The 57,671-nt window shown below is 53.0% G+C and carries 57 protein-coding genes and 1 other annotated feature (2 of these 58 cut by a window edge); of the genes, 18 read left to right on the top strand and 39 right to left on the bottom strand.

All coding sequences use genetic code 11. The features are described 5' to 3' along the window. A protein-coding gene (locus RYZ59_RS17930) for a glycoside hydrolase family 1 protein (RefSeq protein WP_318049868.1) crosses the window boundary here: on the top strand, positions 1-1,300 show its 3' portion. 83 nt of this gene lie to the left of the window's left edge; only the last 1,300 of its 1,383 coding nucleotides appear in the window; the start codon falls outside the window, past its left edge; the stop codon is at positions 1,298-1,300. Between the two features lie 46 nt (positions 1,301-1,346). On the opposite strand, the gene nepI is transcribed toward RYZ59_RS17930, so the two are convergent. The 5 genes from nepI to RYZ59_RS17955 all read right to left on the bottom strand — a co-directional run bounded on the left by nepI (position 1,347) and on the right by RYZ59_RS17955 (position 4,467). Next, entirely contained in the window at positions 1,347-2,540 is a 1,194-nt protein-coding gene (gene nepI / locus RYZ59_RS17935; RefSeq protein ID WP_318049867.1) for a purine ribonucleoside efflux pump NepI, read from the bottom strand. A gap of 118 nt (positions 2,541-2,658) precedes the next feature. Then, the gene (locus RYZ59_RS17940) at positions 2,659-2,958 is read right to left on the bottom strand and encodes a helix-turn-helix domain-containing protein (protein ID WP_006687695.1); all 300 of its coding nucleotides are present in this window, start codon (positions 2,956-2,958) and stop codon (positions 2,659-2,661) included. Positions 2,959-2,967: 9 nt separating this feature from the next. Then, positions 2,968-3,309, bottom strand: coding sequence for a type II toxin-antitoxin system RelE/ParE family toxin (locus tag RYZ59_RS17945; RefSeq protein WP_318049865.1), 342 nt, complete (start codon positions 3,307-3,309; stop codon positions 2,968-2,970). Positions 3,310-3,387: 78 nt separating this feature from the next. Next, positions 3,388-3,915, bottom strand: coding sequence for an SRPBCC domain-containing protein (locus RYZ59_RS17950; protein WP_318049864.1), 528 nt, complete (start codon positions 3,913-3,915; stop codon positions 3,388-3,390). Between the two features lie 99 nt (positions 3,916-4,014). Next, positions 4,015-4,467 carry a DUF1198 family protein gene (locus tag RYZ59_RS17955; protein ID WP_318049862.1) on the bottom strand — a complete coding sequence of 151 codons (453 nt, stop codon included), beginning with the start codon at positions 4,465-4,467 and terminating at the stop codon, positions 4,015-4,017. 105 nt (positions 4,468-4,572) lie between these two features. On the opposite strand from RYZ59_RS17955, the gene RYZ59_RS17960 reads away from it, so the two are divergent. Continuing rightward, entirely contained in the window at positions 4,573-5,478 is a 906-nt protein-coding gene (locus RYZ59_RS17960; RefSeq protein ID WP_202037360.1) for a LysR family transcriptional regulator, read from the top strand. Positions 5,479-5,520: 42 nt separating this feature from the next. Here RYZ59_RS17960 and uhpT read toward each other — a convergent pair whose 3' ends face one another. The 7 genes from uhpT to ivbL form a co-directional block, all read right to left on the bottom strand. Beyond that, a complete protein-coding gene (gene uhpT / locus RYZ59_RS17965) occupies positions 5,521-6,912 on the bottom strand; it encodes a hexose-6-phosphate:phosphate antiporter (protein ID WP_137382170.1) in 1,392 nt (463 codons plus the stop codon). 142 nt (positions 6,913-7,054) lie between these two features. Continuing rightward, complete coding sequence (locus tag RYZ59_RS17970) at positions 7,055-8,383, bottom strand: MFS transporter (protein WP_318049859.1); 1,329 nt, start codon at positions 8,381-8,383, stop codon at positions 7,055-7,057. Between the two features lie 9 nt (positions 8,384-8,392). After that, a complete protein-coding gene (uhpB, locus tag RYZ59_RS17975) occupies positions 8,393-9,895 on the bottom strand; it encodes a signal transduction histidine-protein kinase/phosphatase UhpB (RefSeq protein ID WP_318049858.1) in 1,503 nt (500 codons plus the stop codon). Beyond that, complete coding sequence (gene uhpA / locus RYZ59_RS17980; protein WP_137382173.1) at positions 9,892-10,485, bottom strand: transcriptional regulator UhpA; 594 nt, start codon at positions 10,483-10,485, stop codon at positions 9,892-9,894. The genes uhpB and uhpA overlap by 4 nt, the downstream gene beginning before the upstream one ends. 73 nt (positions 10,486-10,558) lie before the next feature. After that, the gene (gene ilvN, locus RYZ59_RS17985; RefSeq protein WP_003023914.1) at positions 10,559-10,849 is read right to left on the bottom strand and encodes an acetolactate synthase small subunit; all 291 of its coding nucleotides are present in this window, start codon (positions 10,847-10,849) and stop codon (positions 10,559-10,561) included. 3 nt (positions 10,850-10,852) lie between these two features. Further along, positions 10,853-12,541 (bottom strand): acetolactate synthase large subunit, encoded by a 1,689-nt coding sequence (gene ilvB, locus RYZ59_RS17990; RefSeq protein ID WP_318049856.1) that lies wholly within the window; start codon positions 12,539-12,541, stop codon positions 10,853-10,855. Positions 12,542-12,648: 107 nt separating this feature from the next. After that, positions 12,649-12,747: an ilvB operon leader peptide IvbL gene (gene ivbL, locus RYZ59_RS17995; protein ID WP_003827118.1), complete on the bottom strand. Its 99-nt coding sequence runs from the start codon at positions 12,745-12,747 to the stop codon at positions 12,649-12,651. 521 nt (positions 12,748-13,268) lie between these two features. Here ivbL and tisB point away from each other — a divergent pair. From tisB to emrD, 3 genes are all read left to right on the top strand, one after another. After that, on the top strand, positions 13,269-13,358 hold the full coding sequence (gene tisB / locus RYZ59_RS18000) for a type I toxin-antitoxin system toxin TisB (RefSeq protein WP_003840643.1): 90 nt from the start codon (positions 13,269-13,271) through the stop codon (positions 13,356-13,358). Between the two features lie 123 nt (positions 13,359-13,481). Beyond that, positions 13,482-14,315 (top strand): EamA family transporter, encoded by an 834-nt coding sequence (locus tag RYZ59_RS18005; RefSeq protein WP_202037355.1) that lies wholly within the window; start codon positions 13,482-13,484, stop codon positions 14,313-14,315. A 192-nt stretch (positions 14,316-14,507) separates the two neighbouring features. Next, positions 14,508-15,692 carry a multidrug efflux MFS transporter EmrD gene (gene emrD, locus RYZ59_RS18010; RefSeq protein ID WP_318049853.1) on the top strand — a complete coding sequence of 395 codons (1,185 nt, stop codon included), beginning with the start codon at positions 14,508-14,510 and terminating at the stop codon, positions 15,690-15,692. On the opposite strand, the gene RYZ59_RS18015 is transcribed toward emrD, so the two are convergent. Together RYZ59_RS18015 and dsdC are read right to left on the bottom strand one after the other, a co-directional pair. Beyond that, positions 15,619-16,701 (bottom strand): cellulase family glycosylhydrolase, encoded by a 1,083-nt coding sequence (locus tag RYZ59_RS18015; protein ID WP_318049851.1) that lies wholly within the window; start codon positions 16,699-16,701, stop codon positions 15,619-15,621. The genes emrD and RYZ59_RS18015 overlap by 74 nt on opposite strands. 78 nt (positions 16,702-16,779) lie before the next feature. After that, on the bottom strand, positions 16,780-17,706 hold the full coding sequence (gene dsdC / locus RYZ59_RS18020; protein ID WP_318049931.1) for a DNA-binding transcriptional regulator DsdC: 927 nt from the start codon (positions 17,704-17,706) through the stop codon (positions 16,780-16,782). A gap of 241 nt (positions 17,707-17,947) precedes the next feature. On the opposite strand from dsdC, the gene dsdX reads away from it, so the two are divergent. Continuing rightward, the gene (gene dsdX / locus RYZ59_RS18025) at positions 17,948-19,285 is read left to right on the top strand and encodes a D-serine transporter DsdX (RefSeq protein ID WP_137382179.1); all 1,338 of its coding nucleotides are present in this window, start codon (positions 17,948-17,950) and stop codon (positions 19,283-19,285) included. A gap of 17 nt (positions 19,286-19,302) precedes the next feature. After that, complete coding sequence (gene dsdA, locus RYZ59_RS18030) at positions 19,303-20,625, top strand: D-serine ammonia-lyase (protein WP_318049850.1); 1,323 nt, start codon at positions 19,303-19,305, stop codon at positions 20,623-20,625. 13 nt (positions 20,626-20,638) lie between these two features. On the opposite strand, the gene RYZ59_RS18035 is transcribed toward dsdA, so the two are convergent. The 6 genes from RYZ59_RS18035 to ibpA form a co-directional block, all read right to left on the bottom strand. Next, a complete protein-coding gene (locus RYZ59_RS18035; protein WP_318049849.1) occupies positions 20,639-21,169 on the bottom strand; it encodes a radical SAM protein in 531 nt (176 codons plus the stop codon). Further along, entirely contained in the window at positions 21,166-21,528 is a 363-nt protein-coding gene (locus tag RYZ59_RS18040; RefSeq protein WP_137382181.1) for a DUF202 domain-containing protein, read from the bottom strand. Before RYZ59_RS18040 ends, RYZ59_RS18035 begins: the two co-directional genes overlap by 4 nt. Further along, the gene (locus RYZ59_RS18045) at positions 21,518-21,865 is read right to left on the bottom strand and encodes a YidH family protein (protein ID WP_005121491.1); all 348 of its coding nucleotides are present in this window, start codon (positions 21,863-21,865) and stop codon (positions 21,518-21,520) included. The genes RYZ59_RS18040 and RYZ59_RS18045 overlap by 11 nt, the downstream gene beginning before the upstream one ends. 222 nt (positions 21,866-22,087) lie before the next feature. Continuing rightward, positions 22,088-23,749 (bottom strand): putative transporter, encoded by a 1,662-nt coding sequence (locus tag RYZ59_RS18050; RefSeq protein ID WP_318049847.1) that lies wholly within the window; start codon positions 23,747-23,749, stop codon positions 22,088-22,090. Between the two features lie 124 nt (positions 23,750-23,873). Further along, positions 23,874-24,302 carry a small heat shock chaperone IbpB gene (ibpB, locus tag RYZ59_RS18055; protein ID WP_005121488.1) on the bottom strand — a complete coding sequence of 143 codons (429 nt, stop codon included), beginning with the start codon at positions 24,300-24,302 and terminating at the stop codon, positions 23,874-23,876. A gap of 94 nt (positions 24,303-24,396) precedes the next feature. Next, on the bottom strand, positions 24,397-24,810 hold the full coding sequence (gene ibpA / locus RYZ59_RS18060; protein ID WP_040231504.1) for a small heat shock chaperone IbpA: 414 nt from the start codon (positions 24,808-24,810) through the stop codon (positions 24,397-24,399). Further along, positions 24,804-24,876, bottom strand: a sequence feature (ROSE (Repression Of Heat Shock gene Expression) occurs in the 5'-region of heat shock genes and acts as an RNA thermometer to modulate expression.). (Overlaps the previous gene by 7 nt.) Positions 24,877-25,115: 239 nt before the next feature. Between ibpA and RYZ59_RS18065 the strand changes: the two genes are divergently transcribed. Further along, on the top strand, positions 25,116-25,448 hold the full coding sequence (locus tag RYZ59_RS18065) for a YceK/YidQ family lipoprotein (RefSeq protein ID WP_318049929.1): 333 nt from the start codon (positions 25,116-25,118) through the stop codon (positions 25,446-25,448). A 1-nt stretch (position 25,449) separates the two neighbouring features. On the opposite strand, the gene RYZ59_RS18070 is transcribed toward RYZ59_RS18065, so the two are convergent. From RYZ59_RS18070 to dnaA, 9 genes are all read right to left on the bottom strand, one after another. Beyond that, positions 25,450-26,676 (bottom strand): DUF3748 domain-containing protein, encoded by a 1,227-nt coding sequence (locus RYZ59_RS18070; protein ID WP_318049844.1) that lies wholly within the window; start codon positions 26,674-26,676, stop codon positions 25,450-25,452. 64 nt (positions 26,677-26,740) lie between these two features. Beyond that, the gene (locus tag RYZ59_RS18075) at positions 26,741-27,865 is read right to left on the bottom strand and encodes a DUF4056 domain-containing protein (RefSeq protein WP_318049843.1); all 1,125 of its coding nucleotides are present in this window, start codon (positions 27,863-27,865) and stop codon (positions 26,741-26,743) included. Continuing rightward, positions 27,862-28,977 carry a BamA/TamA family outer membrane protein gene (locus RYZ59_RS18080; protein ID WP_411961730.1) on the bottom strand — a complete coding sequence of 372 codons (1,116 nt, stop codon included), beginning with the start codon at positions 28,975-28,977 and terminating at the stop codon, positions 27,862-27,864. Before RYZ59_RS18080 ends, RYZ59_RS18075 begins: the two co-directional genes overlap by 4 nt. Positions 28,978-28,988: 11 nt before the next feature. After that, complete coding sequence (locus RYZ59_RS18085; protein WP_318049841.1) at positions 28,989-29,999, bottom strand: hypothetical protein; 1,011 nt, start codon at positions 29,997-29,999, stop codon at positions 28,989-28,991. A gap of 173 nt (positions 30,000-30,172) precedes the next feature. Further along, positions 30,173-30,985, bottom strand: coding sequence for a sugar-phosphatase (gene yidA / locus RYZ59_RS18090; RefSeq protein WP_137382189.1), 813 nt, complete (start codon positions 30,983-30,985; stop codon positions 30,173-30,175). 209 nt (positions 30,986-31,194) lie between these two features. Continuing rightward, entirely contained in the window at positions 31,195-33,609 is a 2,415-nt protein-coding gene (gene gyrB, locus RYZ59_RS18095; RefSeq protein WP_318049840.1) for a DNA topoisomerase (ATP-hydrolyzing) subunit B, read from the bottom strand. A 28-nt stretch (positions 33,610-33,637) separates the two neighbouring features. Further along, the gene (recF, locus tag RYZ59_RS18100; RefSeq protein WP_318049839.1) at positions 33,638-34,711 is read right to left on the bottom strand and encodes a DNA replication/repair protein RecF; all 1,074 of its coding nucleotides are present in this window, start codon (positions 34,709-34,711) and stop codon (positions 33,638-33,640) included. A gap of 148 nt (positions 34,712-34,859) precedes the next feature. Continuing rightward, entirely contained in the window at positions 34,860-35,960 is a 1,101-nt protein-coding gene (dnaN, locus tag RYZ59_RS18105) for a DNA polymerase III subunit beta (RefSeq protein WP_003023863.1), read from the bottom strand. 4 nt (positions 35,961-35,964) lie between these two features. Beyond that, entirely contained in the window at positions 35,965-37,368 is a 1,404-nt protein-coding gene (gene dnaA / locus RYZ59_RS18110) for a chromosomal replication initiator protein DnaA (RefSeq protein ID WP_005121475.1), read from the bottom strand. Between the two features lie 606 nt (positions 37,369-37,974). On the opposite strand from dnaA, the gene rpmH reads away from it, so the two are divergent. The 5 genes from rpmH to mnmE all read left to right on the top strand — a co-directional run bounded on the left by rpmH (position 37,975) and on the right by mnmE (position 41,834). Beyond that, complete coding sequence (rpmH, locus tag RYZ59_RS18115; protein WP_003023858.1) at positions 37,975-38,115, top strand: 50S ribosomal protein L34; 141 nt, start codon at positions 37,975-37,977, stop codon at positions 38,113-38,115. Positions 38,116-38,132: 17 nt separating this feature from the next. Then, positions 38,133-38,492, top strand: a complete 360-nt coding sequence (gene rnpA / locus RYZ59_RS18120) for a ribonuclease P protein component (RefSeq protein WP_003844432.1) — start codon at positions 38,133-38,135, stop codon at positions 38,490-38,492. After that, entirely contained in the window at positions 38,456-38,713 is a 258-nt protein-coding gene (gene yidD / locus RYZ59_RS18125) for a membrane protein insertion efficiency factor YidD (protein ID WP_003023846.1), read from the top strand. The genes rnpA and yidD overlap by 37 nt, the downstream gene beginning before the upstream one ends. Positions 38,714-38,715: 2 nt before the next feature. Then, positions 38,716-40,362 carry a membrane protein insertase YidC gene (yidC, locus tag RYZ59_RS18130; RefSeq protein ID WP_003023844.1) on the top strand — a complete coding sequence of 549 codons (1,647 nt, stop codon included), beginning with the start codon at positions 38,716-38,718 and terminating at the stop codon, positions 40,360-40,362. Positions 40,363-40,469: 107 nt separating this feature from the next. After that, entirely contained in the window at positions 40,470-41,834 is a 1,365-nt protein-coding gene (gene mnmE / locus RYZ59_RS18135) for a tRNA uridine-5-carboxymethylaminomethyl(34) synthesis GTPase MnmE (RefSeq protein ID WP_318049836.1), read from the top strand. A 68-nt stretch (positions 41,835-41,902) separates the two neighbouring features. Here the strand turns inward: mnmE and RYZ59_RS18140 are convergent, their stop codons facing one another. The 3 genes from RYZ59_RS18140 to RYZ59_RS18150 are packed head-to-tail and all read right to left on the bottom strand — an operon-like array spanning position 41,903 to position 45,487. Further along, on the bottom strand, positions 41,903-42,640 hold the full coding sequence (locus RYZ59_RS18140) for a hypothetical protein (protein WP_318049834.1): 738 nt from the start codon (positions 42,638-42,640) through the stop codon (positions 41,903-41,905). Positions 42,641-42,666: 26 nt separating this feature from the next. After that, positions 42,667-43,422, bottom strand: coding sequence for a hypothetical protein (locus RYZ59_RS18145; protein WP_318049832.1), 756 nt, complete (start codon positions 43,420-43,422; stop codon positions 42,667-42,669). Between the two features lie 16 nt (positions 43,423-43,438). Beyond that, positions 43,439-45,487: a lipase family protein gene (locus RYZ59_RS18150; RefSeq protein WP_318049830.1), complete on the bottom strand. Its 2,049-nt coding sequence runs from the start codon at positions 45,485-45,487 to the stop codon at positions 43,439-43,441. Positions 45,488-45,671: 184 nt separating this feature from the next. Between RYZ59_RS18150 and RYZ59_RS18155 the strand changes: the two genes are divergently transcribed. The 4 genes from RYZ59_RS18155 to RYZ59_RS18170 all read left to right on the top strand — a co-directional run bounded on the left by RYZ59_RS18155 (position 45,672) and on the right by RYZ59_RS18170 (position 49,291). After that, positions 45,672-46,853 carry an MFS transporter gene (locus tag RYZ59_RS18155; protein ID WP_318049828.1) on the top strand — a complete coding sequence of 394 codons (1,182 nt, stop codon included), beginning with the start codon at positions 45,672-45,674 and terminating at the stop codon, positions 46,851-46,853. Beyond that, a complete protein-coding gene (gene yidZ, locus RYZ59_RS18160; protein WP_101742130.1) occupies positions 46,822-47,781 on the top strand; it encodes an HTH-type transcriptional regulator YidZ in 960 nt (319 codons plus the stop codon). The genes RYZ59_RS18155 and yidZ overlap by 32 nt, the downstream gene beginning before the upstream one ends. 166 nt (positions 47,782-47,947) lie before the next feature. After that, a complete protein-coding gene (locus tag RYZ59_RS18165) occupies positions 47,948-48,694 on the top strand; it encodes a 4'-phosphopantetheinyl transferase superfamily protein (protein WP_318049826.1) in 747 nt (248 codons plus the stop codon). 30 nt (positions 48,695-48,724) lie between these two features. Then, on the top strand, positions 48,725-49,291 hold the full coding sequence (locus tag RYZ59_RS18170) for an NADPH-dependent FMN reductase (RefSeq protein ID WP_003827046.1): 567 nt from the start codon (positions 48,725-48,727) through the stop codon (positions 49,289-49,291). Between the two features lie 54 nt (positions 49,292-49,345). On the opposite strand, the gene adeP is transcribed toward RYZ59_RS18170, so the two are convergent. After that, positions 49,346-50,683, bottom strand: a complete 1,338-nt coding sequence (adeP, locus tag RYZ59_RS18175) for an adenine permease AdeP (RefSeq protein ID WP_048213779.1) — start codon at positions 50,681-50,683, stop codon at positions 49,346-49,348. A 167-nt stretch (positions 50,684-50,850) separates the two neighbouring features. On the opposite strand from adeP, the gene yieH reads away from it, so the two are divergent. Beyond that, complete coding sequence (yieH, locus tag RYZ59_RS18180; protein ID WP_318049825.1) at positions 50,851-51,516, top strand: 6-phosphogluconate phosphatase; 666 nt, start codon at positions 50,851-50,853, stop codon at positions 51,514-51,516. 120 nt (positions 51,517-51,636) lie between these two features. Here yieH and phoU read toward each other — a convergent pair whose 3' ends face one another. The 6 genes from phoU to glmS form a co-directional block, all read right to left on the bottom strand. Then, positions 51,637-52,362, bottom strand: a complete 726-nt coding sequence (gene phoU / locus RYZ59_RS18185; protein ID WP_006687755.1) for a phosphate signaling complex protein PhoU — start codon at positions 52,360-52,362, stop codon at positions 51,637-51,639. A gap of 14 nt (positions 52,363-52,376) precedes the next feature. After that, complete coding sequence (gene pstB / locus RYZ59_RS18190; protein ID WP_003023821.1) at positions 52,377-53,150, bottom strand: phosphate ABC transporter ATP-binding protein PstB; 774 nt, start codon at positions 53,148-53,150, stop codon at positions 52,377-52,379. Between the two features lie 46 nt (positions 53,151-53,196). Further along, on the bottom strand, positions 53,197-54,087 hold the full coding sequence (gene pstA, locus RYZ59_RS18195) for a phosphate ABC transporter permease PstA (RefSeq protein ID WP_202037339.1): 891 nt from the start codon (positions 54,085-54,087) through the stop codon (positions 53,197-53,199). Then, positions 54,087-55,046 carry a phosphate ABC transporter permease PstC gene (gene pstC, locus RYZ59_RS18200; RefSeq protein WP_048213782.1) on the bottom strand — a complete coding sequence of 320 codons (960 nt, stop codon included), beginning with the start codon at positions 55,044-55,046 and terminating at the stop codon, positions 54,087-54,089. Before pstC ends, pstA begins: the two co-directional genes overlap by 1 nt. A 191-nt stretch (positions 55,047-55,237) precedes the next feature. After that, positions 55,238-56,278, bottom strand: a complete 1,041-nt coding sequence (gene pstS, locus RYZ59_RS18205; RefSeq protein WP_003827033.1) for a phosphate ABC transporter substrate-binding protein PstS — start codon at positions 56,276-56,278, stop codon at positions 55,238-55,240. A gap of 334 nt (positions 56,279-56,612) precedes the next feature. Continuing rightward, on the bottom strand, positions 56,613-57,671 hold the 3' portion of the coding sequence (glmS, locus tag RYZ59_RS18210; RefSeq protein WP_318049823.1) for a glutamine--fructose-6-phosphate transaminase (isomerizing). Its footprint extends 771 nt past the window's final position; the window shows 1,059 of its 1,830 coding nt (coding positions 772-1,830); its start codon lies off the right edge, out of view; the stop codon is at positions 56,613-56,615.

The following is a 57,671-nucleotide window of genomic DNA, read 5'->3' on the forward strand; positions in this document are numbered from 1 at the left end:
CAAAAGCCAGACCACATGGGATGTGTGGTTCGACCGCCAACCGGGTCGGTTCCATCAGGGAATTGGTCCGGCGAACACATCCACGTTTTATCAGCATTGGAAACAGGACATCGCCCTACTCAACCAGCTGAAACATAACAGCTTTCGTACATCGCTGAGCTGGTCACGCCTGATCCCAAACGGCACGGGTGAGGTGAATCCAGAGGCCGTTGATTTTTATAACAACGTCATCGACGAGCTGCTGGCACAAGGTATTACGCCCTTTATCACCCTGTTCCATTTTGACATGCCGATGGTGATGCAGGAGAAAGGCGGCTGGGAAAACCGTGAAGTGGTCGAGGCATTTGGCCACTATGCACAGACCTGCTTTAACTTGTTCGGCAATCGGGTGAAGCACTGGTTCACCTTTAACGAACCGATTGTCCCGGTAGAAGGCGGTTATCTGTATGATTTCCACTACCCTAACGTGGTGGATTTCAAACGCGCCGCGACTGTGGCGTACCACACCATTCTGGCGCATTCGACGGCGGTTCGGGCATATCGCGCTGCAAACCTTGACGGTGAAATCGGCGTGGTGCTGAATTTAACGCCTTCCTACCCGCGCTCGCAAAACCCGGCCGATGTGAAAGCCGCACACTACGCAGACCTGCTCTTTAACCGTAGTTTCCTCGACCCGGTGCTGAAGGGTGAATACCCGGCGGATCTGGTGGCATTGCTGAAAGAATACGATCAGCTACCAGCCTGCCAGCCCGACGACGCGCAGTTGATCGCCGAGGGTAAAATCGACCTGCTTGGCATCAACTACTATCAGCCGCGTCGCGTTAAATGTCGCGATAGCGCCGTCAACCCGGATGCTCCGTTTATGCCGGAGTGGCTGTTTGATTACTACGAAATGCCGGGACGTAAAATGAACCCCTACCGTGGCTGGGAAATCTATGAGCCGGGTATTTACGATATTATTACCAACCTGCGTGATAATTATGGCAACCCGCGCTGTTTTATTTCTGAAAACGGTATGGGTGTCGAAAATGAGCAGCGTTTCATCGAGCAGGACCAGATAAACGACAGCTATCGTATTGAATTTGTATCTGAACATCTGAAATGGCTACACAAAGGCATTAGCGAAGGCTGCAATTGTCTTGGCTACCATATGTGGACCTTTATTGATAACTGGTCATGGCTGAACGGATACAAAAACCGCTACGGTTTTGTCCAGCTCGATCTGGAAACGCAAAAACGCACGGTGAAAAAGAGTGGCGAATGGTTTGCTCATACCGCCGAGCACAATGGTTTTAATTAAAACCAACCAGGATGCCGGATAGCAATCCGGCATACCGTGTTTTAGTTTATTGCATATCTTTTATGCGAACTTTTGCTGCCACCAGAAGCGCCGTCAGCAGCATCAGGCTGCCGGAAATCATCAGGGGTGACAGCAGTCCGAGGGTATCGAGCGCATACCCGCCAATCGCAGCGCCACAGGTGTTAGCCAGCTGGATCACGGCGACCTGAACAGACCCGGCTTTCTCTGCCTGATCGGCCAAAGAACGGGTGATCCACGTCGACCAGCCCACCGGTACCAGCGCAAACAACAGTCCCCAGATAATCGCAATACCCGCCGCCACCACTTTGTCGCTGCCCCACAGGATCAGGACCAGCGCACTGAGCGCCAGCACCAGTGGCGCACCGGCTAACGCCAGTTTGACCGAACGCTTCAAAATCATCGATGAGAACGACGTACCAACAAAGCTGGCAATACCGAAGCTCAGCAGCACCAGCGTCAGGCCATCAACGTCAAAGCCCGCCAGATTCATATAGATCGGGCGAATATAGGTAAAGAAGGCGAACTGCCCGGCAAAGGACATGAAGATGGCAATCATCCCGGCCATCACCCCTGGACGCTGCAACAGGCTGAACATGTTTTGTTTCTGATGCGAAGGTTCGCCAGGCAGCGAAGGCAACGCTCTCACCACCCAAATCGTGCACAGCACGCCCATTACCGCCGCCGCATTAAACACGTTACGCCAGCCGATAATGCCGCCCAAAAAGCTCCCCAGCGGCGCGGCAATGACCAGCGCGATGGAGACCGCGCCAAAAATCACCGACAGCGCTTTCGGCACCGTACGTGCAGGGACCAGACGCATGGTCAGCGATGCCGACATCGCCCAGAAGCCGCCAAGAGCCAGACCGAGGCAGGCGCGGCCAACGAGCAGCAGCGAAAAAGAATTGGCAAAGGAAACCAGCAGACAGGAAAGCGTCAGCAGCACCGAAAAGAGGATCACCACATAACGACGATCGGTCGCCTGAATAATTTGCGTCACAAACAGGCTGGCAAACATGGCGACAAACGCCGTTACGGTCACCGATTGCCCAGCAACACCTTCCGAAATACCGAGGTCCTGCGCCATTGGCGTCAACAAACTGACGGGCAGAAATTCAACGGTTATCAGGCAGGCAACACAGAACGCCACGGCGAATACCGCCGACCAGTTCGGTCGGGCATTTGCCTCAGCGCGGGATTTTTGTTCAACAGCGTCACTCATTTTGTTACCTGCGTGGGGTTATTGTAGAAAAGTTACGCAGTGTAACATTAAATTTGTGACGTATTTAACGTTTCAGCAACTGTTTTTCATTTGTTGCAGACGCCAGATTATCGGATTCCTAAAGATGGAACGCGACTCTTTTCCCTGTTGGCAGCTTAACATCAATGCTCAACTCACCACCCAGCGCAGCGACATAACGCTTTAGAGTCGACAGGCGTGGATCGTTATCAGCCTGTTCCATTTTTGCAATTGTTGGCTGCTTGACGCCCATTGCTGAGGCAAGTTCAGCCTGAGAGAGATTTAGTTCTTCCCTTAACATATTTAACGCAACTGCCTGACGTAGCACTTCTACTTTTTCAGCAATGCGCTCCTGGCTTTCGGGGCTTTGTTTAGCCATCAATTCTTTAAGGGTAGCCATAATTTTTCCTTACTTATTAAGGTGCTTTCGGTACTCAATATCTGCAAACTTGATCATATCTTTATAGAATTTCTTCTCGTTTATCCCTGTTTTATCCCCGGCACATAACACGATGCCATGACGGGAAGGATCAAACGCAAAGAACGCCCGAATGGGATTGCCCTGATGTTGTACCCGTAACTCTTTCATATTTGAAAAAGCAGAATCATTCACCGTATCTGCAAACGGCCTGCCTAACTGGGGTCCATATTCGGACAAAATCATCATCGCTGCGAGCATATCCTCCTTGAGCACTTCGGTTTGTACATCAAACCACTTGTCGAAAGCATCCGTTGTTTCCACATCCCACATCAGCGATCCCTCATAGCTAATAAGCTATAGGTAAATTATAGCCTATTAGCTATTAAATCAATGCTTATCACGCACTCATTATTCGCTAACTGACGCAGCCCTTGCCAGTCCGGTTATCCACTCCTGGTGACCGTTAATCATCGGATTGGGTAGCGTACGCGCCAGCTCCTGTGCCGGAACACCACGCTGCGACTCCTGGGTCAGAATACGTACGCGCCCGCCGGGTAAATCTTCAAACAGCCAGGCATGGACAACATCCAGACGCGAATCAGCATCCCCTTCCGCCCAGCCGTGCCAGGCAATACGTGCAGCCTGACCATCGACCGGTGGCGCATATTCGATGATTTGCGCTTCAATCGGGAAGCCAAAGGTTGTGAAACGGAAACGAGCGTTCATGCTCAGTAACGGTCCGGAGCCATCGTGAAACCGGATATCCGCCACATTGCTGTAATAAGTCGGCCAGCGCGTTGTGTCGTTGAGCTGCGCCCAAACGGCGCGGGCGCTCAGTCCGGCAACAATGATTTCATTGGAGGCAAAGTTATCGGTCGTCCCTGGCAAATACGCTTGCGGCCAGATAACCGCACTTTGTTGAGTCGCTTGTTTCATAATGTTCCTCGTCGTGTAAGTTAACGAGGATCATCATGCGCGGGAGAGAGATATAAATATAATGACGATTAAAAATAACCGTCATCACATATTTTGATATCAGTGCAACCAGTGCACCCCACCTTCAGGTTGAAAAAAGGCGTTATAGCGCATTTGAAACGCATTTATCTCCTGCATATCCGGCTCCATTTCGCGCAGGAAACCCAGCGCCAGGCGTACCTGTGCGTCGGTAATCGGCGCGGCCAGCCGGGCTTTTTGCAACACCCTGTGCCACTGCAGCAGATTCTGTTCATTACCGTCAACAATGACGATTTGCCAGATTAGCAGCACCTGGGCAGCATTTTGCAGATGCGATTCATCAGGTCGATGGAGGTACTGTAAAAACGCCTCTCCCTGCACTTTCCCCATCTGATCGATCATCGATTCTACCGGCACGACATCAATACTCAGACGTTCGCTCAGACGGCGAATCGCGCGCCGTGACCCGGACGTCAGTACCCGAAAACCCACAACAAAAACAACGACCAGCGTGGCCAGCATTATCCAAATCATGCGCACATCCATTACCCGACAGGACGCCCATCATAGCGGCAAATTCACCTGTGTCGACGACTGAACGTGTCATAATGTGACTTATCGAACCCATGAGCAGACATCATGAAATCTGATATCAGAACCCTCGATCTTAATCTGTTGAAAACGCTGGATGCCCTGCTGGATGAACGCAACGTCACCCGGGCGGCGCAGCGGCTGTCGCTCACCCAACCAGCGGTCAGCGGCATGCTAAACCGTCTGCGTGATTATTTTGACGATCCGCTGTTTGTCCGCACGCCGCACGGTATTGTCCCGACGCTCCGGGCTCGCGAAATGGCGGCGCCCATCAAACAGATCCTCAGCGACATTGATATCCTGCTTAAGCCCGCGCAGTTCGACCCACTCACCGAAACGCTCACCTTTACCGTCGCCGCTACCGATTACGCCCTTAAAGCGGTGATCGTGCCGTTTATCGCCGCGCTTCGCGCACGTGCGCCAGGTATTCGTGTGCGGGTCGTTCCCGTTGAGCCAGAGCAGCTAACAACACAGTTTGAGCAGGGTAAAATTGACCTGGCGCTGCTGACGCCGGATTCAACACCGGATAATCTGCACAACCGCTCGCTATATAATGAAGAGTATGTCTGTCTCATGCGTCATGATCATCCCGATGCCCACCAGGCGCTAACACTCGATCGCTTCTGCGCGCTGGAGCATGTGCTGGTTTCTTATAAGGGAGAAAGTTTCTGGGGGGTCACCGATGATGCGCTGGCAGAGGTTGGACGAAAACGACAGATTGGTTTGTCAGTCAGCAGTTTTCTGGTTCTGCCGGATATCCTCGCGATTAGCGAGATGATTGCCGTCGTCCCTGCCCGGCTGGCCTATACCGATCCCCGGATGCACGTTGTGTCGCCGCCGCTGCCCATTACTGGTTTTACTAAAAGTATGGCCTGGCACGAACGCACGCACCGCGATGCGGCGCATCAGTGGCTACGCAATCTGGTGCATGAAACCAGTCAGTCTAAACCATAAAAAAACCCGCCATAAAGGCGGGTAAAAGTTACCACTACACACTTAAGCGACTTTCAATTGCTGGATCTTTTTCTCGCGGCGAATTTTACGTTCTTCAAACACGGCCACGATAGCCATCAGGCAGATACAACCGATAGCGGCAGCATCCAGCGCGGCGAAGGTACCTGCCCAGCCAGTCAGACCGAATACCGGTGTACCATCAGCAATCATCCCCAGACCCAGCTTGGCGAAGCTGTCACCAATCAGATAGGCAAATGTCCCTTTAATCCCATCGGCAGCGCCGATCGCTTTTTTCGGTACGAAACCAACGGCTGCGACACCGATTAACAGCTGCGGACCAAACACCAGGAAGCCGAGGGCAAACAGCGAAGCCAGATAGACATACTGGTTGCTGGCATGCTGGTAAACACCCAGTGTCGCAATGATTAATGCCAGTGCCACACAGGCCACCAGCGCCCGGCGACCGTTTGCCAGGTCAGAGAGCCAGCCCCACAGCAACGTACCGACCAGCGCCCCCACTTCAAACAGGGTAAAGCCCTGAATCGCCACTTCTTTGGAGAGCTTCAGTTCCTGGAACGCGTACACGGTAGACCACTGGTCGATACCAATACGCACCACGTACAGGAAGATGTTGGAGAAACACAGCAGCCAGATCACTTTGTTTTTCAGCACGTACTCAACAAAGATCTGCCACTTGGTCATGTCATTTTCTTCGGTCTCTTTGTCTTCTTCGCTGATCTCTTCACCGAACAGCTCTTCAGCTTTCCCCAGACCATAAGATTCCGGGGAGTCGCTGCCATAGCGCAGGCCGATAAAGCCAACAATCAGGGCGATAATCGACGGGAAGATAAACATACCAATGACGTGACCGTCGAACAGGTAGTTGGCACCAAACAACGCCACACCCGCCGCACCGGCACCACCGAGGTTGTGGGAAATGTTCCACATACCGAGGTAAGAACCCCGCTTGCGACGCGGCGTCCATTTGGTGATGGTGGAATAACTACACGAACCGCCAGTACTCTGGAAAAAACCGCTCAGCGCGTAGAAGGTAATCATCAGGAACAGGCTGGTTGAGCCTGCGCCCATGCTGGCGCTGAAGCCGAGCATACAGATAGCCGAGAGGATCAGCATAAACGGCAGGAACTGCTTGGTGTTTTTGCCGTCCGCGTAGTAGGAAACCAGGGTTTTACCCACGCCGTAGGTGATAGAGAAGCCTAGGCCAATCATCCCCAGTTGCGTCATGCTCAGCCCGTAGGTGGAGATCATGTCGTTCTGCGCGATGTTGAAGTTTTTGCGGATCAGGTACATGGTCAGATAGCCGATAAAGACCACCAGATAGGACTGCATGAACGGTTTGAACCACATTTTGCGCCGCACATCGAGCGGCAGATCCAGGGTCGGCTTGCGCACCTGGTTGAGAAAGGCCAGCATTTGACACTCCCGAGCTAATTTTTATACCTGCGAATAGCAGGCATTGTAAAAATCAGCCGGGGGACGCGCCTGAGACAGCGTCCAGGTGAAACCGGGAAAATTTCTTAGTTTTGCCCCACTCAGGGCAAAAAGGTGAGGTGCATCACGCTTCGTTGAGATCGCGCGGGGCCTGGGCGTTTAAAAACGGCAGCAGCAATAGCGCGGAAATCCCCGCCGCAATAGCGATCACCACAAAGAATCCGGTCCAGTGCCAAACCTCCATCACCTTCGCCAGCGGCCAGCCGGAGAGCGAGGCCCCCAGATAAGCGAACAGTCCGACAAACCCGGTCGCCGCCCCTGCCGCCTCTTTGTGCGAGCACTCCGCCGCCGCCATACCAATCAGCATTTGTGGGCCAAAGACGAAGAATCCGGTGGTGAAAAAGCACGCCGCCTGCATCATGTAGCTGGCGAACGGCATCAGCCACAGCGAACCGACGGAGAGCAAAATCCCGGCGGCAAAAATCAGGTTCATTGGCCCACGATTGCCGTTGAACAGCTTATCTGATCCCCACCCCGCCACCAGAGCCCCAATAAACCCGCCCAGTTCAAACATGGTCATCGCGGTGTTGGCGGTCACCAGATCAACCCCCAGCGTTTCTGACATGTACAGATTACCCCAGTCGTTGATCGCCGCACGTACCACGTACACCAGCACATAACACAACGACAGCAGCCAGATGTAGGGATTCAGCAACACATAGCGGGTGAGAATTTCTTTGCGGGTTAAGCCTGCGCCCTCCTGCTGCTGGGCAATTTCTAACTCATCGTGTCGCCAGTCGCCAACCGGGGGTAAGCCAATCGCCTGCGGCCTGTCGCGCAACCGCCAGCACAGGAAAAATCCCACCACAATCGCCAGTATTCCGGCAATCATCATTCCTGCACGCCAGCCATAATGCAGCGCCGTCGCCGCCATCACCATCGGGATCAGTGCCCCGCCGACGTTATGCGCGGTGTTCCATAGCGCCCACCAGCCACCGCGCTCGGTACGCGAATACCAGGCAGTCAGCAAACGGGCGCATACCGGTGATCCCCAGCCCTGGAAGAACGCATTCAGTGCCCACAGTAGCGCAAAGGCCCAAAGCGAGGTCGAGAAACCGAACAGGATGTTTACCACACCGGTTGCAATCAAACCAATGCCCATAAAATAGCGAGCGTTGGAACGATCGCTGACGATACCGGAGACAAACTTCGACAGGCCGTAAGTGATGTAAAACAGCGTAGCCAGCAGGCCAATATCGCTGCGGGTCAGTACACCGCTGGTCAGGATATCCGGCACCGCCGCGTTGAAGCTTTTGCGCGTGAAATAAAACAGCGCGTAGCCAAGCCAGATGGTGGTCAGAATATGCCGCCGCCAGTAGCGATAACGGGCATCTACTTCACTCTTATTAGTAATGAGTGGCGCATTAGCCGGGGCTTTTAGAAACTGAAACATTGCCATTCCTTACACATAACGCTGAGGCAAAGAGACGCTGACCCGCGTACCGTGCGTACAGGATATCGAAAGCTTACCGCCGAGGGCCGTAATGCGCTCACGCATCCCGGTGAGGCCAAATCCTTGCTGATTCGAACCCGGCGGCAGGCCGCTGCCATCGTCCTCAATCACCAGCATTAACCGCTCATCCTGTAGCCAGCCCTGCAACGTCACCGCGCTGGCATTGGCATGCTTAACAATATTGTTCAGTCCTTCCTGGCAGACGCGAAACAGCGTCACCCGCTGACTTTCGCTGAGTTCTGATTCATCAATATGCCAGTCGAGATGGCTGACGATACCGCGACTTTCCAGCTCCATTTCCCGCATCAACGAACGGATAGCCTGCTCCAGCGTTAAATCATCTAACTGGCGCGGGCGTAAACGCCCCAACAGGCGGCGTACCGAATCGTATACCCCGAGTGAAAGCTGCTCGATATGCGCCCCACTGCGCTTCACGCCCACGTTCTCCGGAGCCAGCCGCTGAACGATACCGGCCTGAGTACGAATCGCGGTGATGGTCTGCCCAATATCATCATGCAGCTCACGCGCCACGTCGCGGCGCACGCTTTCCTCGGTTTCCAACAAACGTTCCGCCAAACGATGATTACGCGCCAGCTCGTTTTGCAACGACTGGTTGAGTTCACGCAGGCGCTGAATACCCGCGCCGAGCAGCAGCCCGGTCAGGCTCTGCGCCAGCAAGGAGAGCAGCAAGTCGACGGGATGGTCGTGCCAGGTCTGGCTGGCAATCAGCGCAATGGCATTCATTAGCGTGGCAATCAGCGCCCCCTGCCAGCCATAGTGCCAGGCAAGTGCAATAATCGGCAGCGCCAGGCAAAACGGCGTAAAACGTGACAGCTCATTCGGCAGACCCAACTGCAACCACAGGCTGACACTGAACAACAGCAGATACCAGACCAGATGCCGCCCGCGCCAGTTCACGGGTTGAGAAACCACCGCCGGTCCCAGCGGCAGCCAGGTGGTGCTGGTCAGATAGTGCCAGAATACCAGGCAGATCGGCGCCAGCGTCAGCCCACCGGTGAGTGTCAGCAGCAGCACGGTCCACGCCGCTTCACCTTGCCCAATCCAGGGCAACGATTGCAGCAGTGCCGCCGCCGTAAGAGCCGCGCCCTGTAACAGCAACGTGCGCCAGTCGCGCTGATGGCGGTATCGCGAAATCAGCATCACCGGGAATAGCGAGAGGGCGCTTCCGATCATCAAAAGTGGCAGATGGGCCAGCGCCACTTCCTGCGCCAGCCAAAACAGAAGCAGCCATTCCGCACACAACAGTACCGGCCAGTAGCCGCGCGGGCATTGCAGCATCAAGCCCAGGCGCAGGCCGAATGGAAACAGCAGCACTGCCAGCTCCGGGCGTTCAACCAGATGCAGACTGATACTCCACAGGCAAAACCATGCGGCAGAGAAGATAAAAAAGCAGGCAACGATGGTGACCAACCGGGAAAAGAACGTGTTCATTGCCAGCCGTCAAACATCCGCCGTGCCAACTCAACATCGTTGCTTACGCCCAGCTTTTCCATCAGGTTGGCGCGGTGCACGTGTACCGTTTTTGGTGACAAGCCCAGTTCAGCCGCTATCTCTTTGACTGCCATCCCTTGCGCCAGTTTTTCTGCCACCTGACGTTCGCGTTTGGTGAGCGGGTCCTGACGCCCGGCCGCCAGTTTGACGGCGATATCCGGCGTTAAATAGCAGCCGCCGGTCGCCACGGTACGCACCGCGGCTATCAGCTCATCGGGGCTACAGCGTTTTGAAAGAAAGCCTCGCGCCCCTGCGTTCAACGCCTGCTCCACCAGCGCCGGGCTGTCGTGGACGGAGAGCATGATAATCGCCATGCCTTTTGGCAACTGGCTTAACAGTTCAAGACCAGAGATATCAGGCATCGAGATGTCGCAGATACAGACCTGCACGCCGCGCCCCGGCAATCCTGCCAGCGCCTCGCTACCTGAGCCAAACTCAGCCACCACCTGCAAATCAGGTTCCAGCCCCAGCAGTTGGGCAAAGCCGGAGCGGACGATAGTATGGTCGTCGATAAGGGCGATGGTGATCATGGGTTTGTCCTGGTGGATAAAAAAACGCGCTTACCTTAACGATAAGCGCGTGACTGTTCAAGCCTTGAGCGAATCACTCAAAGAACACAGTGATTTTGTTAAACATCGAGGGATCAGACTGGTTGCGCGCCACTTTCACCACATCTTCCAGTTTGTCGATCTGGCTTATCATCTGCTCCAGACGCTGGTCGTCATTCACCAATAGCCAGATACGGCTCTTATCACTGTCCTGAATCGGTAGACAGAGGATACCTTCCACGTTGAACGCACGGCGGGCAAACAGTCCACAAACGTGGGTCATTACACCCGGGTGATTGCGTACGGTGAGTTCCAGGATTACGTTGTCATGAGTCTGCTGTTGCATGGCTTATTCCCCCACCATTTCAGTGTTTGCCGCACCCGGCGGTACCATCGGGTACACTTTTTCTTCTGCATCAATACGTACGTGGATCAGCGCAGGTCCTGGACGATTAATTATCTCCTGCAGCGCCGCCTGTGGATCCGCTTCATGATTTAAATCGCAGGTTTCGAGACCAAAACCGGCGGCAATCTGCATAAAGTTAATCATCCCCGGATAGGTCGCAGCAAATACGCCTTGTTTATAGAACAGGCTCTGCTGCTGATACACCAGACCCAGCGCTTCGTTATTCATCAGGATGATTTTAATATCCAGCTGATTTTCGCTGGCAGTCGCCATCTCCTGAATATTCATCATCAGGCTGCCGTCGCCGGAGAAGCACAGCACTTTCTTGTCCGGGTTCGCCAGCGCCGCGCCAATCGCTGCAGGCAGACCGAAGCCCATGGTCCCCAGACCACCAGAAGTCAGCCACTGACGTGGGCGATTCAGCGGGTAGGCCTGTGCCGCCCACATCTGATGCTGGCCTACGTCGGTGGTGATAATGGCGCTATCGTCTACGCAAGCCGCAACGGCGTTAATCAGCCCATAATGGCTGAGCGGATCGCTTTCCTGTGGAATGGTACACGGGAATTCACGCTGCAAATCCGCCACCATGTGATGCCATGCGTCGCGCGACTGCACCTCAATCAATGGGATCAGCTGTTCCAGCACCTCATTCACATCCGCCTGAATGGCCACGTGCGGCTGTTTGATTTTACCCAGCTCGGCACGATCGATATCCACATGAATAATCTTTGCATTCGGGCAGAACTGCTCGGTTTTACCAATCGCCCGGTCATCAAAACGTGCGCCAAGAACAATTAATAAATCAGCCTCTTGCAGTATAAAGTTGGTACTGCGTGCGCCGTGCATGCCCAGCATACCTAACGACAGCGGATGCGCTTTTGGCAACATACCCAGCGCCATTAAGGTCATGGTGGTGGGCAGCATCGCTTTTTCCGCCAGCTCACGTACGCGCTCAGGTGCGTTAATCACGCCGCCGCCGAGATACAACACCGGACGTTGTGCCGCATTAATCATAGCGGCAGCATCGCGAACGCTGTCCGCGCTAAAAGTTGGCGCAGGGGCTTTTTCTGCTGGCTCCGGCATCTCTTCAATTTCAAATACGGCTGTTTGAATGTCCTTAGGTATGTCTATCCACACCGGGCCTGGGCGTCCTGACTGCGCAATGCGGAAGGCATCGCTCATGACCTGCGGTAATTCATTGATATGGCGAACCAGATAATTGTGTTTGGTGATGGGGATAGAGATGCCGTAGGTGTCAACTTCCTGGAAGGCGTCGGTGCCGATCATAGAGGCTGGAACCTGCCCGGTGATACACACCAACGGAATAGAGTCCAGGCGCGCATCGGCGATAGCAGTAACCAGGTTAGTTGCCCCCGGCCCGCTACAGGCCATACACACCGCCGGTTTACCTTCAGTACGTGCCATCCCCTGGGCGATAAACCCCGCACCCTGCTCGTGGCGCGCCAGGATATGACGGATTTGCGTGCTTTGGCTCAAGGCGTCGTAGACCGGGAGAATTGAGCCGCCAGGAATACCGGTGACCACTTTAATTCCCTGACGTTCCAGGAAATGAACGATGAATTCAGCGCCCGTAAAGCGCGTACGCTTGGATGTGATGCCCGAACTTGCCATGCTCCAGTCCTTTTATTCTGGGCCTTTGCTCCGGGCAGGTCTCTTAAACGAAAAACCCCGCCCGGTTTGCGCCGGCGGGGTTTTGGAATCGTGTGTTGTTCCGGACCCTACGGCGCATTGCCGACGACCACCACCACACGCACGACGACCGCTGCGCGAGATGGCGCAGTTTTTAGTAGGGTCGCAGTCAGCATGGAAGGGTTCATTAGGGACCTTGTCTGTTTGTTGGTTAACAGGATTTATACAAACACAGGTTTTTCAGCGTGACAATGGAAAATTTTTCATCTGCGCAAAAATGCGTCAAAGATCACGTTTAGCTGTACGCAATGTAAAAACAAAAAACCCCGCCGGGGCGAGGTTTTTTTTCAGGGTTTGCGGCTGGTAACCGCAGAACGCACTGTGTTACGTCAACGCAAGAAGTATACGCGATCGGCAACGAACGCGCAATTTAAGGCACGGATTTTGACGTTTCTGAGTATGGATCGCTTTGCGGATATTGTCCATAAAATACTGTTCATACATACAGTATTTATCTATACTGTGAATGTCCGCAGTGCGCGAGGGGGCCGCTGTTTTACCGGCGCATCAAAGTCCTGGCTGAAACGGGTGGTGCCGTCAGCGCCTTAACCCCCGAAGTGAGCACACTGTGTTACGTCAACAAAGGTGCTGGCAACAGGCAGCGGCGAGGTACGCCAGCACCGTGCTCCTTGTACCAAAAGGAGAGCGTATGAGCCTCGTGGATATCGCTATTCTTATCCTCAAACTCATCGTTGCAGCACTGCAACTGCTTGATGCTGTTCTGAAGTATATAAAATAGTTCAGATTCAAGTCGCACTTAAGGGGAGCGGGTTATCACCTGCTCCCCTTTCACCTTCTCCCAGGTGCTTGTGTCGCGCCAATATGTTACGTTTTTATGACATTCTCAGGGAAGAATACCGCTATGACCCTTTCTGTTTTCTGCATTTTACTGTTCGCCGCGCTGCTTCATGCCAGCTGGAACGCCATTGTTAAAGCAGGAAATGACAAGCTGTACTCTGCTATCAGCGTGAGTGGCTCGGCCGCGATGATGGCGCTGATTCTCTTGCCCTTCGCCCCCCAACCCTCTGCCGCCAGCCTGCCGTTTTTGGCGATTTCAACCGCATTACAGGTGGTGTACACCGTACTGGTTGCCAAAACCTATCAGGTTTCAGACATGAGTCAGACCTATCCCATCATGCGCGGCACCGCCCCATTGTTGGTCGCTATCATCAGCGTCCTGTTTCTCGGCGATAGTCTGTCAATGCTGGCCTGGGTGGGGATTGCCACAATCTGCCTGGCAATCCTCGGCATGGCATTTAACGGTCGCAGTAGCTCGCAACGAGGGATCGTTCTGGCGCTCATTAATGCCTGCTTTATTGCCGGCTATACGCTGGTTGATGGCACCGGTGTTCGGCTTTCAGAGACTGCTCTGGGCTACACGCTGTGGACCTTCTTCCTGAACGGCTCCTGCTTGTTGAGCTGGGCGATGATTGCCCGACGCCGCGAAGCCTCCCGCTATCTGGCGCACCAGTGGAAGAAAGGTATTCTTGGCGGTATTGGCACCATGGGCTCTTACGGGCTGGCACTGTGGGCGATGACTCAGGCCCCGCTGGCGGTGGTAGCCGCACTGCGTGAAACATCCATTCTGTTTGGCGCACTGCTCGCCTGGTTGCTGCTAAAAGAGAAAGTCGCCGGAGTCCGCCTTATCGCGGCCGCAGGTATTGCCGCCGGCGCAGTATTGCTACGTTTGTCTTGATCGTGCTTTAACCCGATGCAATCCGGCAACATTTGTTGCCGCTATTTGTTTACATTTCCTGCCGTTCATCGTTTAAACATTCCAGTCCACTATCTGGCCTTCTTTTTCTGTTGTGGTAGATTCCACGCGCATTTATGGGAAAGTGCAGCACCTTATTCTTATTTTTTCTTCATTTGAAAAGTAATCAGCGAAATGAAAAGGCATAGAAGCGTCAATTTGTTGTTGATGTTGGTATTACTGGTGGCGGTGGGTCAGATGGCGCAAACCATTTATATCCCCGCGATTGCTGATATGGCGCGTGAACTGAACGTTCGCGAAGGCGCGGTGCAAAGCGTAATGGCTGCCTACCTGCTGACCTACGGCGTGTCACAACTGTTTTACGGCCCGCTTTCCGACCGCGTAGGTCGTCGCCCGGTGATCCTCGCCGGGATGTCTATTTTTATGCTGGCTACGCTGGTCGCCATTACTACCCATAGTCTGACGGTATTGATTATCGCCAGTGCCATCCAGGGTATGGGGACAGGCGTCGGCGGTGTGATGGCGCGAACCCTACCGCGAGACCTGTATGAGGGTACTCAGCTGCGCCACGCGAATAGTTTGTTAAACATGGGTATCCTGGTCAGTCCGCTGCTGGCACCGCTGATTGGCGGTATGCTGGATACGCTGTGGAACTGGCGCGCCTGCTATATTTTTCTGCTGATTCTGTGCGCGGGTGTCACGTTTAGCATGGCGCGCTGGATGCCGGAAACACGGCCTGCTGGCGCGCCACGTCCACGGCTGATTGCCAGCTACAAAACCCTGTTTGGCAACGGCACATTTACCTGTTACGTGCTGATGTTGATCGGCGGCCTGGCAGGCGTTGCGGTCTTCGAAGCCTGCTCCGGGGTATTGTTGGGCGCACGGCTCGGTTTAAGCAGCATGGTGGTCAGTATCCTGTTTATTCTGCCCATCCCGGCGGCGTTTTTCGGCGCCTGGTTCGCCGGTCGCCCGAACAAGCGTTTCTCGACTCTCATGTGGCAGTCGGTTACCTGCTGCCTGGTTGCCGGGTTGATGATGTGGATCCCAGGTTTGTTTGATGTGATGAACGTCTGGACACTGCTGGTTCCTGCCGCGTTGTTCTTCTTCGGTGCGGGGATGTTGTTCCCACTGGCAACCAGCGGCGCAATGGAGCCTTTCCCGTTCCTGGCAGGTACTGCCGGCGCGCTGGTTGGTGGCTTACAGAACATTGGCTCTGGCGTGCTGGCGTGGCTCTCCGCGATGCTACCGCAGACCGGACAAGCCAGCCTCGGGCTGCTGATGACCCTTATGGGGCTGCTGATTTTTGTGTGTTGGCTGCCGCTGGCGTCACGCGTGTCGCATCAGGGACAGGCGGTTTAAGCGCATGATGGCCCGGCTTATCGCCGGGCTTTTCACATTCAGGCGCAATCATCGTATTAATCAACGGCTCCAGTGCCGGACGCCAGGCGCCTTCTTCTCCATCATAAAACTGCGTATCAGCATTGATTGCATAGGGAATCTTCGCCTTGCGCAGCTCACATGCCATAAACCGTGCAAACGCAGTTTGCGCGGCAGAAGGCGTGTTTTTGATGGTTTCTCCCGGTGACCAGCCCCCCACCCAACTGACGTGCCCCGTTTTCTGTTGCCAGTGAATGGCCGTATTAATACGGGCGCGAATGGCGGCTTTTTCTGCCGCAGTCCCCGACGTCCAGGGATACTTACCGTTATTTTTTAGCGGCCCCCACGGGAAGATATGCCATTCGGCCAGAACGGTATTCTGGCTTTGCGGCGGTAATTTCAGATTAGGCAAATCTTCCGGTGCCGCGCGCAGTCGCGGCGCAATGAAAATCATCCGCTGCGGCGCAATGGCGTGGATTGTGCGAATGGTTTTGTCATACACCCGATTGAGCGAAGTCTGATTGTGATTAAGCTTATCGGCAGGCTCATAAATCAGGTCAAAACCCAGCAACGGCGAGCTTTGCCCAAAATAATGCGCCACTGCGACCCACCAGTTAACCACCTCTTTTTCGTTACCGCTATTGGGGTCTTTTTTATATTCATCGGCCTGATAAGCAATAATCGGGATCACGCCGTATTGCTCGCAAGCCTCTACCAGCTTGCGCAAATGGATAAGCCTGGCTTCTGTTGGCTCACCCGCCACACGAATACGCACATGAGAGATCCCCTTCGCCTTGAAATCCCGTACCACCAGCGGATCGAACTCGCGGATACCGCGATCGGTGCGCGCCCAGTCTACGTCCATTCCAACCCCAAGCTGCTGCGCATACAGCCCCGCCGTCAGCGCAGGGGGCGCGGCATACACGGTAGCACTGGCTAACAGTAAGAGGGAAACAATCGGCTTTAACACGGTCGTCCTTACGCAAATCATCAGGTGTGATATCACGTATTTAGCATGATTTTTGATACCTGGTGTAGAGAGAAAGCGTAAAAAATATTCGCGGCCCGCTTATTTAACCTGCTCCTGCAGCCAGCCAATAAATGCCTCGATTTTTGGCCACTGCCTGCCGGGTAACGTGGTGATGTAATAGTGTTGATGGCATTTCAGCGCCATATCACCGAAAGGCGCGACCAGTTCCCCGCTGTCGAGGCGCTTTTGTACCAGTCTCTTTCGTCCCATCGCTACGCCGATATGGTTCATTGCCGCAATCACCGCTAAATCTGAACGATCGAAGCCAATACCCGACGATGTCGGCAAATTCACTTCATAATGTTGCGCCCAACTGTGCCATTCATCGGTCCCGGAGTCGTTGCTCCATGCCTGTCTATCGTGCAGCAACGTGCAGTGCGACAGATTCACTAACGCCCCCGTAAGATCATAACGACGGGCATAGTCCGGGCTGCATACCGGCAGGATCTCTTCATCCATCAGGAAATGGTGCGTGAGCTGTGCAGAGGGGGCATCGTCAAAATAAATGGCCAGATCAACCCCGGCACGTTGCAAATTGACGTTGTCGTTCCCGGTCAGCATGGTCAGGGAAATCGACGGGTAACGGCGGGTAAAGTCACCAAGCGCCGGAACCAGCCAGCACTGGGCAATAGAGGGGCGTGAGTACACAGTGAGCGTCCCGGACAGCTCCTGGTTTTTGATATCGAGGATTTCCTGATTCAGCGTATCCAGCGACGATTTCAGCGCCCAGAACACCCGTTTACCTTCGTGCGTGAGTTCGACTTTGCGATGTGAGCGGACAAACAGCTGGATGCCCAGTTCCTCTTCCAGTTGATTAATGCGGTGGCTGACGGCGCTAGGACTTAACGACAGTTCGTCTGCTGCCAGCGCAAATGACTGATGCCTGGCCGCCACTTCAAAGGTATACAGTTTTGAGAGTTGCCAACCATTGAGCAGCCGATTTCTGACTTCGCGAAGGGGGTCCATATTCACCTCTTTCATCCTGATTCTTTCGCCGAAGTGTAAAAAAATCCGCTGTAAAAATCAGCGTAAAGATGAATCAGAGTGAACCATATCGCATTATCAGGCCATTATTAGATGTAAATCACTCTTTTGATTCAATCTGGCTCATGTGAAAGGGGATTTTTATCGTTTGTCAGACTGTGCCTTATTTTTGTCCAATAGACCCAGGCTATAACGTCAGGTTAATCACAGGGCAAGGTGAGTTATGCACTCTCAAATCTGGGTTGTGAGCACGCTGCTGATAAGTATCGTGTTAATCGTTTTGACCATCGTGAAGTTTAAATTTCACCCGTTTCTGGCGCTGCTGTTAGCCAGCTTCTTCGTGGGTACCATGATGGGCATGGGGCCGCTGGATATGGTCAACGCCATTGAGAGTGGCATCGGCGGTACGCTGGGCTTTCTCGCTGCCGTTATCGGTCTTGGTACCATTCTCGGCAAAATGATGGAGGTGTCCGGCGCGGCAGAACGCATTGGCCTGACACTACAGCGTTGTCGCTGGCTTTCTGCCGACGTCATTATGGTACTGGTCGGACTGATTTGCGGCATCACGCTGTTCGTTGAAGTGGGCGTGGTGTTATTGATTCCGCTGGCATTCTCTATCGCTAAAAAAACCAATACCTCACTGCTGAAGCTGGCGATCCCGCTGTGTACAGCGCTGATGGCGGTGCACTGCGTCGTCCCACCGCATCCGGCGGCCCTGTTCGTGGCCAACAAGCTGGGTGCCGATATTGGTACAGTGATCGTTTACGGTTTACTGGTTGGCTTGATGGCCTCGCTAATCGGCGGACCGCTGTACCTGAAATTCCTCGGCAACCGTCTGCCGTTTAAACCGGTTCCGGCTGAGTTTTCCGACCTGAAGGTTCGCGACGAGAGTACACTGCCATCGCTCGGTGCAACGCTGTTTACCGTGCTGCTGCCGATTGGCCTGATGCTGATGAAGACCGTCGCTGAGCTGAATATGGCGAAAGGCAGCGCGGTTTATACGCTGCTGGAGTTTATTGGTAACCCAATCACCGCGATGTTTATCGCCGTTTTCGTGGCCTATTACATTCTCGGTCTACGCCAGCATATCGGCATGGGTGCACTGTTGACCCATACTGAAAATGGCTTTGGCTCGATTGCCAACATTCTGCTGATTATCGGCGCAGGCGGCGCATTCAACGCTATCCTGAAAAGCAGTGGGCTGGCGGATACTCTCGCGCAGATCCTCTCGAACATGCATATGCACCCGATTCTGCTGGCCTGGCTGGTGGCGTTAATCCTGCACGCCGCTGTCGGTTCCGCTACGGTGGCAATGATGGGCGCGACGGCAATCGTGGCACCGATGCTACCGCTCTACCCGAACGTCAGCCCGGAGATCATCGCTATTGCCATCGGTTCCGGCGCCATTGGCTGCACAATCGTCACCGATTCCCTCTTCTGGCTGGTGAAGCAATACTGCGGCGCTACCCTGAATGAGACGTTTAAATACTATACGACCGCGACATTTATCGCGTCGGTGATTGCACTGGCGTGCACATTCCTGCTTTCCTTTATCATCTAAGCGCAAAGAGACGTCCTATGGAAAACATGCAAAAACTTATCGCCCAGTATCCGTTAGTGGAGGATCTGGTCGCACTGAAAGAAACAACCTGGTTTAACCCGGGCACCACCTCTCTTGCGGAAGGTTTACCTTATGTTGGCCTGACGGAAGATGACGTTCAGGATGCTCACACCCGTCTGGCGCGCTTTGCGCCGTACCTGGCGAAAGCCTTCCCGGAAACGGCGGCGACCGGCGGCATTATCGAGTCTGAGCTGGCCGCCATTCCCGCCATGCAGAAGCGGCTGGAAAAAGAGTACGGACAGCCTATCAACGGCGAAATTCTGCTGAAGAAAGACAGCCACCTGCCGATTTCTGGCTCGATTAAAGCCCGTGGCGGTATTTATGAAGTGCTGACCCACGCCGAAAAACTGGCGCTGGAAGCGGGTCTGCTGACCACGAAAGATGATTACAGCGTGCTGCTTTCACCTGAATTCAAACAGTTCTTTAGCCAGTACAGCATCGCGGTAGGTTCCACCGGCAACCTGGGGATGTCTATCGGCATCATGAGCGCCCGCATCGGCTTTAAGGTGACGGTACACATGTCTGCCGACGCGCGCGCATGGAAAAAAGCCAAACTACGCAGCCACGGCGTGACGGTTGTCGAGTATGAAGAAGATTACGGTGTGGCAGTTGAACAAGGACGTAAGGCGGCAGAGTCCGATCCGAACTGTTTCTTTATCGATGATGAAAACTCCCGCACGCTGTTCTTAGGCTATGCGGTGGCCGGACAGCGCCTGAAGGCGCAGTTTGCCCAGCAGGGGCGCGTGGTGGATGCCGATCATCCGCTATTTGTTTACCTGCCTTGCGGCGTCGGCGGCGGCCCTGGCGGGGTGGCGTTTGGCCTGAAGCTGGCGTTTGGCGATAACGTTCACTGCTTCTTCGCAGAACCGACTCATTCACCGTGCATGCTGTTGGGAATTTACACCGGACTGCACGATACCATTTCCGTGCAGGATATCGGCATCGACAACCTGACGGCGGCAGATGGGCTGGCAGTCGGTCGCGCATCGGGCTTTGTAGGCCGGGCGATGGAACGTCTGCTCGACGGTCTGTACACGCTGGAAGACCAGACCATGTATGACATGCTGGGCTGGCTGGCGCAGGAGGAAGGTATTCGTCTTGAGCCGTCAGCACTGGCTGGCATGGCTGGCCCGCAGCACGTTTGTGCCTCCGCTGATTACCAGCAGATGCATGGATTCAGCGCAGAGCAGCTCAATAACGCCACTCATCTGGTATGGGCAACCGGCGGCGGTATGGTGCCGGAGACCGAAATGGCGCAATACCTGGCAAAAGGACGCTAACCCCCCGCTGATCTCAACGCAGCATCGCCATCAGCTCCATCGGTGAGCGATGCTGTTTAATCAGATCGCGCATGACGCGCATATGGGGTGATGAGTGTTCAAAGAAGGCCTGATATCCCGCACACAGCACATTTTCCCCGTGGATATCCCCATGCACCGGGCAATCACCACGGTAAAATTGCGATAAGGAACATGACCGGCAACGCGCGCTCTGCGGTGAGGTCAATTGCTGTTCAATTTGCATCGCCAGACCGCACCATCGACGCAGCGTTTTATCAAAAAGCTGAATAGATACCCGATTAATATCTTCACGAACCCAGATATCAAATATCGTATTTAAAAACTGTCCCCACCCTTCTGGTGTGACAGATTCAGCCGTCAGGTTGCCTGCTTCATCGCGCTTAATCAGGGGGATAAACTGGACGAGACGAACATCGCCCTGTCGTAAATCACGGTACAATCCAATAGGTTGTAAACTCTTCTGGTGATCAATCACCACCTTTAAAACCCCCTCACTAACATCCATGTCCTCACATACTGTCATGCAAAATTCCCGATATATACGATAAGTTGGCGAACGTGTGTTACAGCAAACAGTATTGCAAGGGATAACACCGCGAGGGAGATCATAAATTTGTCACGCACCGCACGAGATTCAGAAAAATCGCTATGCGTAACATCCATCAGGTTACGGCTGCGGGTGTAGCGCCAGAGAATAATCGCCACAATTGCCAGCACAGCTATCGAAACCCAGAATAACGCTCCCGCCTGATGCCAGTTATGCTTAATCGCCAGCGCCATCAGTGCGCCATAGCCTAGCAACGTACGAAACCAGGCCAGCGATGTCCGTTCCGGTTGTAGACCAGGGTCGGACTGGCGACGAGCCTTACGACTATCCGGCATACAGCACCAGCGCCATAACAATCACCGCCACAAGCGTCAGCATGACGCTGATAATCAGCAGGCTGTTGGTGTACGGCATGTCCTCTTTCAGACGCATCGCCTTTTCATTTCGCAACCAGCGCAGATAACCGTAAATCGCCAGACCACCCGCAAACAGACACAGCAACAAAGCAAGTGCCTCACGGATGACCGGCGTAGCAAAGTCCGGGGCCAGTTGATCAAGACCAACGCCTGCCGCCAGAAAACCCAGCGCAGTGCGGATCCACGCCAGAAACGTACGCTCATTTGCCAGCGAGAAGCGGTAATCCGGCGCTTCCCCAAGGCGGGAAATCTTCATGACGACTCCTTCAATATTGTCGTCTGGTCGTTATACCGGAACAGTGAAGAAGTATGAACCTGATTCGCCAACGAAAGGGAGCGTAATGTGATGAGGCAATGGAAAAGAGAGATGTGCTTGGTAATGGCGACTGGCGTCTTATCCGGCCTACAGTGAACGATGTAGGTCGGATAAGCACAGCGCATCAGGCACTCCTGGATATGCTGGCTGGACAGGTCAGTTTTAACCTAATCCCCAGAAGAGCACCGCCAGCAGTTGCGGGGTAATAATGCGCAGGAACATGACCAGTGGATAAACGGTGGCGTAGGAGAGCGCTGCTGCGCCACTGGTGGCATGCAGGTTGTTAGCAAACGCCAGCGCAGGAGGGTCCGTCATCGACCCTGCCAGCATGCCGCACAGCGTCAGATAATTCATTTTGGCAAAGATACGTGCCAGCAAACCGACAGTAATCAGCGGAATGGCGGTAATGAAAATACCGTAGCCCACCCAGCTCAAACCATCGCCCTGCGTCAGCGTATTCACAAAATCGCCGCCGGATTTCAGACCAACCACCGCGAGAAACAGCACGATCCCCAACTCTCGCAACGCCAGGTTCGCGCTGGGAGGCATAAACCAGTATAGCTTACCGATACTGCCAATACGCCCCAAAATCAGCGCCATAATCAGTGGTCCACCGGCCAACCCCAGTTTTAATGCCACTGGGAAACCGGGGATAAACAGCGGGATTGAACCCAACAACACCCCCAGCCCGATCCCGATAAACACCGGCAACATCTGCACCTGCTGCAGTTTTTGCTGTGCGTTACCCACAACATTGGCAACAGCATCAATCGACGAAGGTCGCCCCACCAGATTCAGGATATCGCCAAACTGCAGGCTGGCATCGCTGCTGGCGACCAGCTCAACCCCCGCACGGTTCAGACGGGAAATCACCACGTCGTAACGTTCTTTAAAATGCAGGTCGCGGATACGTTTACCCAGCACCTGTTCGTTAGTCACCACCACACGCTCAACGCGTAAGTCGGTACCTCGCGTCGACAGCGATGTATCAACCTCCTGCCCAATCACTACCTGCGCATTGTGCAAATCGCCAGGCTGTCCGACCAGGTGGAGCAAGTCGCCCATCTGGATAATCGTCCCCGGCGACGGCACCATTAACGTTTCATCTCGCTTCAGGCGTGAACAGATGATTTTGTCGCTGTTCAGAATAGGGACATCCTGAATCGCCATGTTATTGAGGTTCGGGTTTTCCACACGAATGTTCATCGTCTGAATCAGCGTATGACCGTTGGTCAGCGTTGATTCATGCTGCTGAGCCTCGGACTCAACGTTCACGCGAAAAATGAGGCGCATCAGCCACATGGTGAGCAAAATACCGCAAATACCGAAAGGATAAGCCATGGCATAGCTCATCCCCATCTGATCGACCACATCCCCCGGCGTACCCAGATCGCGCAGAATTTGCTGCCCGGCACCCAGTGCGGGCGTATTGGTGACCGCGCCGGAGAAGATCCCCAGCACCACGGGCAGCGGAATCGCGAAGATCTTATGCAAAAGCGCGGTGACCAGCCCCCCGATAATCACGATCAGCACTGCAAACAGGTTCAGACGCAGTCCCGAAACACGCAGTGAGGCAAAGAAACCCGGCCCGACCTGGATGCCGATGGTGTAGACGAAGAGTATCAGGCCAAATTCCTGAATAAAATGCAGCATATCGCCGCTCAGGGTCATCCCTGCCTGATCGACAAAGTGTCCGACGATGATACCGCCGAACAGCACGCCTCCGATGCCAAAACCAACGCCCCGTACTTTAATGTTGCCGATCCATAACCCGACAACCGCCACCAATGCCAGAACGCTGACCGTCAATGCTATATCACTCATTCTTCTGTTCCCTGTGAATAACATCATTAAGTAAATGGATTCTCGCAGAGTACAGGCGCAATGTATGGGTGGTAAAGCACAAAAAAGCCCCGTCATTTCTGGCGGGGCAAAGGCTTGGAGCTATTTAGCTATTTAATGCGGGACGTTCGCTGATGGCGATACGTTGTGGAGCAATGGTTTCAGGCTCATTACGGGTCAAATCAATATGTAGCAAGCCATTGGTGAAGCTTGCGCCGGAGACTTCCATATTTTCAGCCAGCGTAAAGCTCAGGCTGAATGATTGAGTGACCAGCCCCTGATGCAACCATTTGGTCTCTTTTTCCGGCTGCTGCGGCGTACCTTTTACGGTCAGACGCGTGCCTTCCAGTTGAATATCCAAATCTTCCTGGCGGAAACCGGCTAACGCAAGGGTAATGCGGTAGTGGTTATCATCGCTCTTTTCGATGTTATAGGGTGGGAAGCTTTGGCTTTCACCGGCGTTTTGTAATGCATTGGCCAGTTTGTCAAAACCGATCCATTGACGCAGCAGTGGGGATAAATCGTAGTTACGCATAATATTCTCCTTCTAAGAAGCGAGTAAGTACCTTTCGGCTCCCTGACGGCAAGCCTGTGCTTAGCAGGGCCGCGCAAGCGGCCCGACAGATAAATTAGTTGATTTCGATGCGGCGCGGTTTGTTCGCTTCAGGGATCACGCGCTCAAGCTCGATATACAGCAGACCGTTTACCAGGTTTGCGCCGCGAACGTGGATGTTCTCCGCTAACTGGAACTTGCGTTCGAAGTTGCGTTCGGCAATACCCTGATACAGGTAAGTACGTTCTTTTTGCTCGTCCGCATGCGCGCCTTTCACCACCAGCAAATTATCCTGCGCGGTAATTTCCAGCTCGCTTTCAGCAAAGCCCGCAACGGCAATTGCAATGCGGTAGTGGTTTTCGTCTACCAGCTCAACGTTGTACGGAGGGTAGCCACCATTGCTTTGGCCCTGGTTGTTTTCCAACAGGTTAAACAGACGATCAAATCCAATAGCAGAACGATATAGCGGGGATAAATCAAAGTTACGCATAATCAATAGCTCCTGAAATCAGCGAGAATGTTGGACCTTCCATCTTGGACAGGTCAGGTAGCCAGGACACCCATCAGGCATGCCCTTCATTTGTCTACACCCTAAAAATGGGTCTTAATACAAACTTTTCAAGCGTACTCCTCTGACTTTTTTTGCAGTTTGTTGTCTATTGCATACACTGGGGGGAGCAGTCGTTATCGTTAAATCGCGATTGCCGCCACAGTGCGACAAGATGGTGATGTTATTTTCGCAACGGATCGCTTTAACTCACCATGCAAACACGATGATTAGCAGATGAAATAATGATGATAAAAAAAATGGTGTTAACACTGATGATGTGCAGCGGGATGGTTTTTCTCAGCGGCTGCTCCAGCGTGATGTCACATACCGGAGGGAAAGAAGGGACCTATCCAGGCACCCGTGCCAGCGCCACAATGATTGGCGATAGCGATACGAACTGGGGAACAAAGTCGTTGGCTATTCTGGATATGCCTTTTACTGCAGTTCTGGATACGGTACTGCTCCCGTGGGATCTCTTTCGCAAAGATAACTCGGTCCGATCTCGCGTAGAAAAGAGCGAGGAGAAAACGCAAGCCACCAACGCCGTTATCCCCCCAGCTCAAATGCCTGCGCCTTAAGTTAACGTCCGGTTTCTGTCACCCATAGCTGGCGGAAACCGTCGACGTCTTCCATCCATGCAACCTGTCGGCCATCAGGAGAAAAGACAATCGCGTCTGCTGAAGGTGGGTTGCCATGGCTGGTCGTTAAAAATTCAATCTCTCCCGTCTGCGCATCGCAGCAGGCAATTCGGTTTTCCAGCACAAATCCCAGCCATCGCCCCGACGGATGCCAGTTAAATGCCGACTGAATATCCGTGGCGCTCCGGGTTAGTTGACGCGGCTCCCCCCCTTGCACGGTAATGAGCCATAACTGCACGATACCGTTGTCATCACGCATCAGAAACGCAATTTCGGCTGCCTGTGGATTGCTGCGCACCCAATGGCGCGGTTGATTCACCAGCCCCGGGAAGGCGCGATCGTGAGTAAACGTCAGGCGGCGCTGAACGATGCCGGCTGGTGGCGCAGGCATTGTTGCTTCCGTTCCCTCCAGAGGCGCATCGCCAGGCTGTTTCCAGCCGCTTTCATGGCGTGGCAAATCAACGATAAACAGTTCCGGTACTTTTTCGCCACTGGCAGACAACGTATCGCCGATAAAGGCCAGCGTATGATTTCCTACCCAACCTTCTTCATAAGCACGGTTAATCTCATCGCTGCCCGGTTTGGGTTCCGGCGTAGTCTGACTGACCAGCACACACCAGTGGCTACCGCTGTACTCACGCGGGTGATCTGCTGACACAGTCACCGGGCCATAGGGAACCGCCACGCCAACGTTACGTAAATCCAGTGCCGGAGAACACTCATGCAGCACATGGTCGTTGTAGGTGAAGCTAACAAACTCACCGTTCGGACTAAAGACATGCACATGACTACCGCCACGCAGCGCGCCTGGGGTATACGGCGCGGTAATATCCATCGCATCCAGATTCGCCACTGCGGTCTGGGTCGCAATCACACCACGGCGATGATGAAAATCGTAATGCCATGTTTCATCAGGGTTTTCTGGCCCATGAATAAAGATATACTGCTCAGACTTAGGATGAACGGTCACCACGCCGACATGTGCGCCTTGTGTAGCACGGTAAATGACGTCAACCTCGCCGTCCTGCACATTCACTCGCTCAATAGTTTCACCCGTAAATGACGCACCGGAAGGGCGCACGTCATAGACCAGCCACTGGCTGTCCGGTGTCCAGGTGTTGATATTGGTAAGCTGATGATTACGTGCTGCAAAGGTGATTTGTTTCATGGCGGTGTCCCGGACAAAAAATACCGCTCCTTTTTACCACGCACAGCGCGTATCCCATAAGCCTTTAGCGGGCCGCAAGCGCATCAGCTTGCTGAGCGTTCACCGCCAAAGCGGGGAAGTCCTCGAACGTATAGTAACGAATGGGCGACGGTAACCGCTCCATTGCGGTACCCGGCCACAGTTGCAACTCTCCGACAGCATTGAGATCAACGCCCTGCCAGTGGTGCGGCAGCGCCAGTCGCTGCAGAACAGCCTGCTCGCCGGGCACGCGTGTCGGCAAACGATTATCCCCCATCTGATAATTACGCCGCAGCACCAGATACTTTTCCGGCACCCGACGCCGGCTGTTCCACCAGCGGCCGTCCAGCATATCGAAATGGAAACGGGTGAGTTCCGGCGACTGAGCGCCAAGATGGACCAGTGCCTGGCGAAGTGCCGTTCCCATCGCCACCTCGTATACCCCCTGAGAAACTGTTTGCCCCTCCAGAATCAGTGACACCGCCAGGCGGGCACCAAGCAGGTTGGAGTAAAGATCTTCTGGCGAAAAAGCAGAAACACCTTCAGAAAATCCGGGAACAGACTCAAAACCGTACCATTGCGCAATTTCATGCCACTCCGCGACCTGAAACGCCAGATGAGCGGCCAGCCAGGCTGCCAGCGTGTAACGCGCGACAGGATCGGTTGGTGGTGTAAAGGCATTAAACACTAACCGACGCTGAGCCAGTTCGCTATCCAGATCGAGCGTAAACGCCTGCCCCAGTTTCGGCAGGATCTGACTAAAGATATAGACCGTCATATCAGCGGTATCACGCACGTGGGCGGTATCAATAAAGCCACCGTGAGCGGTGTAGAGAATGCCGTTATTTTCACGGCTTAAGCCGGTCAGGTTTTCCAGCCCGGCCAGCATGCTATCGTTGTACTGATGCAATCCAAGGTGGTCCGCCGGGACCACGTTATCCAGCTGATAAAACGGTACCGGCATGCCCAGCAATTGTGCATGCAAGTTGTAGCCAAATGCACAGCAAGGACGTAACCCTTTAGGCAGTGGCTGTGGCGGCATAGCAGGCCACGCGGTGGTCGCCCTCGCTGTTGCCTGCGGAGCCAGATCTAATGCCACCGGTAGTGCCGCCCCAGCGCGGCCTGCGAGAAGTAATGCCAGTAACGACATGGTTTTCAGCAACCTGCTCAAAATGCCTCTCCGACCTGAAAATAGAAACCGCTACTGCCTTTACCGATGCCGTAATCCAGGCGTACGTTGACGCGTGGCTTGAATTCAAAGCGATAACCGACTCCTGCCGAGGGCAGCCAGCGTCCGTCGTCCAACGCACTAAATGATGGCCCCATGGTACCCGCGCCCAGCCAACCGACCACGCCGTGCCGCCAATCGAGCTTGCGGCGATACTCAAGTTGTCCGCTGACGACATTCTTATCCCGATAGCGCCCTTCGTAATAACCACGCATGCGTTGATTGCTACCGAGCAGCGGCATCATGTTCCACGGCACGTCACCCTGAGTAAAGGCACCGTCCATCTCCCATGCCAGTACGTCCTGGTCGTCCAGGGAGTGGTAACGACTGTAGTGCAACTGGTACTCATCAAACCGGGTATCGCTCCCCACATCGGGCGTATAACGGGTATAGCGTACGTCGGCATACTGCCCTTTACGCGGATTAGGAACGAAATCACGATCGTCCCAGCTCAGTTCCACGCTACTCCCGGAACTGAGAACCGATGCCCCCTGCGGCGTATTTTCAATTTTCGGTGGATCGTTGTCGTCCATTTGCGCAGCATGCTGCGCATTCAGCGACCAGCCGACGCCCAGATAGACATTAGGCGCAACCCGACGATACAACGTGGGGTGTAGATCCAGCACCTGAGCCGTATATTGCTGTTTTTGGCTGTCTTTATCTCCGGCACTAAATCCCTGCCCCCAGTACCAGGTTGGCGTATCGGTTAATGCGCCATTGAGAAAGAAACGCCAGCGATCGTCGGCGAAAAAAGCATAATTCTGCATCGTGATGCCAAAGGCCCCCGTTGAGCTAAAGTAGCCGCTCAGCGTCAGCGTCGAATTTTGACTCACCGTATCGTTCGGATCGGGTCGATACATCCCCACCACTGCCGTCCCGATCCCCAGCCCCAGTTCCGGGGTATAAAACGGCCCCGGCATTACGCCCCAGTCGATACCTTTACTGGCGTTAAAGTTATCGCTGGCGCCCAGTGTATTCAGCCAGCCGTCAACCTCGTTGCGGGTCGGTAGCGCCGACTGAACGCATCCGGCAAACAGGCAGAAAAACAGAAGCAGGCCGATGCGCGTCAAAAACGGTACTCTCCCGCCATGAAAAAGCTATTACGGTCGGCGAAGCCAATTTCGGTGGTGATATTAACGTTGCGGGTCAACTCATATTGCGCGCCTACCAGCACGTTCCAGGGGGATTGCAGGTGTTGTTTAACATCGAAGCGACCATTGCCATCCTTGTTCGCAATATCCACCATTTTTTGCAGCGCCGCAGAAGGCATAGTGAGATCGTTCAGGCTGCCGCTAAATTCTTGCTGCACATCCTGATACATACTGCCCACCCACAGATTTAACTTGCCGGATGGCATGTGCAGGGCCTCCACGCCGGGAGTGGTCAAGCGATAACCTACGCGCGGAGAGACGGTAAAGGCATTAATACTGCCATCAAGGATATCGAACTGCGTTTGCGTATAGTTGGCATCAAAAGCCGTAAACCAGTTGCCCACTCCGCCAACCAGAGTCGTTCCTACACCGTAGGTTGTGCCTTTAAAGTCGAGCTGAAATGCCAGATTCTGCAAATTGGCTGGTGTGCGGTATTTACGTGGTCCTTTGATTCCTACACCTATCTGCGAAACAGAGTGTCCGTCGGTATAGCCAATCAGACCATAGACGTTCATAAAAGGCAGTAGCCAGGCATCCAGTTTTAAGGTTTCGGTTTTACTTCTCTCCCGGGTATTGCCGACGTTGATTTTAAACGCGTTATCCAATGAGTGACCGCGCAGGGAGAGACCGTTGAAATTAATACTGTCTACATTAATATTTTGCCTGATATTCATGTAGTTAATATTCACGCCAAACGGCTCAGGTAGGTCGTAGCCACGTTTACGTGCCTCCTCACCTAAAAACGGCAAAACAGCGTGGCTTGTTGTTGGTTTAGCCGCGGGTTTTGTCGGCAAAGAAGTAGCCTGACCATCGTCCTGATAGTCATACAGCGGTGTCAATGTTGAGCCAGAATCCGTCGCAGCCCAGGCTTGAAAAGCCAAACAGGAAGACGTCATCAACACCAGGCGGATGCGCGTGTTAGTCATAAGGAAACATAGTTGCAGGCAGGAATCGCCCGAATATAAAAGAAGGGGGGAGAGTATAGAAGTTACGTGCTAAGTGGGGGGATTAATGTGCGATTTCACATCTGATAATACAAACATGATTTTTATAACATTCTTAATGTTTTATGCCAGGCCGAAGCCAGGCATAACGTGTATCAGGAGAGGACGTACTTCTCAATCGCCCAGGCTACGCCGTCTTCAAGATTGGATTTCGTCACGAAGTTAGCCACTTCTTTCACCGACGAAATAGCATTATCCATTGCAACGCCTACGCCTGCGTATTCGATCATCGCGATATCATTTTCCTGATCGCCAATCGCCATAATCTCTTCCGCTTTAATGCCCAACGCATCGGCCAGCGATTTTACGCCAGTCCCTTTATTGACGCGTTTATCCAGAATTTCGAGGAAATACGGCGCACTTTTCAGCACGGTGTACTTCTCTTTTACCTCTGCTGGAATACGCGAGATGGCTTTATCGAGGATCTCTGGTTCATCAATCATCATCACTTTCAGGAACTGGGTCGCCGGGTCCATGTTCTCTGCTTCACAGAACACCAGTGGGATGGTCGCGACAAAAGACTCATGCACCGTGTAGTAACTGATATCACGGTTGGCGGTATACAGCGTATTGCGATCGAGTGCGTGGAAATGCGAGCCAACCTCCCTGGAGAGTTGCTCCAGGAAACGGTAATCATCATAGCTCAGCGCGGTTTGCGCAACGGTACTCCCGTCTCCGGCTTTCTGCACCAGTGCACCGTTGTAGGTAATGCAGTAATCACCGGGTTGTTCCATATGCAGTTCTTTCAGATAGCTGTGAACGCCAGCATACGGGCGCCCCGTGGTCAGCACCACATTCACACCTCGCGCGCGTGCCGCGGCAATCGCCGTTTTGACCGCAGGTGAAATGGTGTGATCGGGCAGCAGAAGTGTGCCATCCATGTCGATAGCAATAAGTTTGATAGCCATGAGTTCCCCGGATTAAATGAGTCCGTCCTCATGCTAACGCGATTCCGCTCAAAAAACAGCTACGAAAAGGGGGATAGAAAGGGGAATTGGGATTCCCCTTTTGTAGATTGGTTGTCGTTTGCAGGCCTGATAAGCAACGCGCCATCGGGCACAATACAACGTCTTGCCGGATGGCGGCATAAACCGCCTTATCCTGCCTACAGATTGGCTTAAATATCGATATTCGCCGCTTTCAGGGCGTTTTCTTCGATAAATGCACGACGCGGTTCAACAGCATCACCCATCAGGGTGGTGAAAAGCTGGTCAGCGGCAATCGCATCCTTCACCGTAACGCGCAGCATACGGCGGCTTTCCGGGTCCATAGTGGTTTCCCACAGCTGTTCCGGGTTCATCTCGCCCAGACCTTTATAGCGCTGAATCGCGAGGCCACGACGGGACTCTTTCACCAGCCAGTCCAGCGCCTGCTCGAAGCTGGTAACCGGCTGACGACGCTCGCCACGTTCGATAAAAGCATCGTCTTCGATCAGGCCACGCAGTTTCTCACCCAGCGTGCAGATACGACGGTATTCGCCGCCGGTCACAAACTCGTGGTCCAGCGGATAGTCGGTATCAACGCCGTGCGTACGCACGCGGATCACCGGTTCGAACAGGTTCAGTTCAGCGTCTTTACGCACAAAGCTGTTCCAGGTGCTGCCGTGTATTTCGTTTTCATTCAGCACGTTAACCAACTGGGAAACCCAGGCCGTCACTTTCGCTTCATCAGCAAGATCGGCTTCAGCCAGCGTCGGTTGGTAAACCAGTTCCTTCAGCAGTGAGCGCGGGAAGCGGCGCTCCATACGACCAATCATCTTCTGCGTGGCGTTGTACTCAGAAACCAGTTTTTCCAGCGCCTCACCCGCCAGCGCCGGCGCGTGGGCGTTGGTGTGCAGCGTAGCACCATCAAGGGCGATAGAAATCTGGTACTGATCCATCGCTTCATCATCTTTGATGTACTGTTCCTGCTTGCCTTTCTTCACTTTGTACAGCGGCGGCTGCGCAATGTAGACGTGACCGCGTTCCACGATTTCCGGCATCTGACGATAGAAGAAGGTCAACAGCAGCGTACGGATGTGCGAGCCGTCGACGTCCGCATCGGTCATGATGATGATGCTGTGATAGCGCAGTTTATCCGGGTTGTATTCGTCGCGACCAATGCCGCAGCCCAGTGCGGTGATCAGCGTCGCCACTTCCTGAGAAGAGAGCATCTTGTCGAAGCGCGCTTTCTCAACGTTAAGGATTTTACCCTTCAGCGGCAGAATGGCCTGGTTCTTACGGTTACGTCCCTGCTTCGCAGAGCCGCCCGCTGAGTCCCCTTCCACCAGGTACAGTTCAGAGTGGGCCGGGTCGCGTTCCTGACAGTCTGCCAGTTTGCCCGGCAGGCCCGCTAAGTCCAGCGCGCCTTTACGGCGGGTCATTTCACGCGCACGGCGTGCCGCTTCACGGGCACGTGCCGCATCAATAATTTTACCGACGACGATTTTCGCGTCAGACGGGTTCTCAAGCAGGTATTCGCTCAGCAGTTCGTTCATCTGCTGTTCTACCGCCGATTTCACCTCAGAGGAGACCAGCTTGTCTTTGGTCTGTGAGGAGAACTTCGGATCCGGTACTTTCACGGAAACAACGGCAATCAGGCCTTCACGGGCATCGTCACCGGTAGCGCTGACTTTCGCTTTTTTGCTGTAGCCTTCTTTGTCCATGTAGGCGTTCAGGGTACGGGTCATCGCCGCACGGAAGCCTGCAAGGTGAGTGCCGCCGTCACGCTGCGGAATGTTGTTGGTGAAGCAGTAGATATTTTCCTGGAAGCCGTCGTTCCACTGCAGCGCGACTTCCACACCGATACCGTCTTTTTCGGTGGAGAAATAGAAGATATTTGGGTGAATTGGCGTTTTGTTCTTGTTGAGGTATTCAACAAACGCCTTGATGCCGCCTTCGTAGTGGAAATGGTCTTCTTTACCGTCGCGCTTATCACGCAGGCGGATGGATACGCCAGAGTTCAGGAAGGACAGCTCGCGCAGACGCTTCGCCAGAATGTCGTATTCGAACTCAACGACATTGGTGAAGGTTTCGTGGCTTGGCCAGAAACGGACCTGGGTACCGGTCAATTCTGTTTCGCCGGTTACCGCCAGCGGTGCCTGCGGCACACCGTGCACGTAAGTTTGCTGATGCACTTTGCCTTCGCGGCGAATCACCAGCTCCAGCTTCTGCGACAAGGCGTTAACCACGGAGACACCTACGCCGTGCAGACCGCCGGACACTTTATAAGAGTTATCATCGAATTTACCGCCTGCGTGCAGCACGGTCATGATAACTTCCGCTGCCGAAACGCCCTCTTCCGGGTGAATACCGGTTGGAATACCACGGCCATCATCGGTAACGGACACGGAATTGTCAGCGTGAATCGTTACCACGATATCTTTACAGTGACCCGCGAGCGCTTCGTCGATAGCGTTATCTACCACCTCGAATACCATGTGGTGCAGACCGGTGCCGTCATCCGTGTCGCCGATATACATACCCGGGCGCTTACGCACCGCATCCAGTCCTTTCAGGACTTTGATACTGGAGGAGTCATAAGAATTCGACATCAACGTTTCTCGCTCATTTTATCTTGGGTTAATCCGTTATTTTACCCTTTTCCACGGTAAACATCTTCGAATTTTCATCGGACATGTCTATAACGTGTTCAGCGCTGATTGCGCTGACAAAGACCTGAGATTGCGTGGCTTTTAAGCGGCTGGCCAGCAGTCCGCGACGCGCGTCATCCAGTTCAGAGGCAAAATCATCTATCAGGTACAGGCAGCGCCGCCCGCTTTCACGGGTCAGGAACTCCCCTTGCGCCAGACGTAAGGCGCACATCAGCAGCTTTAGCTGCCCACGCGACAACGTATCTTCCACCGGCGCACCGTCGGCGCGAATGCGGAAATCCGCCTTATGCGGGCCGTGCGCAGTGTAGGTCAACATGCGATCGCGTTCAAAACTGCGTTCCAGCACTTCGGCATAATCAGTCTCTTTCTCCCAGCCGCGCTGGAATGAGAAGGAGAGAGAAAACTCAGGAAGAAACTGCTGGCAGGTATCCGCCATATCCTGCGCGATACCGGCGCTGTACTCCGCGCGCCAGGTGCTGATTTGTTCCGCCAGTGGGATCAGTTCTTTATCCCACGGGCGCAGTTGCTCATAACGACTCACCTGGCGCAGTGCTGCATTGCGCTGCTTGAGCAGTCGCTTCAGGTTGCTCCAGGCGGTGAAAAATCCGGCTTCATTGTGAAAGCATCCCCAGTCAAGGAATGCTCTTCTGTATTTGGGGCCGCCATTGAGCAAAGTAAACCCCTCAGGCGTGATCAGCTGCATCGGCATCAGGTGCGCCAGTTCTGCGACCTTGTGCCCGTCAGTACCGTCAATGCGCACTTTGCTGTCGCCCTGTTTGTCTTTCGTCAGGCCAATCGAGGTCTCACGTTCTTCCCCCTGTAAACGCCCGTGGAGGACAAACGATTCCTGCTCGTGGCGAATCACGCGGCCAATTTGCAAACTACGAAACGCCCGACCATGGCCAAGCGTATAAATTGCTTCCAGCACGCTGGTTTTGCCACTGCCGTTAGCGCCAACCAGAAAGTTAAAGCAGGGAGATAAAGCGAGATCCGCATTTTCGATATTGCGGAAGTCTTTGATTAGTAGTCGGGATAGCGACATATCAACTCGTCATCATTCAAGGGGCGTGGGTGTCGCAGCCAGTTCGTCTACCGCCAGCGCGCAGAAAGCGGAGCGTACACGAAGTACGTGAGCATTTCGAGCACTGCCGGAAGGCGAAATGGCAAGTAAACCAGCCCCTTTGCAGATTCTACAATCTCATAGGCATGACGACATAGGCCGCGGATTGTGACGCTGCATCTTCAATCTGTACGCTCGATACGGAGTCGGTCAGCAGAATACGCACGTTTTCGCACTTCAGCGCATTCAGGACATCCAGTACGTAGCTCACGTTAAAGCCGATTTCCAGTTCTGTACCAGGATAGGAAACATCCAGAATTTCTTCTGCTTCTTCCTGCTCCGGGTTGTTGGCAGTGATTTTGAGCTGGTTTTCGCTGACATACAGACGCACGCCGCGGAATTTCTCGTTAGAGAGGATCGCCGCACGAGCAAACGCCTGTTTGAGGATATCGCAACCGGCTTCCAGATGTTTGTCCGGATTCTTCGGCAATACACGGCGATAATCCGGGAAACGGCCATCAACCAGCTTAGAGGTGAAGATGAAGTCACCAACGTGCGCACGAATGTTGTTGCTGCCAATCTGCACGCGCAGCGGGTTATCGCCGCCGTCGAGCATACGCATCAGTTCAATCACGCCTTTACGCGGTACGATCACCGAATGGCTAGGCAACGGCTGACCAACAGGCATTGAACAGACCGCCAGGCGGTGACCGTCGGTCGCCACGGTACGCAGCTCTTCCCCTTCGGTTTCAAACAGCATGCCGTTTAAGTAGTAACGTACGTCCTGATGCGCCATCGAAAACTGCGTGGCTTCAATCAGGCGCTTCATCGTCGCCTGCGGCAGGGTGAATTCGACTTCGCTCTGCCAGTCATCCAGATTCGGGAAGTCGGCGGCAGGCAGCGTAGACAGCGAGAAACGGCTGCGGCCAGAACGCACCAGCATACGGTCGCCTTCCAGTTGAACGGCAATTTCCGCACCTTCCGGTAATCCACGGCAAATATCGAAGAATTTACGCGCCGGAACGGTGGTCGCACCAGGTTCATGAGGCTGGATTAGCGCCACGCGCGCCACCATCTCCATCTCGAGATCGGTACCGGTCAGCGAAAGCGTGCCGTCAGCAACCTGCAGCAGCAGGTTTCCGAGAATAGGCAGTGTAGGACGTCCACCCAGCGGGCCGCTGACCTGCTGAAGCGGTTTTAATAAATGTTCACGTTCAACGGTAAATTTCATAGCGTCACGAAGATAATGTTCTGATTAAATTGGAGAAATCTTCTTTAATATCATGGCTTTCTTCACGCAACTGCTCAATCTTGCGGCAGGCATGAAGCACGGTAGTATGGTCACGCCCACCAAACGCGTCGCCAATTTCCGGCAGACTATGGTTAGTGAGCTCTTTTGCCAGCGCCATCGCCATCTGGCGCGGACGAGCTACCGAGCGAGATCGACGCTTAGAAAGCAGATCCGCAATTTTGATTTTGTAATACTCCGCCACCGTCTTTTGAATATTGTCGATGGTGACCAGTTTTTCCTGCAAAGCCAGCAGATCGCGCAGCGCTTCGCGCACGAAATCGATAGTAATCGCCCGGCCAGTAAAGTTAGCGTTGGCGATCACGCGGTTCAGTGCGCCTTCCAGTTCACGCACGTTAGAGCGTAGGCGCTTGGCAATAAAGAACGCCACCTCACCCGGCAGACGAATGTCATTTTCGTCGGCTTTTTTCATCAGGATCGCGACGCGCGTCTCCAGTTCAGGCGGTTCGATCGCGACGGTCAGCCCCCAGCCGAAGCGGGATTTCAGACGATCTTCAACGCCATTGATCTCCTTCGGATAGCGATCCGATGTCAGGATGATCTGCTGATTTCCTTCCAGCAGGGCATTAAAGGTGTGGAAAAACTCTTCCTGCGATCGTTCTTTATTGGCAAAGAATTGAATATCGTCAATCAGCAACGCATCAACGGAACGGTAATAGCGTTTAAACTCTTCGATCGCATTGTTTTGCAGGGCTTTAACCATGTCCTGCACAAAACGCTCGGAGTGCATATACACCACCTTTGCGTTCGGCTTACGCGCCATAATGCCGTTACCTACCGCGTGCAGCAGGTGGGTTTTACCCAGACCTGTACCGCCATAAAGGAATAACGGATTGTAGGCGCCGCCAGGATTGTCCGCCACCTGACGCGCCGCCGCGCGCGCCAGTTGGTTAGATTTACCTTCAACGAAGTTATCAAACGTATGTTTGACGTTGACGTTAGAGCGATAGGTAGGCTCTGCCGGGGCCGGCACGTTATCCCAGCCGGGGCGCGCCGCCGGAGCGACTCGTTGCGGTTGCACTTGTTGAGCCACATGCGCAGGCGTAACGATGTTATTCACCGGCGTCTTCAGCGTTTGCGTGACAGGTTTAGTGCCAACTTCAAAACGCAGCTGTGGGGCATCCGCTCCGCAGAAATTATTCAGCAATCCATTAATATTATTGAGGTATTTATCCCTTACCCAATCGAGCACAAAACGGTTTGGCGCATACAAAGCCAGCGTGTTATCGCTCAGTTCCGCCTGCAACGGGCGTATCCACATACTGAATTCTGTGGCTGGTAACTCATCCTGCAATCGGGCAAGACACTGCTGCCAAAGCGAAAGTGACACGGCGGACTCCACTCGAACAAAAGTCGATAAATGACAAAGGCTGAAACATTCATGATTGTTGACGCACATCGACAAGACCCTATGCAAAGGGTGACGTGCGAATTGCTATCTGCAATTTTTACCCGATCAGGATCCATTGAAACGATCAGGACCGCGGATCATAGCGTAAACTGAGAAAGAGATCTTCTGTTTCTCACAGATTCTTCCCGATTTATCCACAGGATGATCCAGAATCGGCTAAGTGTAAACGATCCTGGAGAAGTGCTGCAGGTTTTCGCGCGCATATTGAAAAAATTAATGAGTAAAGATGCTTTACTGCTTAAACGATCTAATAAAGATCCCGAGCGATCCTTGCGCTTTATCCACCAGCCCGTATAATTCTTACCCCCAGCGAGTAACGGTCGCCTTACGGCGTCAACGCTGCCTGTTTTTTACACAAAACCACGTGAAAAAAAACGGGATATAAGGAAAGAGAATTGACTCCGGAGTGTACAATTATTACAATCCGGCCTCTTTAATCACCCACACTGTGGCGTAAGTCGTTCGAAATTCGTTCGGGTATACGCAAAAGTCAGTGAATTTATTCAAGTTTAGGTAGAAATCGCCATGAAACGCACTTTTCAACCGTCTGTACTGAAGCGCAACCGTTCTCACGGCTTCCGTGCTCGTATGGCAAATAAAAATGGTCGTCAGGTTCTGGCACGTCGTCGTGCTAAAGGCCGTTCTCGTCTGACCGTTTCTAAGTAATAAAAGCTAGCCCCTGAGTGGTTAAGCTCGCATTTCCCAGGGAGTTACGTTTGTTAACTCCCACTCATTTCACATTCGTCTTCCAGCAGCCACAACGGGCTGGCACGCCGCAAATCACCATCCTCGGCCGCCTGAATTCGCTGGGGCATCCCCGTATCGGTCTTACAGTCGCCAAGAAAAATGTTAAACGTGCGCATGAACGTAATCGGATTAAACGTCTGACGCGTGAAAGCTTTCGTTTACGTCAGCACGAGCTTCCAGCAATGGATTTCGTGGTGGTGGCGAAAAAAGGGGTTGCCGACCTCGATAACCGTGCTCTCTCGGAAGCGTTGGAAAAATTATGGCGTCGCCATTGTCGCCTGGCTCGCGGGTCCTGATAGCCCTCATTCGGGTCTATCAACGCCTGATCAGTCCGCTGCTTGGGCCGCATTGCCGTTTCACTCCAACCTGTTCGAGCTACGGAATTGAGGCATTGCGCAGGTTTGGAGTGATAAAAGGCAGTTGGTTGACGGTGAAACGCGTATTAAAATGCCACCCTTTACACCCTGGTGGTGACGATCCCGTCCCGCCCGGACCATTTGATACCAGAGAACACTAACGATGGATTCGCAACGCAATCTTTTAGTCATCGCTTTGCTGTTCGTGTCTTTCATGATCTGGCAAGCCTGGGAGCAGGATAAAAATCCGCAACCTCAGGCCCAACAGACCACGCAGACAACGACCACCGCAGCGGGTAGCGCCGCCGACCAGGGCGTACCGGCCAGTGGCCAGGGGAAACTGATTACGGTTAAAACTGACGTGCTTGATCTGACCATCAACACCCGTGGTGGTGATGTGGAACAGGCTTCACTGCCAGCTTACCCGAAAGAACTCGGTTCTACCGAACCGTTCCAGTTACTGGAAACCACGCCACAGTTCATCTACCAGGCACAAAGTGGCCTGACAGGTCGTGACGGCCCGGATAACCCGGCTAACGGCCCGCGTCCGCTGTACAACGTCGAAAAAGACGCCTTTGTACTGGCAGACGGTCAGAACGAACTGCAGATCCCGATGACCTATACTGACGCAGCGGGTAACACATTCACGAAGACGTTTGTTCTCAAACGTGGTGAATATGCTGTCAACGTTAACTACAGCGTGCAGAACGCCGGCGAGAAACCGCTGGAAGTCTCCACCTTTGGTCAGCTGAAGCAATCCATCAATCTGCCTTCTCATCGCGACACCGGTAGCAGCAACTTTGCGCTGCACACCTTCCGTGGCGCGGCGTACTCCACGCCTGATGAGAAGTATGAGAAATACAAATTCGACACCATTGCTGAAAACGAAAACCTGAACGTCAATGCTAAAGACGGCTGGGTTGCAATGCTGCAACAGTATTTCGCAACGGCATGGGTTCCGCGTAACGACGGCACCAACAACTTCTATACCGCTAACCTGGGTAACGGCATTGCCGCTATCGGCTATAAATCTCAGCCGGTACTGGTTCAGCCTGGCCAGACTGGCGCGATGACCAGCACCCTGTGGGTCGGCCCGGAAATTCAGGATAAAATGGCGGCCGTTGCACCGCACCTGGATCTGACCGTGGATTACGGCTGGTTGTGGTTCATCTCTCAGCCGCTGTTTAAACTGCTGAAATGGATTCATAGCTTCCTGGGTAACTGGGGCTTCTCCATCATCGTTATCACCTTTATCGTTCGTGGCATCATGTACCCGCTGACCAAAGCGCAGTACACCTCCATGGCGAAGATGCGTATGCTGCAGCCGAAGATTCAGGCTATGCGTGAGCGTCTGGGCGATGACAAACAGCGTCAGAGCCAGGAAATGATGGCCCTGTACAAAGCTGAGAAGGTTAACCCGCTGGGCGGCTGCTTCCCGCTGATCATCCAGATGCCAATCTTCCTGGCGTTGTACTACATGCTGATGGGCTCCATTGAACTGCGTCATGCGCCGTTCGCACTGTGGATCCATGACCTGTCTGCACAGGACCCGTACTACATCCTGCCGATCCTGATGGGCGTGACGATGTTCTTCATCCAGAAGATGTCTCCGACCACCGTGACCGACCCGATGCAGCAGAAGATCATGACCTTTATGCCGGTCATCTTCACCGTGTTCTTCCTGTGGTTCCCGTCAGGTCTGGTGCTGTACTATATCGTCAGCAACCTGGTAACCATTATTCAGCAGCAGCTGATTTACCGTGGTCTGGAGAAGCGTGGCCTGCATAGCCGCGAGAAGAAAAACTCCTGATTCGGTGTAGGCCGGATTAGGCGAAGCCGCCATCCGGCAAACGGAACATAAATTAAAGGGCGGTCGATTGACCGCCTTTTTTATTATCGGTATTTAAGAGACATATCATGAGCCATAACGACACCATCGTCGCTCAGGCCACCCCACCGGGACGTGGTGGCGTGGGTATCCTGCGCATCTCCGGCCTGAAGGCGCGTGAGGTCGCAGAAACCGTACTGGGGAAACTGCCAAAACCACGCTATGCCGACTACCTGCCGTTTAAAGACGCGGATGGCAGCGTGCTGGATCAGGGAATTGCGCTGTGGTTCCCCGGTCCGAACTCCTTTACCGGTGAAGACGTCTTAGAGCTTCAGGGCCATGGCGGTCCGGTGATTCTTGACCTGCTGCTTAAACGTATTCTGACCATTCCCGGGCTGCGCATTGCCAGACCCGGTGAGTTCTCCGAGCGCGCATTTCTTAACGATAAGCTCGATTTAGCCCAAGCTGAAGCCATTGCTGACCTGATCGACGCCAGCTCTGAACAGGCGGCACGCTCGGCGCTAAATTCCTTACAGGGCGCATTTTCTGCGCGAGTCAATCATCTTGTGGAAGCACTCACTCACCTGCGCATCTATGTGGAGGCGGCGATTGATTTCCCGGATGAAGAAATCGACTTCCTGTCTGACGGCAAGATTGAAGCCCAGCTCAATAGCGTGATGGCTGATCTTGATGCCGTGCGTGCCGAAGCACGTCAGGGCAGCCTGCTGCGCGAAGGGATGAAGGTGGTGATTGCCGGGCGTCCTAACGCTGGGAAATCAAGCCTGCTGAACGCGCTGGCAGGCCGTGAGGCGGCCATTGTCACCGACATTGCCGGGACTACCCGCGACGTACTGCGTGAGCATATCCATATCGACGGTATGCCGCTGCACATTATCGATACCGCCGGTCTGCGCGACGCCAGCGATGAAGTTGAACGCATCGGTATCGAACGCGCCTGGCAGGAGATCGAACAGGCCGACCGTGTACTGTTTATGGTTGATGGCACCACCACCGACGCAGTTGACCCGGCAGACATCTGGCCAGACTTTATTGCGCGTTTACCGGCAAAACTGCCGATCACCGTCGTGCGAAACAAAGCGGATATCACGGGTGAAACGCTGGGTCTCAGCGAAGTAAATGGCCACTCACTGGTTCGCCTCTCTGCGCGTACCGGCGAAGGCGTTGACGTACTGCGCAACCATCTCAAACAGAGCATGGGCTTTGAAACCAATATGGAAGGCGGCTTCCTGGCGCGTCGTCGTCATTTGCAGGCACTGGCAGAAGCGGCGGAGCATCTTGAACAGGGCAAAGCCCAACTACTCGGAGCATGGGCCGGAGAATTGCTGGCGGAAGAGCTGCGCCTTGCACAGCAAAACCTCAGTGAAATCACCGGAGAATTTACTTCCGACGATCTGCTGGGACGGATTTTCTCCAGCTTCTGTATTGGTAAGTAATTCTTCAGATATTGGCCATTAACGAAAAATCCCGCCAGCACATTCTCTGGCGGGAACTACGTAAATCATCATTTCATCAACAGCAATTTTTCATAGCTGGGGTAAATATGCGGGATCTTTTCACTACTGCCATCGGGATAAGTTGCCGTAAGTTTGCCTGGAGCATCTGGAGGTGTCAAAGTAACAACTTTATCGAAATGAATGACTGGCTCAATAAGAATGGTTTGAGTATTCCTAAGCCGAAAACGCCTGCGCCATTTTTCGGGGCCGGTATTTCCACCAAATAATTTCAATGTTGTTTGATTAAATAAGTGGCTAATAAATACTTCAGGGAAATAATCCGTTTTTAAGTCAAGATCTCCACTGACCTCTTTTTCCCTCCCTGTCCCATACCCATTACTAAGGCCATAATCTCCAAAATCAAAGATATAACTGGTCTCAATGACTTCTTTTCCTTTTACCAGTGGAATATTATCCGCAATCCTGAAGCTTACTCTCAGTGAATTTAGCTGCCACTGGCACGGCCCGCCACCATCAATGGCAATACTGGTCTGCCACAGCCCCCCCATACCCTGCCGGACGAAAGGCTGCGTAAAACCGTTGTATCCCTGCACAGGATAAGATTCAAAGCTGGAGTTATAGCTTTTATCCATACACTTTTCAGAGCGGTAAAGAATCTGCATCGGCATTAGAGTGATGCCCTCTGGCATCCGGAATGACACGCTGACACGTCGGGCATTATCAGGAGGGGAAAGCGTCTGATCTGTGTTATCTCCGCAACCGCAAAGTGGTGCGATAGTTAACATAATAACGGTAGTTCTCTTAAAATAATTCAACGCTTTCCTCCGTTACAGCTGCGAATCGACAGCAATTTTTCATAGCTGGGATAAATATGCGGTATCTTTTCACTACTGCCATCGGGATAAATTGCCGTAAGTTTGCCTGGAGCATCTGGAGGTGTCAAAGTAACAACTTTATCGAAATGAATGACTGGCTCAATAAGAATGGTTTGAGTATTCCTAAGCCGAAAACGCCTGCGCCATTTTTCGGGGCCGGTATTTCCACCAAATAATTTCAAACTCGTTGTGTTATCAATATGGTTTGTCACTATAGGGAAGAAATCCGTTTTTAAATCAAGATCTCCACTGACCTCTTTTGCCCTCCCTGTCCCATACCCATCACTGAGGCCATAATCTCCAAAATCAAAGATATAACTGGTCTCAATAACTTCTTTCCCTTTCACCAGGGGAATATTTCCCGCAATACTGAAACTCACCCTCAATGAATTGAGCTGCCACTGACATGGCCCACCACCATCGATGGCAATAATGGTCTGCCACAGAACTCCCATTCCCTGCTGAACGAAAGGCTGCGTAAAACCGTTGTATCCCTGCACAGGATAAGATTCAAAGCTGGAGTTATAGCTTTTATCCATACACTTTTCAGAGCGGTAAAGAATCTGCATCGGCATTAGAGTGATGCCCTCTGGCATCCGGAATGACACGCTGACACGTCGGGCATTATCAGGAGGGGAAAGCGTCTGATCTGTGTTATCTCCGCAACCACAAAGTGGTGCAATAGTTAACATAATAACGGTAGTTCTCTTAAAATAATTCAACGCTTTCCTCCGTTACAGCTGCGAAACGGGTCAGGGCATTGTGGCCAATTTCATCAGACTCCGTGAGTTGCAGGGCTATCGGCAGTAAATCCTGAAGCATCAGAAATTCACGGTTACGCTGGATCTCATCCGGCTGCCCGTTACTGAATGCACTTTTCTCAACCTCATCGCGAAAGCGCGTCCGCATGTCTTTTCTTCTCATCTTTAGCTCCGGATTTGCCAGTTCAAGCAGTTGATTATGGATGTAGGGCAAATAGCGGTGCGCCATCGAATGATTTTGCGGGTCCGAACCTAAACCGTTCAGCGTTGGATTGGTATTTTTCGGAAAGGTCTTTGTCAGAGCATGCGGTGCGAGGCACTGGATGAACGTTTCCTGATGCTTACCGCTAGATTTCAGACAGTTATCATTCAGAGAAGGAACCAGATATAGTTTCACCCCCACAAAATGGCGCGTGTAGATCTGTCCGTCGATAAGACTTTTGTGGCTCTGGCTGGCAATCCGCATTGAACACTGCTCAGCCCGGAAAAAAACCACCGTTTTGCCGTGATGCCAGTAAGGATCTTTTTTATCTACAAGTCCCACAGACTGATACGCCAGATCCCGCACTGCGCCCCCAAAACCGGCAGCTGTCGTCAGTGACCAGTCAAACCCCAGCTTGTCTCCCAGCAGTCCCCATTTCTTATAAAAAGCGTTATCCAAATCAGCATCCGGAGGGATTTGCGTGATGGAGTCATTGTCGTTGACGTGCCGGTAATGGGTAATGCTGCCCAAAAAAGATATGGCCGCACGGGTAAATGTACGCGGCATTCCGTAGGTATACAGTATAGGCTGGTTGGTTTTCATCTCTGCGGCATATAGCAATGCTAACGCACCGCCTAAGCTATGCCCGCAGATAAAAAGTTTTTTCTCTTTATCTAACATTGCCTTAACAGAATCTAGCTGTTCCTTGAATTTCCGTTTGGCCAGCTCATAAGCCTCAAGAAATCCTCCATGAACATTTCCCGCCCCAGCCAGTTCCGGCAAACAACACTTTGGTGCAAATGATAAATCAGTTAGCACATTCAACAGACTATCAGTCCCGCACCATGCAACCAGCACATGCATGCCACATTCCACCGTAAAGAGCCGGGTATCCCCCTCCGGTTGATCGCTATCTTTCGTGCTCAGATACACTGGTGGGAGATAGCGCTCATGAAAAGGAACATCGACCGCCAGCGTGTGGTACCAGGAGGGAAACTCAGCAAACTGAGGAATGCATGATAGATCCTGACACTTATTCCGGAAGAAATAGTTGATAGTTTTATTATCTTTTTCTGCCGAATAAACCAGGTCAGCCATAATACCGAGATTCAGTGCGTTGGCGAGGTCATAGTCTTTTGTGTCGTGCAATGCCAATACCCATGCCCGAAATGGACAGATTTCAATAACGTGTCTTTTTTCCAGCAGTTCACAGGGGATCTCCGTCCCCTTCAAGGAGCGATTCGGTGGAAAATGGAATTCTGGAGGCTCCGGTTCATCCCAGCCTTCAATCAACGGCAGGCGGTCGCATAACTCCCCGATAGTGACATAGTGATACACATGATTAGCCGCTTCTGTTATTTCTTGTACATTTGATCGCCAGCTATTGTCACGGAAGCCCGACCAGAACATATTTTTACTCTCTGGCTGGCTGTTAGGATTACGCCTGACGCCCAGTGGCCGCAGTGTCATCTCGTCAGCCAGTTGCTGCCCATCCGTCTTAACGTCTACAGTTATCCAGTAAAGATTATCAAACCGGACCAATCCCTGATTGTCAGTAACGCCCGCCGGAGGGTTGGAGGGAGGTGTTGGGCTGTAGCTATTTTCACGCAGATGCCACACTGATGATGCCAGCGGGCGATATTCCAACCTGACATTAAGTCCGCATACAGGAATGTTGTTCTCATCGACAAACTGTAGTTCAAGCCAGTATTTATGCTGCTCTCCACGACAGTAAACGATTTTTCCTTTCGGGTTTATACTCGTAACACAAGTATTATCACCAATAATTTCCACGCCAATCCCTTTCACTTTATATGGCTATATTTAATTCATCTTACCTCGCACATTTTTTAACCAATATAAATACATTCCGAATTAATAATGTTTTCCTAACAGGAAATCACTGTTGTCCAAATGGCAACTCGCACAGACAATCCTCTCCCCGTATTCTTAGCGCCACTTTCCTCATGAGGTCGCTATGACACGCTTTTTAATCTGCAGTTTTGCCCTGGTTCTCCTTTATCCCGCCGGTATTGATATGTATCTGGTGGGATTGCCCCGTATTGCTGCCGATTTACAAGCCAGCGAGGCTCAGTTGCATATCGCGTTTTCGGTCTACCTGGCAGGGATGGCGACGGCAATGTTGTTCGCCGGTAAAATTGCTGACCAGTCGGGTCGTAAACCGGTCGCCATTGTCGGTGCGGTGATCTTTATTATCGCCTCGGCCTTATGTTCATTCGCCGAGAGTGGCACGCCGTTCCTGGTCGGTCGTTTTATTCAGGGCGTCGGTGCAGGTTGCTGCTACGTGGTGGCCTTCGCCATCCTGCGCGATACTCTCGACGATCGCCGCCGTTCGAAGGTGCTGTCGCTGCTAAACGGTATCACTTGTATCGTACCGGTGCTGGCTCCAGTGATGGGGCATCTGATTATGCTCAAATACCCCTGGCAGAGCCTGTTCTACACGATGATGGGCATGGGCGTGGTCGTTTGCCTGCTGTCGGTGTTTATCCTGCGAGAATCGCGCCCAGCGACGCTCTCGACCTCTACGCAGAGCGATCATCGCGCAGAGTCGCTGGTAAACCGTTTTTTCTTAAGCCGTCTGGCCATTACCACCCTCAGCGTGTCGGTAATCCTGACCTTTGTGAATACCTCTCCGGTGCTGCTGATGGAGGTGATGGGTTTTGACCGCGGTGAATACGCCACCACGATGGCGATGACCGCAGGCATCAGTATGGCGGTCTCTTTCTCTACGCCATTCGCACTGAGCATTTTTAAGCCCCGCATCCTGATGCTGACTTCACAGGTATTGTTCCTGGCTGCGGGCATCGTGTTAATCCTTGCCAGTACGCACGCGGTAACGTTGTTCGGGTTAACCTTAATCTGCGCCGGATTCTCGGTCGGTTTCGGCGTTGCCATGAGCCAGGCGCTGGGGCCATTCTCGCTGCGCGCAGGTGTCGCCAGCTCAGCATTAGGCATTGCCCAGGTTTGCGGCTCATCATTATGGATTTGGTTGGCCGCCATCCTTGGGCTCGATGCGCTGAATATGCTGATCGGGATTCTGATTGGCTGTAGCATAGTGAGCATCATGCTGATTATCACTGTTGCACCAAACCGGTCCACACCAACTCATGAAGAAATCCCTCAGCAGTCTCGATCTTAATTTGCTGCTCTGCCTGCAGTTGTTGATGCAGGAACGCAGCGTCACTAAAACCGCCAAACGGATGAACGTCACGCCGTCGGCGGTCAGCAAATCGCTGTCGAAGCTGAGAGCCTGGTTTGACGATCCGTTGTTTGTTAACACCCCGCTGGGGCTAACGCCAACGCCGCTGATGCTCAACATGGAACAGAGCCTGGCGGAGTGGATGCAGATGGGCAATCAATTGCTCGATAAGCCACACCATGAAGCACCACGTGGGCTGAAATTTGATTTGGTGGCTGAAACGCCGCTGGTGATGATCATGTTTAACGCGCTCTCCCAACAGATCTACCAGCGTTATCCACAGGCCACGATCAAAGTGCGCAACTGGGATTACGATTCGCTGGATGCCATTATCCGTGGCGAGGTCGATATCGGCTTTACCGGGCGTGAAAGTCACCCGCGCTCGCGTGAATTGCTGAGCCTGCTACCGTTATCGATCGACCACGAAGTCCTGTTTTCCGATCTCCCCTGCGTCTGGTTACGTGAAGACCACCCGGCATTGCAGGAAGAGTGGAATCTGGAAACATTCCTGCGCTATCCCCATATCAGCATTAGCTGGGAGCAGAGCGACACCTGGGCGCTGGACGATGTGCTTCAGGAGATGGGGCGTGCGCGTAACATCGCATTGTGTCTGCCAGGCTTTGAGCAGTCGCTGTTTATGGCCGCGCAGCCCGATCACGCATTGATAGCCACCGCCCCGGTCTATTGTCAGCGTTACAATCAACTCCACCAGCTTCCGCTCGTGGCACGTCCAATGCCTTTTGATGCTGCGCAACTGGAAAAAATGCGCGTACCGTTCACCCTCCTTTGGCATAAACGCAACAGCCACAATCCTAAGATCGTTTGGCTGAAAGAGACGATCAAGGCACTCTACCGCGAGATGTCATGAAGATCCTTTGCTATATTGTTGTTTTATTGACCTCCCTGGCGGTGGAAATGTAAATGTCGCGTAATGTATCCCGATTCCGTTTACTTTTTGGGCAGTAAAGCCTGCCTGGAAGCCGCGTAAATGTTACTCTGATAATAATCACGGACCATTAATCACGGAGCGAAAAATGGCGACACATTTTGCCAGAGGGATTCTTACGGAGGGACACCTGGTTTCAGTTCGTCTCCCTACTCCATGTCATTTTGAAGCAAGAAATCTACCCACTCACCGCCGAACACGCTTTCTGGCCTCCCGAAGCCTTCTCGCTGAACTGATGTTTATGCTTTACGGCACCAGCACATTGCCTGAGATTGTTACCGAGGCGAAAGGTAAGCCCGTCTTTCGCGATAAAAGCCTGCCAGGATTTTCGATTTCCTATGCCGGGAATATCGTCGGCGTCGCGCTTACCACAGAAGGTTCATGCGGCCTGGATATGGAGCTTCAGCGAGCGACCCGCGGGTTTCATACCCCGAGTGCCACAGAAACCTACCGCTTTTCCAGTAACGAAAACCTGTGGATCAATAATCAAAACGACCCCAATGAAGCGCGTGCCCAGCTCATTACGTTACGCCAGAGCGTTCTCAAGCTCACTGGCGACGTGTGCAATGACGATCCACGTGAACTCCAGCTATTACCGGGTGCGGGCCGTCTGAGATGTGCTCACGTTACGCAGATAGAAGCCATTTGCGATGCCGAAGATGTGCTGGTGTGGTCGGTCGCAGTCACGCCAACCATTGAAAAACTCAAGGTTTGGGAGTTTGATGGTAAACAAGACTGGAAAAGTTTGCCTGATATCCAGACCCGCGCGAATGAGCCAACGGGTCGCCTGATCCGGTTTTCACAATTATCCGCAGCGAAGAGCCATACGCTTTGATTTAACCTTCATGATGAAACAGGAGTAACCATGTCTGAAACATTGAATGTTGTTACGTTACTGGGGAGCCTGCGCAAGGGTTCGTTTAATGGAATGGTTGCCCGCACGCTGCCAAAAATTGCCCCCGCGGGGATGGAAGTGAATGCGTTACCGTCGATTGGGGATATTCCTCTGTACGATGCCGACCTCCAGCAGGAAGAGGGTTTTCCGGCAAGTGTAGAAGCGCTGGCGGAACAAATCAGGAAGGCTGACGGCGTCGTTATCGTCACGCCGGAATACAACTATTCTGTTCCTGGTGGGCTGAAAAACGCCATCGACTGGTTGTCTCGTCTGCCCGATCAACCATTATCAGGCAAACCGGTGCTAATCCAGACCAGCTCAATGGGCGCTATTGGTGGCGCGCGCTGTCAGTACCATCTGCGTCAGATCCTGGTATTCCTCGATGCGATGGTGATGAACAAGCCAGAGTTTATGGGCGGCGTTATTCAGAATAAAGTAGACCCGCAGACCGGCGAAGTGATCGACCAAAGCACGCTGGACCATCTGACCGGCCAGCTGACCGCGTTCGGGGATTATATTCAGCGCGTAAAAGCGTAAAAGAAAAAGCCCGCCAGCAGTAATGCCGGGCGGGCTATAGACAATACCGATATTTTAGTGCGCGTCGATGAACACAATCTTCAACACAAACAGCAGCGCAACAACGATGACGCACGGGCTGAGATCGCGGAAACGTCCGGTACCAATTTTCATCACGCAGTAGGAAATAAAGCCCAGCGCGATACCTTCAGTGATGGAGAAGCTAAACGGCATCATCACTGCGGTAATAAACGCCGGAACCGCTTCAGTCAGATCATCCCACTTCACGCGCGACAGGCTGGACGTCATCAATACGCCCACGTAAATCAGCGCACCCGCTGCGGCATAGCCCGGGACCATTCCCGCCAACGGTGACAGGAAGATAACCAGCAGGAACAGCAGACCGACAACCACGGCAGTCAGACCGGTACGTCCACCAACGGAAACCCCGGAAGAGGATTCAATATATGCGGTAACGGAAGAAGTACCGATAAACGCACCGGTAACAGACGACACGCTATCGACAAACAGAGCCTGCTTCATGCGTGGGAACTTACCCTTGGCATCCGCCAGACCCGCTTTATCCGTGACGCCAATCAACGTACCGGAAGAGTCAAACAGGTTCACCAGCATGAACGAGAAAATAACGCCCGCCAGGCCAATGTTAAATGAACCCGCCAGATCAACATGCCCGATAACAGACATCACGCTCGGCGGCGCAGAAACGATACCGCTGTAATGAACATCGCCCAACATCCAGCCCAACAGCGTGGTCACAATGATGGAGATCAGCACTGCCGCGTGAATGTTGCGTGATGCCAGAATCGCGATGATAAAGAAACCCAGAATCCCCAGCAGCACGCTATGGGACGTCAGGTTACCAATGGAAACCAGCGTGTCTTTGTTCGCAACAATAACACCGGCATTTTTCAGCCCCATCATGCCGATGAACAGGCCGATACCACTGGTGATGCCGACGCGCAGACTGACCGGGATATTCGCAATCATCCAGTAACGTACGCGGAAAATCGTCAGCAGCAGCAGACCAATTGCGCCCCAGAAAATAGCGCCCATACCAATCTGCCATGATAGCCCCATCGCACCGACCACCACGAAGGCAAAGAATGCGTTCAGACCCATAGCAGGTGCCAGCGCAACCGGCAGGTTGGCAAACAGCCCCATCAGGATGCTACCAAATGCAGCAATAAGACAGGTGGTAACAAAGACGGCGCTGGTATCCATGCCAGCTACGCCAAGAATTTGCGGGTTAACAAAAACGATATACACCATCGTCAGGAAGGTGGTTAAACCGGCGATCACTTCGGTCCGTGCCGTCGTGCCATGCTCGCGCAGTTTGAACACGCGTTCCAGCATCCCCTGGCCAGAAGCCTGGGTTGTGTGTTGTTGACTCATAATCAATTTCCGAACAAGGAGGGAAAATTCGTCGCTATCCTATACCAAAATGCGACAATAGGGTTGGGTTATGAGCAACTTTTTTCATTGATTTTGCTTATACGGCAACGATTGCGTCCCCCCATTATGCATTACGAAAACGTTAAACTTGTTAAAATGGAAATGACATGTCCCAGATAGAAGCCGTATTTTTTGACTGTGACGGTACCCTTGTCGACAGTGAAGTAATTTGTTCTCGCGCGTATGTCAGCATGTTCCAGACGTTCGGCATTACGCTCGATCTTGAAGAGACGTTTAAACGCTTCAAGGGGGTAAAGCTCTACGAAATCATCGACATTATTAACGAAGAACACGGTGTCAAACTGGCAAAAGCCGAGTTAGAACCGGTTTACCGCGCTGAGGTCGCACGTCTGTTCGATACCGAGCTGGAAGTCATTGCTGGTGCGAACACGCTGTTGGACAGCATGGCTGTGCCAATGTGCGTGGTGTCTAACGGTCCGGTCAGCAAAATGCAGCATTCATTGGGTAAGCTGGGCATGTTGCATCATTTTCCTGATTTACTGTTCAGTGGTTATGATATTCAGCGCTGGAAGCCCGACCCGGCACTGATGTTCCATGCGGCGAAAGCGATGAACGTCAACGTTGAGAACTGTATCCTGGTTGATGATTCCAGCGCAGGCGCGCAGGCGGGGATTGCGGCGGGAATGGAGGTTTTTTACTTCTGCGCCGATCCGCACAACAAACCGATCGATCATCCTAAAGTGACGACCTTTACCGATTTAGCACAGTTGCCGGAATTGTGGAAAGCGCGGGGTTGGAATATCGTCGATTAAACAGTCGGCCTGATAAGCAAAGCGCCATCAGGCGAATGGCGCAGAATGCCGGATGCGGCGTAACGCCTTATCCGGCCTACAATAGCGACGCCGGGGATCCCGGCGAACGCAACAAGCCGCTTATTCCTTCGGATCTTTGCCCGCCAGCAGCTTATCCAGCTCATCCCCGCCCACGTGACGGAAATCTTGCCCCTTCACGAAGTAGAAGATGTATTCGCAGATATTCTGGCAACGGTCACCGATACGCTCGATAGAACGCGCGCAAAACAGCGCGGTCAGCACGCTTGGAATGGTGCGCGGATCTTCCATCATGTAGGTCATCAGCTGGCGCACAATGCCTTCATATTCCTGGTCGACTTTCTTATCTTCACGGTAGATACGTACCGCTTCATCCAGATCCATACGCGCAAAGGCATCCAACACGTCGTGCAGCATCTGCACGGTGTGACGGCCCAGCGACTCCAGACTGACCAACAGCGGCTGATGCTGCTGGGAGAATTTCTCCAGCGCGGTGCGGCAGATTTTATCCGCGACGTCACCAATACGCTCCAGCTCAGCGATGGTTTTGATAATTGCCATCACCAGGCGCAGGTCGCTCGCCGTCGGCTGACGTTTGGCGATGATACGCACGCAGGCTTCATCAATCGCCACTTCCATCATGTTGACGTTTTTATCGCCTTCAATGACGCGCTTCGCCAGATCGCTGTCCTGATTGTGCATGGCAGTAATCGCATCAGAAAGCTGCTGTTCAACCATGCCGCCCATGGTCATCACCTGGGTACGGATACTTTCCAGTTCGGCGTTGAACTGGCCGGAAATATGTTTATTTAGGTTAAGGTTATCCACAACAAGCTCCTGAATCAGCCGTAACGACCGGTGATGTAGTCTTCAGTTTGTTTCTTCGCGGGCTTGGTGAACAGATCGTCCGTGTTGCTGAACTCAATCAACTCGCCCAGGTACATAAATGCCGTGTGATCGGAACAACGTGCGGCCTGCTGCATGTTGTGGGTCACGATAACAACGGTGTAATCCTCTTTCAGCTCAGTGATCAGCTCTTCAATACGCCCGGTGGAGATCGGGTCAAGCGCTGAACACGGTTCATCAAGCAGAAGCACTTCCGGGCGAATGGCGATACCACGCGCAATGCACAAACGCTGCTGCTGACCACCGGAGAGAGAGTATCCGCTCTGGTGTAATTTATCTTTGGTTTCATTCCACAATGCGGCTTTGGTCAACGCCCACTGCACGCGCTCGTCCATATCGGCACGGGAAAGCTTCTCAAACAGACGCACGCCAAACGCGATATTGTCGTAGATAGACATCGGAAACGGTGTTGGTTTCTGGAAAACCATGCCGACTTTGGCACGCAGCAGCGCGATATCCTGGGTATTGGTGAGAATATTGTCACCATCCAGCAGGATTTCACCTTCCGCACGCTGCTCCGGGTACAGTTCAAACATTTTGTTGAAGGTACGCAGCAGCGTTGATTTACCACAGCCTGACGGCCCGATAAACGCCGTTACCTGGTTCTTCGCAATATCCAGGTTGATGTTCTTCAGGGCATGGAATTTGCCATAGTAGAAGTTCAAATCACGAACCTGAATCTTACCTGGGGCAGTATCAACCATACTCATTTCAATCTCTTCCTCATTCGGCGCCGCATCAGCCACGCCGTAAAAATTAACCGTGTTTCTTCTTCGCGAAAATGACACGCGCCAGAATGTTCAGCAGCAGTACGCACAGGGTAATAATCAGCACCCCGGCCCAGGCCAGTTGCTGCCACTCAGCAAACGGGCTCATCGCAAACTTAAAGATAGTGACCGGCAGGTTGGCGATTGGCTGCATCATGTCAGTGCTCCAGAACTGGTTGGAGAGCGACGTAAACAGCAGCGGAGCCGTTTCACCCGCGATACGGGCAATTGCCAGCAGAATGCCGGTAATAATGCCCGACACAGACGCCTTCAGGGTGATCGCGGAAATCATCTTCCACTTTGGTGTACCCAACGCATAGGCGGCTTCTCGCAGACTATCCGGCACCAGCTTGAGCATGTTCTCCGTGGTACGAATAACAATGGGCACCTGCAGCAGCGCCAGCGCAATCACGCCTGCCCAGCCGGAGAAGTGCTCCATTTTTGCTACCACGATGGTGTAAACGAACAGACCGACCACAATCGATGGTGCAGACAGCAGGATGTCGTTGATAAAGCGGATGACCTCAGCCAGCCAGGACTTACGTCCGTACTCAGCCAGGTAAATGCCCGCCATAATACCAAGCGGTGTACCAAACACGGTCGCCCACAGAATTAACAGTCCGCTACCGGCCAGGGCGTTCGCCAGACCACCACCCGCCGTATTCGGCGGAGGCGTCATTTCGGTGAACAGCGCCAGCGACATACCGTCGATACCGCGGGTGATGGTGGACATCAGTATCCAGACAAGCCAGAACAGACCGAATGCCATCGTCGCCATAGAGAGCGTCAGCGCGATGCGGTTCTTCAGACGGCGACGCGCCTGCATTTTACGGCGTGATTCTGCCAGTGCAGTGGTGTTTTGCATTTCCAGCGTAGCCATTAGCGTGCCCCCTCGTTTTTCGCAAGGCGCATGATCATGAACTTAGACGCTGCCAGCACGATGAAGGTGATCACGAACAGGATCAGCCCCAGTTCCATCAGTGCCGCAACATGCAAACCCGATTCCGCTTCGGCAAATTCGTTCGCCAGCGCAGAGGTGATACTGTTGCCCGGCATATACAGCGATGCGCTGTCGAGTTGGTAGGTGTTACCGATGATAAAGGTCACCGCCATGGTTTCACCCAGCGCGCGACCCAGACCCAGCATCACACCGCCAATCACACCATTTTTGGTGAACGGCAGCACGATACGCCAGATAACTTCCCAGGTAGTACAGCCAATACCGTAAGCTGACTCTTTCATCAGTACCGGCGTTTGTTCGAACACATCACGCATAACCGCCGCAATGTACGGGATGATCATGATGGCGAGGATCACGCCAGCAGCCAGAATACCGATACCAAATGCCGGGCCAGCAAACAGTGCGCCAACAAACGGAATGTTGGAAAGAATATTACCGACCGGCTCCTGGAAATACGTCGCAAACAGCGGGGCAAAGATAAACAGGCCCCACATGCCGTAAACGATACTCGGGATCGCCGCCAGCAGCTCAATAGCGATACCCAGCGGGCGTCTCAACCAGCCAGGTGCAAGTTCCGTCAGGAACAAAGCAATGCCGAAACTCACCGGAACGGCGATCAGCAGTGCGATAAGTGAGGTGACCAACGTACCGTAAATCGGTACCAGTGCGCCGTAGATATCATTTGGCGCATCCCAGTCTTTGGTCCAAAGGAATGAGAAACCAAATTTCTGGATGCTTGGCCAGGAGGAGATGATCAGAGAGACAATAATGCCACCCAACATCAATAGCACAATCAGCGCAGCCAGTTTTACCAGCGCGCTGAAGATCATGTCACCCTTTTTACCCGGTGGGTTAAAAGCAGGCTTGGTTGCAGCCATAAATCACTCTTTAAGTTTGGGCCAGGAAGCTCGCATTTTATCGTGCTTCCCGGCTAACGTAATGCCATACCCTAAATAATTCGAGTTGCAGCAAGACGGCAAGCTTGTTCACCCCAGGAGCATAGATTCACTATGTGACTGGGGTGAACAAGCACAGCCAACACAGCTGCGGCTCGAAGTATGACGGGTATTTAATACAGCGCTTTACCGCTGCTGTCCTTCACGTTGGTCTTCCATGCAGCACGAATCTGCTCAACCACGCTGTCCGGCAGGCTGGCGTAATCCAGGTCATTGGCCTGTTTGCCGCCATTTTTGTACGCCCAGTCAAAGAATTTCAGTACTTCAACGCCTTGCTCTGGTTTCTTCTGCTCTTTGTGCACCAGGATGAAGGTGGTGGAAGTAATTGGCCACGCATCGTCACCTTTCTGGTTAGTCAGATCCTGAGCGAAGGTTTTGCTCCAGTCAGCGCCTTTAGCGGCGTTGGCAAAGTTTTCTTCGGTCGGGCTTACCGGTTTGCCATCAGCAGAGACCAGCTTGGTGTACGCCAGGTTGTTCTGCTTAGCGTAAGCGTACTCAACGTAACCGATAGAACCCGGCAGACGCTGTACGAACGCGGCGATACCGTCGTTACCTTTACCGCCCAGACCGGTCGGCCAGTTTACGGTAGAGCCGGAACCAATTTTAGATTTCCACTCTTCGTTCACTTTCGCCAGGTAGCTGGTGAAGACGAAGGAGGTACCGGAACCATCAGCGCGACGCACAACGGCAATGTTCTGAGAAGGCAGCTTCAGACCCGGGTTCAGTTTGGTGATGGCTTCATCATCCCACTTCTTAATTTTGCCGAGGTAGATATCGCCCAGGGTTTTACCGTCAAGCACCAGCTCACCGGACTTCAGGCCAGGGATATTCACCGCCAGCACCACGCCGCCGATCACTGTCGGGAACTGGAACAGGCCTTCCTGAGCCAGCTTCTCGTCAGACAACGGTGCATCAGAAGCGCCGAAATCAACGGTATTGGCCGTAATTTGTTTTACACCACCGGAGGAGCCGATACCCTGGTAGTTTACTTTGCTACCGGTCTCTTTCTGATAGGTATCTGCCCATTTGGCATACACTGGCGCAGGGAAGGTTGCACCTGCACCTGTCAGGCTCGCTGCTGCAAACGCAGAGAACGCGCTCATAGATAAGGTCGCGGCGACAACAGTTGCGACAGTGGTACGCATAACTTTCATAATGTCTCCTGCACGGTTTTCGTAAATTGTTGTTTGAGTTGCTACTGTGAGCAAAATAGGACAAACAGGTGACAGTTAAATGTACGAAATATGACAGTTTTATGACAATGAAAAATAATGCGCGAGAAACAATTAAAAGCAGTATAAAAACAGCAAGTTAATAGATTATATGACAATCATATTTCGGCAAAATTTTCTTTTTATGACACTGAAAACAGTAGCTGAAGATGACGGTTTGTCACATAAAACAGGCGGGATAATTGATTAAAAACAGAACACGTTTAAAAAAATGCCCCGCTTTGAGCAGGGCATTTTCAGTTCAGCAAGGTATCGCTTATTCCACGGTAACCGACTTCGCCAGGTTACGCGGCTGATCCACGTCGGTGCCTTTAATCAGCGCCACGTGATACGCCAGCAATTGCAGCGGAACAGTATAGAAGATCGGCGCAATCACCTCTTCTACATGCGGCATCTCGATGATGTGCATATTTTCATTACTGATAAATCCTGCATCCTGATCAGCGAAGACGTACAATTGGCCGCCACGGGCGCGCACTTCTTCAATGTTGGATTTCAGTTTTTCCAGCAACTCGTTGTTCGGTGCAACCACGATAACTGGCATATCCGCGTCAATCAGCGCCAGTGGGCCGTGCTTCAGCTCACCAGCGGCATACGCTTCTGCGTGAATATAAGAAATCTCTTTCAGCTTCAGGGCGCCTTCCAGCGCAATGGGGTACTGATCGCCACGACCCAGGAAAAGTGCATGGTGTTTGTCAGAGAAGTCTTCCGCCAGTGCAGCAATACGTTTGTCCTGTGACAGCATCTGCTCAATACGGCTCGGCAGCGCCTGTAACCCGTGAACAATCTCTTGTTCAATAGACGCATCCAGACCTTTCAGACGAGACAGTTTCGCCACCAGCATCAACAGAACTGTCAGCTGAGTGGTAAATGCTTTCGTGGAGGCCACGCCGATTTCGGTCCCGGCATTAGTCATCATCGCCAGGTCAGATTCACGTACCAGAGAAGAGCCTGGAACGTTACAGATTGCCAGCGACCCCAGATAGCCCAGCTCTTTAGATAAGCGCAGACCCGCCAGGGTATCTGCCGTTTCACCAGACTGGGAAAGGGTGATCATCAGGCTGTTACGACGCACAGCAGATTTGCGATAACGGAACTCAGAAGCAATTTCCACATCACAGGGAATGCCGGCCAGCGACTCAAACCAGTAACGGGACACCATGCCTGAGTTGTATGACGTACCACAGGCAATAATCTGGATATGCTCAACCTGAGACAGCAACGCGTTGGCATTAGGGCCAAGCTCACTTAAGTCCACTTCGCCATGACTGATACGCCCGGTCAGCGTATTTTTAATCGCGTTCGGTTGCTCATA

The sequence above is a fragment of the Citrobacter sp. HN-141 genome (assembly GCF_033341895.1).
GTDB lineage: Bacteria > Pseudomonadota > Gammaproteobacteria > Enterobacterales > Enterobacteriaceae > Citrobacter.

Coding starts and splice junctions, on each gene's coding strand:
- nepI (WP_318049867.1), bottom strand. CDS start 2,540: ATGAGTGACGCTGTTGAACAAAAATCCCGCGCTGAGGCAAATGCCCGA.
- RYZ59_RS17940 (WP_006687695.1), bottom strand. CDS start 2,958: ATGGCTACCCTTAAAGAATTGATGGCTAAACAAAGCCCCGAAAGCCAG.
- RYZ59_RS17945 (WP_318049865.1), bottom strand. CDS start 3,309: ATGTGGGATGTGGAAACAACGGATGCTTTCGACAAGTGGTTTGATGTA.
- RYZ59_RS17950 (WP_318049864.1), bottom strand. CDS start 3,915: ATGAAACAAGCGACTCAACAAAGTGCGGTTATCTGGCCGCAAGCGTAT.
- RYZ59_RS17955 (WP_318049862.1), bottom strand. CDS start 4,467: ATGATTTGGATAATGCTGGCCACGCTGGTCGTTGTTTTTGTTGTGGGT.
- RYZ59_RS17960 (WP_202037360.1), top strand. CDS start 4,573: ATGAAATCTGATATCAGAACCCTCGATCTTAATCTGTTGAAAACGCTG.
- uhpT (WP_137382170.1), bottom strand. CDS start 6,912: ATGCTGGCCTTTCTCAACCAGGTGCGCAAGCCGACCCTGGATCTGCCG.
- RYZ59_RS17970 (WP_318049859.1), bottom strand. CDS start 8,383: ATGTTTCAGTTTCTAAAAGCCCCGGCTAATGCGCCACTCATTACTAAT.
- uhpB (WP_318049858.1), bottom strand. CDS start 9,895: ATGAACACGTTCTTTTCCCGGTTGGTCACCATCGTTGCCTGCTTTTTT.
- uhpA (WP_137382173.1), bottom strand. CDS start 10,485: ATGATCACCATCGCCCTTATCGACGACCATACTATCGTCCGCTCCGGC.
- ilvN (WP_003023914.1), bottom strand. CDS start 10,849: ATGCAACAGCAGACTCATGACAACGTAATCCTGGAACTCACCGTACGC.
- ilvB (WP_318049856.1), bottom strand. CDS start 12,541: ATGGCAAGTTCGGGCATCACATCCAAGCGTACGCGCTTTACGGGCGCT.
- ivbL (WP_003827118.1), bottom strand. CDS start 12,747: ATGAACCCTTCCATGCTGACTGCGACCCTACTAAAAACTGCGCCATCT.
- tisB (WP_003840643.1), top strand. CDS start 13,269: ATGAGCCTCGTGGATATCGCTATTCTTATCCTCAAACTCATCGTTGCA.
- RYZ59_RS18005 (WP_202037355.1), top strand. CDS start 13,482: ATGACCCTTTCTGTTTTCTGCATTTTACTGTTCGCCGCGCTGCTTCAT.
- emrD (WP_318049853.1), top strand. CDS start 14,508: ATGAAAAGGCATAGAAGCGTCAATTTGTTGTTGATGTTGGTATTACTG.
- RYZ59_RS18015 (WP_318049851.1), bottom strand. CDS start 16,701: ATGATTTGCGTAAGGACGACCGTGTTAAAGCCGATTGTTTCCCTCTTA.
- dsdC (WP_318049931.1), bottom strand. CDS start 17,706: ATGGACCCCCTTCGCGAAGTCAGAAATCGGCTGCTCAATGGTTGGCAA.
- dsdX (WP_137382179.1), top strand. CDS start 17,948: ATGCACTCTCAAATCTGGGTTGTGAGCACGCTGCTGATAAGTATCGTG.
- dsdA (WP_318049850.1), top strand. CDS start 19,303: ATGGAAAACATGCAAAAACTTATCGCCCAGTATCCGTTAGTGGAGGAT.
- RYZ59_RS18035 (WP_318049849.1), bottom strand. CDS start 21,169: ATGACAGTATGTGAGGACATGGATGTTAGTGAGGGGGTTTTAAAGGTG.
- RYZ59_RS18040 (WP_137382181.1), bottom strand. CDS start 21,528: ATGCCGGATAGTCGTAAGGCTCGTCGCCAGTCCGACCCTGGTCTACAA.
- RYZ59_RS18045 (WP_005121491.1), bottom strand. CDS start 21,865: ATGAAGATTTCCCGCCTTGGGGAAGCGCCGGATTACCGCTTCTCGCTG.
- RYZ59_RS18050 (WP_318049847.1), bottom strand. CDS start 23,749: ATGAGTGATATAGCATTGACGGTCAGCGTTCTGGCATTGGTGGCGGTT.
- ibpB (WP_005121488.1), bottom strand. CDS start 24,302: ATGCGTAACTACGATTTATCCCCACTGCTGCGTCAATGGATCGGTTTT.
- ibpA (WP_040231504.1), bottom strand. CDS start 24,810: ATGCGTAACTTTGATTTATCCCCGCTATATCGTTCTGCTATTGGATTT.
- RYZ59_RS18065 (WP_318049929.1), top strand. CDS start 25,116: ATGATAAAAAAAATGGTGTTAACACTGATGATGTGCAGCGGGATGGTT.
- RYZ59_RS18070 (WP_318049844.1), bottom strand. CDS start 26,676: ATGAAACAAATCACCTTTGCAGCACGTAATCATCAGCTTACCAATATC.
- RYZ59_RS18085 (WP_318049841.1), bottom strand. CDS start 29,999: ATGACTAACACGCGCATCCGCCTGGTGTTGATGACGTCTTCCTGTTTG.
- yidA (WP_137382189.1), bottom strand. CDS start 30,985: ATGGCTATCAAACTTATTGCTATCGACATGGATGGCACACTTCTGCTG.
- gyrB (WP_318049840.1), bottom strand. CDS start 33,609: ATGTCGAATTCTTATGACTCCTCCAGTATCAAAGTCCTGAAAGGACTG.
- recF (WP_318049839.1), bottom strand. CDS start 34,711: ATGTCGCTATCCCGACTACTAATCAAAGACTTCCGCAATATCGAAAAT.
- dnaN (WP_003023863.1), bottom strand. CDS start 35,960: ATGAAATTTACCGTTGAACGTGAACATTTATTAAAACCGCTTCAGCAG.
- rpmH (WP_003023858.1), top strand. CDS start 37,975: ATGAAACGCACTTTTCAACCGTCTGTACTGAAGCGCAACCGTTCTCAC.
- yidD (WP_003023846.1), top strand. CDS start 38,456: ATGGCGTCGCCATTGTCGCCTGGCTCGCGGGTCCTGATAGCCCTCATT.
- yidC (WP_003023844.1), top strand. CDS start 38,716: ATGGATTCGCAACGCAATCTTTTAGTCATCGCTTTGCTGTTCGTGTCT.
- mnmE (WP_318049836.1), top strand. CDS start 40,470: ATGAGCCATAACGACACCATCGTCGCTCAGGCCACCCCACCGGGACGT.
- RYZ59_RS18140 (WP_318049834.1), bottom strand. CDS start 42,640: ATGTTAACTATCGCACCACTTTGCGGTTGCGGAGATAACACAGATCAG.
- RYZ59_RS18145 (WP_318049832.1), bottom strand. CDS start 43,422: ATGTTAACTATTGCACCACTTTGTGGTTGCGGAGATAACACAGATCAG.
- RYZ59_RS18155 (WP_318049828.1), top strand. CDS start 45,672: ATGACACGCTTTTTAATCTGCAGTTTTGCCCTGGTTCTCCTTTATCCC.
- yidZ (WP_101742130.1), top strand. CDS start 46,822: ATGAAGAAATCCCTCAGCAGTCTCGATCTTAATTTGCTGCTCTGCCTG.
- RYZ59_RS18165 (WP_318049826.1), top strand. CDS start 47,948: ATGGCGACACATTTTGCCAGAGGGATTCTTACGGAGGGACACCTGGTT.
- RYZ59_RS18170 (WP_003827046.1), top strand. CDS start 48,725: ATGTCTGAAACATTGAATGTTGTTACGTTACTGGGGAGCCTGCGCAAG.
- adeP (WP_048213779.1), bottom strand. CDS start 50,683: ATGAGTCAACAACACACAACCCAGGCTTCTGGCCAGGGGATGCTGGAA.
- yieH (WP_318049825.1), top strand. CDS start 50,851: ATGTCCCAGATAGAAGCCGTATTTTTTGACTGTGACGGTACCCTTGTC.
- pstB (WP_003023821.1), bottom strand. CDS start 53,150: ATGAGTATGGTTGATACTGCCCCAGGTAAGATTCAGGTTCGTGATTTG.
- pstA (WP_202037339.1), bottom strand. CDS start 54,087: ATGGCTACGCTGGAAATGCAAAACACCACTGCACTGGCAGAATCACGC.
- pstC (WP_048213782.1), bottom strand. CDS start 55,046: ATGGCTGCAACCAAGCCTGCTTTTAACCCACCGGGTAAAAAGGGTGAC.
- pstS (WP_003827033.1), bottom strand. CDS start 56,278: ATGAAAGTTATGCGTACCACTGTCGCAACTGTTGTCGCCGCGACCTTA.